This window comes from Nonomuraea purpurea (genome assembly GCF_042650645.1).
In the GTDB taxonomy this organism is placed as follows: Bacteria; Actinomycetota; Actinomycetes; order Streptosporangiales; family Streptosporangiaceae; genus Nonomuraea; species Nonomuraea purpurea.
Genome location: NZ_JBHSBI010000023.1, coordinates 111,950 through 165,827, shown reverse-complemented (window position 1 = coordinate 165,827; position 53,878 = coordinate 111,950). Strand labels below are relative to the sequence as shown.

Genomic DNA, 53,878 nt, shown 5'->3' with positions numbered 1-53,878 from the left:
CAACCCGTAGGAGATTCCAAATATGTTCGGGGTGATCCCAACCTGGGGCTGAGCTGTCTGCGTGTTCATCGAGCCTCCACCGCGAATATCGGTGGCCGCGTGCCCTCTGCAAATTCGCTGACGCTGACTGTGGTTGTCTGGGCGGCGTCGTGGATCCGGCCGCCTGACAGTTCGGCCTACCCTGAAAACCCGCGCCCATGTCACATGCGCGATCCACGTCAGACGGGATCAGGCCGTCACCTGGCCGCACCGCGCCCCGGATGTGTAGGCTGTCTACGTATAAGACGTCGTCCGCCCGCTAAGGAGGGCATTCCGCATGCGTGAGGACCAGGCCAAGGGATCTGTCTTGCCGCCGGTGAGGCTCATCGTTCTCATCATCGTAGGCATCATCGTCGGCAACGTGGCCGTCACCTTGCTGATGGATCGGGATACAGGTCTCGGTTTTGACGAGCTTCTCGCCTTCGGAGGAGGCGCGGCGCTGGGACTCGTGGCCGAGTTCATGCTCTTCCGGAGGAACAGGCGCTGAGGTACGGACCTTACCCTCGCTCGCTTTGAGTTCGGGATAACGAGCTGTTGCGCGTTCTTCACCTTCACGCTCGGCAGCCTGGCGCTGGAGGTGGCGGTGCCGGCGGAGCGCGCCGAGGTGCTGGAGGTGCGTCAGGCCCGCGCTGGCCCGGTGGCCGCCCTCCCGCCCGAGGCGGCTTACGAGGTGTCGGTGGGCTGAGGCGTTCCGGCACGCCAGATGCATTCACCTGCGCCGCCGAAGTCGAGTTCCTTGGATGCCTCGTAATACGACATGTAGATGCGGTAGCCGTCATGGAAATGGACGTTCATGAGTTCCGGGCTCATGCGGCTGATCTCGATGTCGGGTTGCCGCTTCCAATAGGCCTGTACCGCGTCCATGTACCCGAGTGCTTGGGTGGGCGAGACTTTGGTGGCGATGTATTCAAGGCTGGGCTGGATCTGGCCGGTGAAGCCGCTGCCGGTCAGCGGACGAACACATCCGCTGCCGTCGTCGGTGTCGATCTCCTTCTCGCCGAAGGCCAGTGGCGTCGGGACTTCGCGCAGGGTCTGCTGGACACGAGAGTCGATGATCTTCAAAGCCTCATCAGCGGTGATGGTGTGGCTGGGTGGCCCGCAGGCGGCCAAGCCCAGCCCGCACAGCACCAGCGCCGCCCATCTCGGTGCGAACCTTATGCCGGTGTCCATGGTGGGGGACATTACCGGTGAAGGGGCGGTGGGGTGGATCTGTCACGGAATCGGATCGCAGGCTCACCTTGGATGGGACGACGACCTCCATGGCGACAGGGGAAAACCGGTACAGCGGATGGGATTACCGTCGCCGTAAGCCGAGAACTTCGACCCCATGACCGCAATGGCCGCCCCAGCGCAGGGTGGCGGCGTGAGAAGAGGGACTCGACCATGCCCAAGTACCTGGTTCAGGCGACCTACACCGCAGAGGGCCTCAAAGGGGTGTTGCGAGATGGCGGCACCGGACGCCGGCAAGCGGTGGAGCGCATGGCGGAAAGCGTCGGCGGGCGGGTCGAGCAGATGTATTTCGCGTTCGGCGAGTCAGACACGTATGTGATCGTCGACCTGCCCAGCAATGCGGCTTCGGCCGCTATGAGCCTCACAATATCGGCGTCCGGGACGGTACGAATGAAGACGGCTGTCCTGCTGACACCAGAGGAGATCGACGACGCCGTCCGGATGGAGGTGGCATACCGGGCTCCTGGAGCGTGACAGGGGGCACGCCTTTGAAGGGGCGCGTTCAACTGGTCGTCTGGTAGGCGGTGGTCCAGAAGTCGCGGTGCAGGCGCGGCGTGTGGACGGAGTCCATCGCGCTCTGCGTCAGCAGGATGCCGACGAGGTCCTCGGCCGGGTCGGCGTACGCGGTCGTGCCGAGGCCGCCGTCCCAGCCGAACTGGCCCTGCGAGGGCAGGTTGCGGCGGTGGGTTCGGACCGCCATGCCGAAGCCGAACCCGCCGTGCGAAACGACTTCAGGTGGCGAGCCACCGTTCTGCGAGTTCGGCAGTTCTGCGACGGACGCGGGTGATCCCCAGGTGGCTGTTGAACGCGGCGAAAGGTGGCCACAGGAAGACGAAGACGCCGAGTTCCTCGGCCACCAGAGCACGCTGGAACGTCCGGCGTTCGCATGGCCGGTTGTCCAGATACGCGTCGATCAGCGCCGGGGGGACGGTCACGCCTGCCGGGGTGGCACGGACGCTGAGGAAGGCAAGGTCGGCGACGGGCCGGCCGATGCGGGCCGACTGCCAGTCGCAGAAGACCAGTGCACCAGCGGAATGCAGGAGGTTCCCCACGTGGCAGTCCCCATGGGTGAAGACGGGCGGCAGTGCGCTGAGCTCTTCCGCCAGTTCGCGGCGGCGGGAGAGGAGTTCGGGGAGCCGAGGGAGCGTCGGAGCCCAGAAATCGTTGATCCGGTCCAGGTCCGGATCGGTGAGAGCCTCCTTCAGCGCGTCGGGCCGATTCCAATGCGCGCCACCCGGCAGCGGCATGTTGTGCAGGCGGGCCAGTTCGCGACCCAGGTTCGCCCACATCTGCGGCGTCCACGCCGTGACCGGCCGGCTCTGGCCCACCGCCTCCAGCAGCGTGGCCACCCCGTCTGCGGCATCCCGGCAGTTGAGAAGCCTCGGCGTGCGTACCGGCGTGGTCGGCGCGAGGTCCTGGTAGAAGCGCAACTCGTGCCGGGCCAGGGCGATCGTCTGTGAACCCGACGTGGCGGGGGTGGCCTTGAGATAGGCGGCCTGACCGCCGATCGTGCGCACAGCGTGGACGCCGGCGCCGGAACGGGACTCCATCGGTGCGACGGGGTCTCTGCTTGCCAGCTGCCACTCGCCCAGAATCGATGTCATGAAATCACTCGACACCAAAGTGGCTCCCTCTCGTGATCTGAACCAGGCGGTGGAGGCTTAAGGCTCCCCGAATGAACAAGATCGGGGACGGCATTCTCGACATGCCCCGATGGTGGCACGAAGGCGCCGGCCCGGGCACTGCCGTACAGGCCCCCGACCAGCGCGACGGATCATGCGCTGGGGCGTGAGGCGTAGGGGAGCAGGGCCATCTCGCGGGCGTTCTTGACGGCCCGGGCGATCAGGCGCTGCTGCCGCACGGTGACGCCGGTGACGCGGCGGCTGCGGATCTTGCCCCGGTCGGAGATGAACTTGCGCAGCAGGACGGTGTCCTTGTAGTCGATGCGGTCGACGTTCAGGAGCGGGTTGGGCTTCTTGCGCGGGGTTCCAGTCCAGGTCGGCGGCCAGATGGCGGGCCGGGGAGAGCAGGTCCCAGGCGACTCGGGGCAGCGAATGAAAACCGTTTTCGTTATCGTGGCATACTGCCGCACGTGGAAAGGAACCGTTTTGGCCAGAAATGAGGTGCGCCCCGTGATCAAGCTCCGATCGACGGCGGGCACCAGACGATCGAGTGGACCGACGGCAACACCTACCCGGTGGTGGACGTCGACGCTTCCTCGGCCAGCCATCCCTTCTACACCGGGCGCAGCCGCGTCCTGGACACCGCCGGTCGCGTCGAGCGGTTCAACCAGCGCTACGGAAGGAACTGATGTCCGCGCACTGCCAGCTCACCGGGGTCAAGCCGGTCTTCGGCAACAACGCCTCCCACTCCCACCGCCGCACCCGGCGCCGCTGGGACCCCAACATCCAGCGGCGCCGCTACTGGCTTGAGAGCGAGGGCCGCCACGTCCGGCTCACACTCAGCGCCCGCGCGATCAAGACCATCGACAAGATCGGCATCGAGCAGGCCGTCGCCCGGATCCGCGCAAGAGGAGAGAAAATCTGATGGCCAAGAAGAGCAAGATCGCCGCCAACGAGCGGCGCAAGACCGTCGTCGCACGCTACGCCGAACGGCGGGCCGAACTGAAGGAGATCATCCGCACCGGCACGCCGCAGGAACGGGCGGACGCGGTCCTGGCACTGGCCCGCCAGCCGCGCGACGCCAGCGCCACCCGCGTCCGCAACCGCGACTCCGTCGACGGCCGGCCTCGCGGGCACCTCACCAAGTTCGGCCTGTCCCGGGTGCGCTTCCGGGAGATGGCCCACCGCGGCGAACTGCCGGGCATCACGAAGGCGAGCTGGTAGCCGTGGCCGTACCCAAAAGGAAGACCTCCCGCAGCAACACCCGGCACCGCCGCAGCCAGTGGAAGGCCGCCATCCCCGACCTCGTCCCGATCACCGTGAACGGGCGGCACCTGCTCGTGCCCCGGCGCCTCGTCCGCGCCTACCAGCGGGGTTTGATCACCGTCGATTGAGCTGACCCGGCCATCGGGCTCCTGCCGTGCGTGGAAAGCCGGGCGCGGTGGCACGGCAGGACGCCCGGTGGCCGCACGTGCGGCGTGTGCCTGGATTCTCAGCGCGAGTCCAGTTCGGTCAGGTCCAGCACCCCGACCCTCTGTCCACCACTTTCCTCGCCCGTGAGCTGGAACCCGAGCTTCTGGTAAAAACCTTCAGGCCCACCTTCTCCCGGCTCCCATGTGACATACATTCGCATGCCGCCGCGCCGCTTGACCTCGGCGGCCACAGCTCCGACGGCGAATCGGCCGACGCCTTGTCCCTGTGCCTCGGCTGCTACGTTGAGGCGCCACAAGCCTGACCGGAAGTCGACGCCCTTGCCGTTCCAGTCGATGTCGAGAAAGGCCATGAGAAAACCGACAGGGCGATCATCGTCCAGGATGAGGCGAGGCCAGGCCACCTGCGGCTGCACGTAGGCCTCCGCCAGGGACTTCGCCACCGGTGAGACGAAGCCCTCCTGGTCGGGACGGACTTTCACACCGATGGCCATCTCAACGTTGGCAGGGGTGATAGGCGCCAGCCGTAGCGACTTATTCATGGGGAGAACCATAGGGGCCGAGACCGGGTCTTTGTCCTCGTCCGGATGATGTCAGGGGCTCGTGAGGATGACGAGTTGCTGGGTTGCCCGGGTCATCGCGACGTAGCGGTCGACCGCTCCTTCGATGCCCTCGCCGAACGTCTCTGGGTCGATGAGGATGACCAGGTCGAATTCCAGTCCTTTCGACAGTTCCGGGGTCAGCGACCGGACGCGGGACGTCGCCTGGAACGTGGGGTCGCCGATGACGCAGGCGATCCCGTCGGCGTGTTCGGCGAGCCAGGCGTCGAGGATCGAGGTCAGGTCCGAAGCGGACCCGTGGACGACGGGGACGCCGTTGCCGCGGATGGAGGTCGGCACGTTGGCGTCCGGAAGCACGGCCCGGATGACCGGCTCGGCTTCCGCCATGATTGCTTCAGGCGTGCGGTAGTTGATGCTCAGACAGGCAAGGTTGATCCGGTCGAGCCCGATTCGTTCGAGTCGTTCCTGCCACGACTCCGTGAACCCGTGCCTGGCCTGGGCGCGGTCCCCGACGATGGTGAAGCTTCGTGACGGGCAGCGGAGCAGCAGCATCTGCCACTCCGCGTCGGTGAGTTCCTGGGCCTCGTCCACGACGATGTGCGCGAACGGGCCGGCGAGCAGGTCCGGGTCGGCGCCGGGCAGCGCGGTCCCGTCGATCAGGCTGTTGCGCATGTCCTGTCCGTGCAGCATCGTCACCAGCCCTTCGCCGTCGTCGTCGGCTTCGAGCAGGTTGTCGACGACCTGCGTCATGCGCTCGCGTTGGGCGGCGACGGCGGCGTTGTGCCGGCGCTTGCGTCGCGCCTCCTCCGGGTCGCCGAGTCGCTGCCGCGCGGCGTCCAGGAGCGGCAGGTCGGACACCGTCCAGGCCTGGGCGTCCGCGCGCTGCAGCTTCCGAACGTCGTCGGGGCTGAGCCAGGGGGCGCACATCCGCAGGTAGGCGGGTACCGTCCACAGGTCTCCGACGAGGTCAGCGGCTTCGATCAGCGGCCAGGCGCGGTTGAAGGCCGTGAGCAGTTCCCTGTTCCGCAGCAGCGACCTGCGGAGCAGGTCCGCCGAGACGTCGTCATCGTCGTGCTTGTCCATCAGGATCGTGAGCAGTTCCTCCCAGATCTGGTCGCGCGCCTCGTTGTGCGGAGTGCCGGGTTCCGGTGCTTCGAACGCCTCGGCCCAGTCGTCGGGGCTCAGCCAGATGTCGGACCAGTGGGTCGTGACCGTCATCCCCTTGGCGGGCGCGTTCTCGTAGAACCTGACGGCCGGCTCGATCGCCTTCACCAGGTCCGCGGACGACTTCAGGCGGGCCACGTCCGGGTCGGTCTCGATCGCCGCCGCGGCTCCCTCCGTGACCAGGTCCCGCAGGGTGCAGGTCCGCACGCCCTCCTCTCCGAGGCTGGGCAGGACGTCGGCGACGTAGGCCAGGTAGGGCTGGTGCGGACCGACGAACAGCACGCCGCCCCTGCGGTGACCGAGGCGGGGGTCGGAGTAGAGGAGGTAGGCGGAGCGGTGCAGGGCGACGACGGTCTTCCCCGTGCCAGGACCGCCGTCCACGACGAGAGCGCCGCGGGATCCCGCGCGGATGATGGCGTCCTGGTCGGCCTGGATGGTGCCGAGCACGTCTCGCATCCGGGCCGTCCGGTTGCTGCCCAGGCTGGCGATGAAGGCGGACTGGTCGTCGAGCGCGGCGTGCCCGGCAAGCCCGTCCGGGGTGAACACCTCGTCCCAGTAGTCGCTGATCCGGCCGCGGGTCCAGCGATACCTGCGGCGGCTGGCCAGCCCCATCGGGTTGGCGTGGGTGGCTCCGAAGAACGGTTCGGCCGCGGGGGAGCGCCAGTCGAGCAGCAGCCGACGGCCCGCGCTGTCGGTGAGGCCGAGTCGTCCGACGTAGACGGGCTCGAGGTCGTCGGCGCTGACCATGTGTCCGAGGCACAGGTCCAGACCGAAACGACGCAGTACGCGCAGACGCGCGGTCAGCCGATGGATCTCCAGGTCCCGGTCCATCGCCTGCCGGCCTGCGCCTCCGGGCGCCTTGCGCTCGGCGTCGAGGCGGTCGGACAGGTCGGCGATCGACTCCTCCAGGCGCTGCGCGATGGCCGCGAAGTGCTGCTCGTCGCCGGCGATCAGCGCCGGGTCGGTCTTGGGCGCGAGGTGGGCGGGAAGGTCGAACGCGCTGGTGGTCAAGGGGTTCACGTCATCGGCTCCGATCTGAGGTCGCCAGTACGCGCGGCAAGGCGTCTGGACCGGCGGGACGGCTCTGGTTCCTGGGTCACGCGGACACGGGCGGCCTTTCCCGGCTGATCGCGTCGAGCAGCAGCTTCGCCGCCACGCTCGCCCCGTCGGTGCGGATCGTGCCGGCGACCGCCGTCGCTCGTGCGCGGGTCTCCGGGGCCAGGGCCGTGTCGAGCGCGGCCGACAGGGACTCGAAGGTCGGAGCGGGACCGTCGTGTGCCGCGCCGATGCCCAGCTCGGCCACCCGGCCGGCCCAGTACGGCTGGTCGCCTGCCTGGGGCACCACCACCTGAGGAGCGCCGGCCCTGGCGGCCGTCGTCGTGGTGCCCGCGCCGCCGTGGTGCACGACGGCGGCCACCCGGCCGAACAGCGCCTGCTGGTTGACCTCGCCGACGGCGAAGCAGTCTTCACGGTCGTCGATCAGCCCCAGGTTCGCCCAGCCGCGACCGACAAGTACGCGGTGGCCCTGCGCGCGGACCGTCTCGACGGCCACCCGGGCGATGTCCTCAGAGATGTGGCGCATGCTGCCGAAGCCGACGTACACCGGGGGTGCGCCGGCGTCCAGGAACGTTCCCAGCTCGTCCGGGAGCGGGCGCGCGTCCGGCAGGATCCACGCGCCGGTCCGCACGACGTCGAGGTCCGAGGTCTCCCGCCACGGTCCCAGCGTCGGGTCCGCCGCCAGCCACGGGCGGTCGGTGAGGATGAAGGTACGGACGTCGTTCACTGGCGGCAGTCCGATCGAGGCCCGGTGGGCGTTGAGCGCCTCGCCGTGCAGTGCGTTGAAGGTCTGGGCGTTCAGGTCCCACAGCACCTGGTTGTCGGTCACCTCCGATGGGAGCGGCCGGCCCGGCAGCAGCGACAGCGGCGGCGCGTGGTGCGGCGACGGCAGGATGAACGGGCAGAAGGTCGCGTACACGTAAGGGATGCCGAGCTTCTCGGCCACCGACCGCGAGGCGAAATGCGCGAGCCCGGTCGCCAGGAGCGCGTCACATCCCTTGGCCGCCGCGGTGACGGCGTCGAACTGCCCGGCCAGCTCGGATGCCCGCCGGGAGGCGTCCGCCGCCGTCGACGGCCGCACCATCGAGCCCATCGGCGGGCCGACCGGCACCGGCGGCACGCCGATACCGGCCAGCAGCTCCGCGAACTCCTTGTCGGGCGGGGCGCACATCCGCACCTCCGCGCCGAGCTCCCGCAACCGCGCCGCGAGCGCCGCCATCGGTTCGACATCCCCGCGCGACCCGTAGGTCGACAACAACACGCGCATTCCGCGCCCCCCATATCCGCAGGTACTGGCTTCGGCCGATGATTCTGCGGCATGACCGGGGTCTTGCCGCAAGCCCCCCGGTGCGCTATACGTTGAGAGTGGAAAGGAGCGGGTGCTTCCCCTTTCCCCTTCTCACGGAGTACGTCGGGAGAGTCAAGGCCGCCGCTGGATGTCGCCGGTGCAACCGTGCACGATGACCTGGACCATGTTCTGGACGACGTCCCTGCTGACACTGCCCGGCGGCGCGCTGACCAGGGTGAACAGCGCGCCCCCGTAGAGCGTGATCATGGCGGGGATGTTCTCGCGCGGGATGGTGAGCCCGAGTTTGTCGTGGTGCCCGGCGGTGACGTGCAACGCCGTGTCCTGCAGGCCCGCGAGCGCCGAGGCGAGCGCCGGACGGCGCGCGGCCTCCAGTTGCAGTTCGAAGACGGCGAGATAGCGGTTGCGCAGGGTGGTCGCCGCTGTGAGCAGCGATTCCGTCAGCAGGTCGACCAGCGTCGCGGGTTGTTCGATGGCCAGGTCGGTGTCGGTGTGATGCAGTTCGGCGACGCGTTCCGCGGCGGCCACCAGGAGCGCCTCCCGGCTGCGGAAGTAGTTCGAGGCCGTCCCCGGTGGGAGGTTCGCTGCTTTCTCCACCGCGCGGTGGGTCAGCCCGTGCACGCCTGACGAGGCCAGCAGTTCGATGGCGGTGTCGGCCAGGGCTTGGCGACGGGCCGGATTGGTGGGCGGCATACCTCCATGCTACCAATATCCGTACTAGTACGATCGTAGTGAAGGAGGGCTTGTGAAGATCGTGGTGGTCGGTGCGGGGCTCGGAGGAGTGGCGGCCGCGGTGGGGTTGCATCGCCTGGGCCATGAGGTGACGCTCTTGGAACGGGGCGCCGAGCTCAGGGAAGCGGGCACCGGGATCGTGATCATGCCCAACGGGCTTCGCGCGCTGGAGACACTGGGGCTGGCTGAGGACGTTCGCGGGCACGTCCTGCACGCGACCCACGCGGGATTGCGGGACTGGCGCGGACGTCCGCTGCTGGTCGCCGACCTGGTCCAGGCACAGCGGGAGATCGGGTCACCGGCCATGATCGATCGAGCGGAGCTGCACCGAGCGCTACGCGCCCCGCTGCCTCCCGACCTGGTACGAACCGCGACCTCCGTCGAGCGCCTGGAACCCGACTCCAACGGAGTCACCGTGATCAGCGACGGAAACCCCATAACGAGAGCGGACGCCGTGATCGCGGCCGACGGCATCGGCAGCAAACTGCGCGCACAACTCTTCCCCGGCCACCCCGGGCCGAGGCGAACCGGCCGGATGGACCTGCGCGGCATGCTGCCCCGCCCTCCCGGCCTGCCGCCGGACCTGCTCGCCAGCCAGTTGGTCGACCGCCGCAGCGGGGCGATGTTCGGACTTTTCCCAGTCGGCGAGGACCGCCTGTACTGGTTCACCGACTCCGTCCTGAACGGCACGCCACCCGACGCGAACGAAGCACGCCGGCAGATGTTGTCCCTGACGGCCGACTGGCACCCGCTCGTCGCGACACTGATCGAAGCCACCCCGCCCGCCGACATCTACGTCGACCCGATCTCCCACCTGGCCGAACCCCTGCCCTCGTTCGCGTCCGGCAGGATCGCCCTCCTCGGCGACGCCGCCCACGCCATGTCACCCGACCTCGGCCAGGGCGCCAGCCAGGCCTTCGAGGACGCGGCCGCACTGAGCCGTCACCTGAAAGGCGCCGAACCGGCCGACGTCGCCGAGCGGCTCGTGCGCTACGACGCCGAGCGCAGACCCAGCGCCAACCGCATCATGCGGGGAGCGTCCCGGCAATCGCGCCTGACCTCCCAGACCGGCATCGCCGCATGGCTACGCGACACGCTGCTGCGCGCCATACCGTCCCGGCTGGCCACCCGGCAACTCGCTACCCTCTGGCACGCATAGAGCGCATTCTTGCGGGCGATGCAGTTGATCACGACAGGAGCCGCTGATGTACGTGAGATACCAGAGCCCCACGCCGAACGAGCGTGGAACGTATCCGGGCGTGTTCGGACTGGTGAACGGCCTGGCAGCGGCCCGCCCGCCGAAGGATTTCCCGTAGGCGTTCCCGTTCGTCGGCTGTTGGCGCGGTGGCCGTGGGCCGCCGCGCCAACAGATGCGCCGGCCGTCAGTTGCAGGAGACCGTCGGCCAGGTCGAGTTGCCGTTGTGCTGGATGGTCACGCCCCAGTTGTTGCCGTTGCCGTTGGGTTTGGCGGTCAGCACTTGGGCGCTTGGGTAGCTGGCGGTGATGTTCCAGGTGGCGATGATTTTCGCGGGGGACGGTACGTTCATCGTCACAGTCCAGTTGCTGGAGCCGCTGACCGCGACGTTGAGGTTGTAGCGGTCACTCCACTGCTGGCCCGCCGACAGCGTTGCGGTGCAGTTGCCGCCGGGGTTGCCGCCGCCTGAGCCGCCCACCGTGATGTTGGAGTTTCCGCTGCTCTGATATCCCTCTGTCGCGAGGATCTGGTAGTCGTGGTTGCCCAGGTTCATTCCGTAGCGGGCCCATGCGTCGAAGTGGTTGCCGGCGGTTATGGTTCCGCCGGTTTTCTTCGACTGCCGGACGCTCCAGTACTGGTTGAAAGTCCTCGTGCCCTCTATGGAGGGGGCGTTGTAGCGTGTCGTCATGTAGATGTCGTAGGTGCCGCCGTCGCTGGTGACCGTGCCCTTGTACGTTCCCGTGGGCCGATAGGTGCCCCAGTTGTCGACGATGTAATATTCGATGAGCGGGTTTCTCGTCCAGCCGTAGAGGGTCAAATACGCGTTGCCGGACGGGTTGAAGCTGCCCGAATAGTTCACGGTTCTGCGGCCGCCGGGGTTCCAGCCTTTACCGGCGACGAAATTTCCGGTGTTTCGCCAAGAGGTGCTGTAGTTGCCGCCGGATCCCAGTTCCATGGAGACCGACCCGGGGCTGTCGGTCCAGAACGAATAGAAGTAGCCGTTGTTGGTGCCGGTCTGGTTGGAGGTTATGGCCGCGTTGGCGATGCCGGGCATCATCGTTGTGGCCGCGACCAGCGCTACGACGCAGGCGCGGCCGATGAGCAGCCTGATGCGTCCGCGTTTGCGGCTCGTCGGGTGGACGGGGGCGTCGTTCATGTGCGTGCTACCTCCTCGTGAAGGCCGGCGAGAGGCCAGGCAGCTTGGACCATTTCGAAACTATCGGCACTTTGGCGAAAGTATCGGATCGACCCTGTCGAGCTGTCAACGATTCCTGTCGGACAGTGATCGCCCCTCAGGGTATTGGCCCAGGTTGTCGTCGTTTTATAGTTGGTCGCTCAGGTGACGGGGGCCTTGAAAGTTTCAGATCTGTTCCGAAGAACAACGTTCTGGGACGTCCCTAGGCCGAGTAGCTGAGGTCTTTCGCCAGAAGGGAGGACGGTCGCAGACGCAGCCACACCGTTCCCCGCTCGCCTGGATCGTCGAGCAGGTAATGGCGGAAGCGGCTGTCCCATTGGGATTCGTCCGCCCCGAGGTAGCGGCTGAGCTTGCGTCGTCCGCGAGGGACGTCAAAGGGGATCACCTCGGCCCGGCCCCGGGCGATGACCTGCAGGACCGACCCGGTCGCGAGGTCGCAGAGGTCGACGACGACGGCGATGGCCGGGTCCTGCCGTACTCGGCCGAGCAGTTTCGTCCACGGCCCGGTCAGGATCCAGAAAGCGCCGTCTTCCCACAGGTACCAGGTCGGCCGCACGGTCGGTCCGTTGGTCGCGACGCGAGCCGTCAGAGGTTCGGCCAGGAACGCGTCGACGTCGAATGGAGGGGAGGCCACTGGGTGATCATATCCAGCGTTCTGGTTGACAGCTTGGAGAGGCAACAGCGGGCCGCCTAGAGCGCGCTCGCGGTGTCCAGCAGGGCGAGCCAGGTGCGGCCGGGGCTGAGGCGTTCGATCTCCTGGCGGGGGATCCAGTCGGCGCGGGTGCTCTCCGTGCCGGTCGGCGGGCGGGTCGGGGCGCCCCGCGACGGCAGGACGGCGCGGAACATCACCATGTACGTCAATGACGCGTAACGGTAGTCGGCGGGCGGCGGCTCCAGGAGTTCGATGCGTTCCCGGGCGAAGACGGACAGGTCGGCGGGCTCCAGTCGCAGACCGGTCTCCTCGTGGAGTTCGCGGGCCGCGGCCTCGGCGGCGCTCTCGCCGGGCTCGACGTGGCCGCCGGGGAGATCCCAGCCTCGGCCCTCCCGGTCCACGCAGGTCATGAGCATGCGGTCGGCCTGGTCCCAGACGAACGCGAACGCCGAGGTGATCTGGTGCGCGGGCGGGAGGGTCGGGGCGAGGATCAGGTCCATGCGGTGTGTCACGGGAATCCACGGCACGGTGTTCGTCGCGACCAGTCGTGTCATGGAGCCCCCTTGGAGATCGGTGACGACCAGCCTACGGGGGTCAGACGCCCCGGCGCATGGCGCGGTTGCCCAGGTAGAGGCCGATGGCGGCGATGGCGCAGGCCGCAGCGGTGCCGTACAGGATGGAGGGGTTGGCCAGGTCGCCGGAGAAGAGGGCGCGCTGGGCGTCGACGATGTGGGTGACGGGGTTGATCTGGCCGATCGTGCGCAGCCAGGCGGGCGCGGTGTCCAGCGGGAGCAGCACGCCGGACAGAAGCAGCAGGGGGAACAGGATCGTCTGGCTGACGATGTAGAACAGGGTGCCGCTCGGGGCCGACTTGATGGCCAGGACGAACGAGGACGCGCCCAGGCCGATGCCGAAGATGAGCAACTGGGCCAGGCCCGCCAGGACGCCCGCCGCGTACAGCTCGAAGCCCAGAGGGATGGAGAGCACGATGATGAGCACGGCCTGGGCCAGCAGGATCGCCATCTCCTTCATGGTCCGGCCCACCAGCATCGCGGTGCGGTTGAGCGGCGTGACCATCAGGCGTTCCATCGAGCCGCCGATCAGCTCGACCAGTAGCGTGTAGCCGGAGGCCATGGGGCCGGTCAGGCACATCATGACCAGGATCCCCGGCACGAACCACTGCCACGACGAGCCGACCGCGCCGTCCAGCAGCGACCCGAACAGGAACAGGAACAGCAGCGGCTGCCCCATCTCGAACAGCAGGCCGAGGGGCTCGCGCACGACCGGCGCGAACTCGCGGGAGAAAACGGTGGTGGTGTCACGTAGGAATGTCGTCATCGGTGAGGCTTCTCCCGGTCAGAGCGAGGAACACGTCGTCAAGGGTGGGACGGGCGGTCTCGGCGGTGGTGACCTTGATGCCGGAACCGTCCAGGGTGCGGAGATAGTCGGGCAGGGCGGCGGCCGCGTTGGGCACCCTGAAGCGCACGGTCGTGCCCTCGGCCGTCGTGCCGGCCAGTTCGGCGGCGCGGCGGGCCTGCTCCTCCGTGCTGGTGGTGATGGTGATGTGGTCGCCCGCGAGGTCGTTCTTGAGCTGTCCGGCGGTGCCGTCGGCGATGATCAGGCCGTTGTCGATGATCACCACGCGTTCTGCCATGTTGTCGGCCTCTTCCAGGTAGTGCGTGGTGAGGAAGAGCGTCGTCCCGTATGTCTCCCGCAGCCGCAGGATGTGCTCCCAGATCTCCGCGCGGCTCTTCGGGTCGAGGCCGGTGGAGGGCTCGTCGAGGAAGAGCAGGTCGGGCCGGTGGATGAGGCCGAGCGCGATGTCCAGGCGGCGGCGCTGACCGCCGGAGAGCGTGCCGGGCTTCCGCCTGGCCAGCGGCTGGAGGTCGAGCAGTTCCAGCAGTTCGTCGGCGCGGAGGGCCGCTTGTCTGGCGCCCAGGTCGTAGCAGCGGCCCTGGGTGATGAGCTCGTCGCGGACGAGGAAGTTCTCGCCCGCGCTGTTGCGCTGGCCCACGTAGCCGATGCGGGCGCGCACGGCCGCTGGGGACTTGGCCACGTCGTGGCCCGCCACCATGGCGGTGCCCGACGTGGGCGGCAGCAGGGTTGTGAGCATGCGCAGTGTGGTGGATTTACCGGCGCCGTTCGGGCCCAGGAAGGCCACGAGCTGGCCGGCGGCCACGTCCAGGTCGATGCCTCGGACGGCCGTCACGGACTCTTTCTTGACTTTGAACACTCGGGTGAGCCCCCGGGCGTGGATCATGGTCTGCTCCTCCGGGCATGGCGAAGAAACCCCTGGTCGGGGCGGGGTTGAAGGATCGGCTCCAGTTTGCTCACGGGAAATCCGCTTTGGCAAACGCGAACATCACTTTCATGAACGGCTCTGACCTGCGGAAACGACGTCATAGGACGGTGTTCGACGTTGGTGGATTTCCGGGCTCTGAGGTGCGGTTTTCCAGGGCCGTGAAAGAATTTTTCGCATACTCGGCGTGCTCGACCCGCCCGACGGCGCGGGGAGAGCATCCGCATCGTCCAGATAACGATTGTCGTTGAACGGGGTTGTGATCCCAGGTTGTGATTCTTCTCCGGCACGATCGCTTGCCATGAAGAAAACGATCGCCTTAGCGGCGGCCTGCGGCGCGCTGATGCTGGCCACGATGCCCGCGCAGGCCGCCACGAAGGATCCCGTCAGTGCGCTGAAGTCCACGTTGACACCTGGGCACGGCGTGCGCTTCACCGACACGGTCACCTGGTCGGACGGCACCAACACGCAGGGCGCCCGGGACAGCGAAGGCACCTTCCAGTTCAGCAAGAAGGGCGTCGCCGCCTTCGACATCACGATGAACTACGGTGGTGACGCCAAGGAACGCGTCATCTCCATCGGCAAGACCGGTTACTACTCGGGCAGTGTCCTGGACCGCATGCTTCCCGAGGGCAAGACCTGGTTCAAGTCAACAGGCGGCGCCATTCCCGACTCCTGGGCTCAGTTCCTCAACCCGGCCGAACCCAAGACCCTGGCCTCCTTGATCAAGAAGGGGACGACGAAGGGGAATTCCGTCACCGGTTCGATCACCGTGAAGGAGCTCAAGGCGGTCTCGGACTGGTTCGGCGCCGCGAAGACCGGCACAGAAAACGACAACGTCAAAATCTCCTACACTCTCACCTTTTCCTCGGCGGGCCTGGTGAGCAGGGTGCAGACGTCGTACACGCTGTCGAAGAACGGGGAGCTCAACGAGGTCGGTGTCGACAGCCGCTACACCGGGTGGGGCAGCAAGGTGTCGATCAAGGCACCGGATCCCGGCAAGGTGACCACCAAGTTCCGCTGATCGTCGTCCTCCATCGTCGCCTCGGGCGGCCGAGTCGCCCCGGGCCCGAGGTGCTCTGAGGTGCGGTTCTCCAGGGCCGTGAAAGCATCCTCCGCATGCTGGTGATCTTGGTGAACGGGCTGCCCGGGTCGGGGAAGACGACGGTCGCGCGGGCGCTGGGGCGGGAGCTCGCCCTGCCGGTCTTCAGCAAGGACGATCTCAAGGAGACCCTCGCCGACGTGCTCGACCGGCCCGACGGGGTGGGCGAGCGCGAGTGGAGCCGGCGGTTGGGGGCCGCCGCGGGGGAGAGCATGTGGACGTTGCTGGCCAGGGCCGGGCACGGCGCGGTGCTGGAGAGCCCCTGGCTGGCGCCGCTGCGGCCGCTCGTCCTGGACGGGCTCTCGCGGGCGGGCGTCGAGGCCGGCTCTGTGCGTGAGGTGTGGTGCGAGGTGCCGCCCGAACTGGCCAGGAGCCGGTACGAGCGGCGGGTGCGGCACCTGATCCACCACGATGCGGAGGTCGGCGACGAACGCTGGCGGGAGTGGGCGGCCGGGGCGCGGCCGTTGGGGCTGGGGCCGGTGTATTCACTTGATACGTCGAAAATCGTTGATATTTCGAGACTTGCGGCATTGTTGATGCTCCGCGAAGATCTCCCGGGTGAAGCGTCTTTTATTATTCGCGGCGATCGCGACGGTCGGGATGACCGGGGTCGCGCAGGCGGCTGACGTTCCCGGTGTGGACGTCAGTAACTGGACGGGCGAGGTCGACTGGGAAAGCGTGGCGACGGGGGGTGGGAAGTTCGCGTTCGTCCAGGCCACCGAGGGGACGAACTACCGCAACCCCCGTTTCGACGGCCAGTTCGGCGGCGCTGCGACGGCAGGGTTGATTCGGGGTGCTTATCACTTCGCGCAACCACACGAATCCGATGGGACAGCCCAGGCCGACTATTTCCTGCAGAACGGCGGCAACTGGGTTAGCGATGGCCAAAGCCTGCCAGGGGTGCTCGATATCGAGGACAACCCGTACAAGGACAAGAACGGCAAGAACTCCTGTTATGACCTGTCCGCCGAGGACATGGTCACCTGGCTCAAGGACTTCACCAACAAGTACCGCCAGGCGACCGGCCGGCACGCGATCATCTACACCACCACGAGCTGGTGGCAGACGTGCACCGGCAACTCCGACAAGTTCCGCTCCAACCCGCTCTGGCTCGCCCGCTGGGGCGGCGAACCCGGCGAGCTTCCGAAAAGCTGGAAGCGGCACACGTTCTGGCAGTCAGCGGAGAAAGGGCCGCTGGCCGGCGGCCAGAACTCCTTCAACGGCTCGGAATCGCAACTCCGGTCGCTGGCCAACCCGCCGGCCGAAGTGACGGTGTCAGGCGCGGTCAAGAGCAGGAAGACGTACACGGTGACCGTCCACAACACCGGGCCGTACCCCGTCAAGGACGTCACGGTGTCGGGACGGACGTACGGCGGCCAGCGCGTGGTCGGCGCGCCCGGCTGCAAGTACAGCGGAACGGCGCTGCGATGCCCGATCCGTGAGCTGGGGCGCGGGCAGAAGGTGACGTTCACCGTCACCACCAAACCGTCCAAGACGAAGGGACGGGTCGGCATCAATGTCACGGTCGGCTCCGTGAAACTCGTGCTCAAGGCCGGATGAGTCATCTGTACCGAATCGGTATGCATGTAACGCCTGTGGCGCAATGAAAAATGAGAGACCCGGCGGCTAATGTGTGCCGCTATGGAAAGGCGATGGGTCGGATGCGACGGCTACGAGGTCGTGGGCATCGTACGTGCGGGGCGGCAGTTGCTGCGGGTGCGCCGGCATGGGTGGACGATCGCCGACTGCACCTCCGTGGCGGAGGTCGCCGGGCACGTCGATCTGGCCGATCTGTGTGAAGTGATCGAGTTCCCCGTACGGCGGAGAACCGAAGGGGTTGGCGGGGCCCGAACGAGTTCGCATCATCGGTGACTGCCGTGTATGGTTACACCTGTCCGCAGCGCCGGACAGGCCCCTATAGCTCAGTCGGCAGAGCGTCTCCATGGTAAGGAGAAGGTCAACGGTTCGATTCCGTTTGGGGGCTCGTACGCTGAACACATAGAACGCCCGGACCAAGAATTTCTTGGGGCCGGGCGTTTCGCGTGGAGCCCGCGATGCACGCGGCCCGTGTCAGCGGATGGCCTCCAGGGACGTGGCGAGGCGCTCCAGAAGAGAGGGCGGGGCGCCGTTCGGCAGGCCCATGATCGCGATGTCGGCCCCGGCATCCCCGTACGCCGCCGCGAGCTCGACCGCCGGGCCCAGGTCTCCGTCCGGCGGCACGACCACGTTCACCGAGCAGTCGATCTCGGCCGGGTCGCGGCCGACGGACGTGCAGTGGTCGAGGAGGACCTGCTTGAGCGACGACCACTCCTCGGGGCTGTGGGCGATCGCGTTCCAGTGCTGGGCCCATTTGGCGGCGGCCGGCAGCGTACGCTTCGGGCCACGGCCGCCGATCACGATGGGCGGGTGAGGGCGTTGCACGGGCTTGGGCTCGCACCGCGCCCGGGTGAGGGTGTGGTACTTGCCGGCGAAGTCGGTGTGCTCCTGGGACAGCAGGCCGATGACGATCTGCACGCCCTCGTCGAACCGGTCGAACCTCTCCTTCAGCGGCGGCAGCGCAATGCCGTACGCGTCGCATTCGAGCTGGTTCCAGCCCGCGCCGAGACCGAGGTCGAGACGGCCTTCGCTGATGATGTCGACGGTGGCGGCCATGTTGGCCAGCACCGCGGGGTGGCGGTAGATCATGCCGGTGACCTGGACGCCGATCCTGATCCGCCGGGTCGCCTGGGCCAGGGCGGCCAGGGACGTCCAGGCTTCGAGGTTGGGGCCGTCGAGGTCGCCGGTGAGCGGATAGAAGTGGTCCCAGTTCCAGGCGCTCTCGAACAGCGGAATCTCATCGGCGACCGACCACAGATCGCGCATCTGCTGCCAGGTCACATGCTCGGGGCGGGTTTTGACACCGAACCGCATCGGAACCTCCAGTGCCGACAATCGAGCTCGACGAGGACCCTACGTCACCTACCGCTCATGGATCGCTCTTTTCGGCCCCAGCCTGATCCTGGTGCTCCTGATGAGGACGGGCGCGTTCGCGGGGCTCAGGTGGCGCATCGGCCGGGCGTGGCTGCTAGGCTGATCACTACCCTCGCTCAAGGTCCCGCGTGTGTTGCTGTTGGATTTCGGTTGTCGGGGGTTTCTGAGGCATACTAGGAAGACCCCACCCGGTCAGGTGAGTTACGAATGTGCTCGCCGCGTCGGGTATCCTCTACGGGGCCGGGGTGCTTACCGGTTCAAAGGCGGAGTAGCTCAGTCAGGCAGAGCAAACGGCTCATAATCGTTGTGTCGCCGGTTCAAGTCCGGCCTCCGCTACTGCCCACTCCCAGGTCGATCGGCCTGGGCACGGGCGTGTCCATGTCCCGAACGTAGAAAGGCACTCCCAAGTGGCTGCCACAGACGTTAGGCCGAAGATCACGCTGGCCTGCCAGGAGTGCAAGCACCGCAACTACATCACGCGGAAGAACCGGCGCAACGACCCGGATCGGCTTGAGCTGAAGAAGTACTGCCCCAACTGCCGCACCCACCGTGCGCACCGCGAGACCCGATAGGTTTCCGGGCAGACTCCATACTCCTCCATATCGCACAACCGGCGTCCCTTCGCAGGGCGCCGGTTTGTCGTGTCTCGCCGCCATTCCTTCTCCCGGCCCCCACACCGCCGACCGCGCTTCGGCGGCAGCGCGCCTCATGAGGGCGTTCGGGATTGACCTTCCACCATCGCGGCGAAACCGTCGAGATGGCGTGCCAGGCTGTACTCGAACAGTCCGTCCAGGTCCGACACCGCCTCCTCGGGAACTGCGGCCAGCAGGGGGAACCGTCCGCTGCCGAGAAGTTCGTCGGCCCGTTGCCGCTGTTCGAGCAGCCACCGGGTGAGCGTCACCCCGGTCTCCTGCTCCGCCTCGACTTCGCCGGCCATGGACAGAGCGACGGTGACGACCAGCGCGTGCAGCGTGAGCGCCTCGCGAATCCGTGCCGTCATGGGCAGCTCGAGCCCGTCGAGCGCGCGCAGGGTCCACTCGGTGTGGGCCATCATGTTGGGCACGAGCAAAGGGCGGGTGAACGAGATGGCCCTGGGCAGCCAGATGTGTCGCCGCGCCAGCTCCCACTGCCGGCGGGCGATCAGTTCGAGCTTGGCCCGCCAGCCCTCCGGCCCAGGGTCGGGTAGCTCTTGTGCGCCGAAGACCTCGTCGACCATCTGTGTCACCAGTTCGTCCTTGTTCGCCACGTGCCGGTAGAGCGACATCGGACCGACGCCGAGTTCGGCCGCGAGTCGCCGCATGGATACGGCGCCGAGCCCCTCGGCGTCGGCGATCGCGATAGCGGTCCGGAGAACTTGTTCGCGGTTCAGCCCCTGCTTGAAGCCACCGGTGTGTGGCGGTCCCGGGGATGTGGCCGGGGCGATCGGCTGCTGCCGGCTCGTACGTGCGCTGACCACTGTTCCGGCTCCGACCTTCGCTTCGACCAGCCCTTCGTCGCGCAGGGCCGCTATCACTTTCGTCGCGGTCGCGACCGCGACACCCCGTCGCTGGGCGATCTGCCTGATGGACGGCATCCGATCGCCTGGCCGCAGCTCGCCGGCCAGAATCCGGGCCCGGAACTCCGCGACGATGCGCCGGTAGGGCGGATCCGGCCGGTGCGTTGACGACTGCATGGGAGCCCCCAGCTCATTGGTGGTGTCGGGTGTGTCAGGCAGGCAAGTGTACTAGTTCAATTTCTGTAGTACTAGTTCACTTTGTCCTTCGGATCTGCCGGTATTAGTGCGGATACCTGCCATCGCGTGCATACGATGTACGCATGACACTTGATACACCGTACGCACCTGTGTGGCGGGCGTCCGGCGAGGCCCCCGTCGCAGGACCGGAGATCGGATGAGCCAGTTAGAGGGCCAGCTGTCCATCTCATATGCCGAAGTGCGGTCGTGGCACCGGCCGTTGATGATCATGGTGGCGGCGATGTCCGCGCTCGTCGTCTTCTCGGCCATCGCCCAGTTCGTGGACGATCGTGAGCTCTTGCAGGCGTCGATCTGGGCGAAACCGTTGAAGTTCGGGGTGTCGTTCGTCATGTACGGCGCGACGCTCGCATGGCTGCTGCCGAAGCTTCGCAAGGCAAGACGCACGATGTGGTTCCTCGGAACGGCCTTCGCCGTCACCGGGATGATCGACGTCGGATTCATCGTGGTGCAGGCCGCCCGCGGCACCTACAGCCACTTCAACATCAACACCGATACGTTCAACCAAATCGGACAGATCATCTTCTCCACCGGCGTGGTCGGGCTGTTCGGAGCGAGCCTGCTCATCGCCGTCATGCTGCTGTTCCAGCGGGTCGGCGACACGGCACTCACCTGGGCCCTGCGCGTCGGGATCGGGCTGTCCGTCATCGGCATGGCGCTGGCGTCCTTCATTCGCGGGTGGGCGTCGACCGGACCCCGGACGGTGCAGGACGCCTACGGCAATCCGGTCTCGCTCCTGGGGCAGCACGGGGTGGGTGTGCCGGACGGCGAAGGCATGCCGATCACGAACTGGAGCGCCGTGGGCGGCGACCTGCGCGTTCCGCACTTCATCGGCCTGCACTCCATCCAGGTGTTCGTGCTCGCGGTGGTGGTTCTCACCGCCCTCGCGGCCCGGGTCAGCTGGCTGCGCGGCGAACGCGTACGCGCCCAGCTCACCGGGGTCGTCATCCTGGGCTACACCGGGCTGTTCGTGATCACGGTGTGGCAGGCGATGCGCGGCCAGTCGCTGATCCAGCCCGACACGGCCACCTGGACCGCGTTCGCGGCAACCGTTGCCGCAACCGCGCTGCCGGCGACCCTGACGATCTTGGCAGCCCGCCGCAGCCAGGAGACGTCTTCCGGCGGACGGCACTCAGCCAACGTGCTGGCTTACAAGCCCGCCAGATCCTTGAAGCGGGACGGCGCCCGGTTCGGTGAGCGTCGCGTTGCGGCCCGGCGCGATCGGCCGCGCTCCTTTTAGCTCCCATCCTGTACGGCAAAGCCAAGCAGGCCGGATTTGCCGCCGCGCGTCCTTAAAACTCCCATCCTGTACGGCGGAGCCAAGCAGGCCGCCACCCGCCGCTCGTGGCCGGCGGCCTCCAGGAATACGCTCTCTGACCCGCACGCGGCCGGGCGCCGTCACGCGCGTCCACTTGGCCATCCGCGTGGTGAATCGGGCACCGATCGCACGAGGCGGCTGTAAAGGATCGGTTTTGGCGGGGACGGTGGAAGGTTGTGCTGTTAGCGTCAAGTGAACAGCGACAGGCGACGGGAGCATCGATGGCGTTGAACCGTGACTTCGTGGGCAGAACGTACCCGCCCAGTGCTCCTTACGAGGTCAGCCGGGTGAAGATCCGGGAGTTCGCGGCTGCGATCGGTGACAACAATCCCCTCTATCGGGACAAAGAGGCCGCCCAGGCCGCCGGCTACCCCGACGTGATCGCGCCGCCGACGTTCCCCATCGTGTTCACTCTGCAGAGTGGCGGTGGGGTGCTCGTCGATCCCGATCTCGGCCTGAACTTCGCCATGGTGGTCCATGGCGAGCAGCGCTTCGAGTACGTTCGGCCGGTTTACGCCGGCGACGAGCTCGTCATGACCTCGACGATCACCGACATCAGGAGCGCCGGGCGCAACGAGCTGCTGACCCTGCGGAGTGACGTGAGCACCGTCGACGGCGAGCCGGTCTGCGTCACCTACAACACGATCGTGGAGCGCGGAGGGGCCGCCTGAGATGCCTGCCACGGTGAAGTACGACGAGCTCGAGGTCGGGCAGGAGATTCCGGCCGTCGCCTACAACGTGCGCCGGGTCAACCTGGTGATGTACGCCGGGGCGTCCGGGGACTTCAACCAGATCCACTGGAACGAGCGGTTCGCCACGATGGTCGGGCTGCCTGATGTGATCGCGCATGGAATGTACACGATGGCGCAGGCCGGACGGTTCGTCACCGACTGGGTGGGGGATCCGGGTGCGGTGGTGGACTTCGGGGTGCGGTTCTCCTCGATGGTGGTCGTCCCCGATGACGATCAGGGGGCGACCGTCTCCGTCAGCGGGGTGGTGGAGGAGAAGCTTGAGGACAAGCGGGTGGTCGTCGGGCTGATCGCGAAGTCGGGGGATGCTCGGGTTCTGTCGAAGGCCCGGGCGGTCGTGCAGCTTTCGTGATCAGCGGGCCGGACTTCCGCAGCGTTTTCGGTTGGCTTGCTCCGCCATGAATATGTCGGAGGTTTCTCGGGTAGCGCGTGTGCTTATGAGTAACGCTGCGCGACGAGTTTGGCCTACGGTTCGATCGATTCCTGTTTCGGCCGTCACCGACTCCAAGTCTTCTGGGCGCCTGCGGCCCGCACGCGTTGAGCGGGTGGCGGGAGGTTCGGGCACCGGGCGGGACACCGCCGGTGGCGAGCGGATCGGTGCGGCGGCCGGGATCGGCACGGCGGGGGCCAAGGCCGCGGGGGAGCACGCTCGGTTCAATCCTGCCGCTGAGCTGGGCTTCTCCGGGGATCCTCGTCAGCATGGTGCTTTGGGCGACGACATGCTGCATGCCCAGGTCACCTGGGACGGCACCTTGGCGACGAACCGGCTCGACGAACTGGGCGTCAACATCGAGCGCCTGCGTGTGGAGATCAAGGACGTCACCGCGAGCGTGGCACTGGTCCTCGACGGGCGGCCCGAGGACGTGGCCAGGTGTGTTCAGTCGGTGATCGATCATTCGGATGCTCGGGTGCTCGCCATCGACCTGGGCAACATCGACGGTGCCGGTGACGTGGTGCACGAACTGGCTGAGCGTCATCCGGAGCGGATCGTCGTCTGGCATGTCGCGGAAGAGCCACGCTGGCGCGGAGGGACGGCGTCCCGGGGCGCGTGCCGGGACAAGCTGATGAAGCTGGACGAGGCGGACGTGCACGTTCTGATGGAGACGAACGTGGTGCTGCGCGGCGACGCGCTGACACCGCTGATCGCGACCGTGGTGGAGGGGGCGGTCGCGGCCGGCTGGCACGGTTTGGAGTCGTCGGACGGCGACTACCAGGTGGCGGCCGGGCCGGGGAAGGTGCGGGCGCTCACGGGAGAGCTCATGGTCGTGCGCAGGGCTGCGGCGCTGAGGGCGATCTCCGAGCTACCCGAGGACGTCGACGACGGCCGGGACGCCGATCTGCGGTTCTCTCAGGCGCTCCCCGGCGAGCTGATCGTGCCCGCCGAACCCCTCCAGGTCGCCAAGCTCGGCCCACACGACTGAATCCCGCGCCGCTGTACCTCCGGTCCGACTTGGCCCAGCTTGCCGACGCCCGGCCCTGGCCATGTGGGACTGCCTCTGGACATGCTGTCCTTCTGAGCTGTGCGGGCTCTAGGCCGAGAAACTGCGGATCTTGTGGGGGATGACGCGGACGACCACCCGTGCCGTGCCCTCGGGATCGGCCGGCGGGTCCTGGCCCAGATACTTGTGTGAGACCGCGAGCTGGACCTCCCGAGCGCAGCCCTCGGAAACTTTGGCGGTGCCGCGGATCTCCACGGAGTGGTACGGGTTGCCCGTGTCGAAGACGGTCAGGCTGATCCGCGAGTCCCTGGCAAGGTTGCGGGTCTTATGTCGGCCGGCCGTGCTGGAAAACAGCACCGTGTCGCCTTCGCACAGGACCCACACGACCGACGTCTGGGGGCTGCCGTCGGGGTTCAAGGTCGCGACGATGGCGAAGTTCTTGCCGTTGAGAAGCGTGCGCGTTTCCTCGTCGAACGTGATCGTCATTTTTTGGTCCTCTTCATCGAACGTTCACTGGGCACCCGTCATTACCGTGGCCATGATCAAGGGGCGAGCGCTCCAGCGGAAGAAGGCACTTTTATGTAACAGTGGAACAACTGTGTGTCCAAGCAGAGCAGCGCCACAAAGGCGTGCACAGTCCTTGAGGTCCTCGACCGAGCGAGCAGCAAATTGATCCCCGCGGGCCGGTGCGCTTCACCGCTCAGCGGGTCTCGTTCGGAGGGATGTGCGGCGTCCCCAAAGCCGATGCGGGGGTTGAGGCGTATGCGTGCGGTTGGGGCGAACCGGTGACGCGGTTCCGGCAGGGTGCGGCCCACGTCGGGACGCCTCATAAGCTTGGTCCTCATGGAGATGCTCGCGCCGTACACCACGCTGCGCCTGGGCGGGCCTGCCCGCGACTTCGTCGAAGCCACCTCGGCGGAGCAGCTCGTGTCCCTGGTGGCCGATGCCGACAGGAACGAGGTTCCCACGCTGGTGCTCGGCGGGGGCAGCAACGTCGTGATCTCCGATGAGGGGTTCGACGGGCTGGTCATCAGGGTCGCCACCGAGGGGGTGTCCGTTTCGCGGGACGGCGAGCAGGTCGTGGTCACGGTTGAGTCGGGCGAGGACTGGGATCCGCTGGTGGCGCGTGCCGTGGCTGAGGGTTGGTCGGGCATCGAGTGCATGTCGGGCATTCCCGGGCTGGTGGGTTCGACGCCGATCCAGAACGTCGGCGCGTACGGGCAGGAGGTCGCCCAGACGATCCGCTGCGTGCGGGCCTACGATCGCCGCACCAGGCAGGTGGTCGACCTCGAGGCGCGCCAGTGCGGGTTCTCCTACCGGGACAGCGCCTTCAAGCATGATCTGGCGCGGTACGTGGTGCTGGCCGTGACGTACGCGCTGGATATTTCGGAAATGTCGGGCGCGGTGGCCTACGAGGAGCTGGCCCGGCGGCTGGCGGTCGAGGTCGGCGAGAGCGTGCCGCTTGACCAGGCCCGCGAGGTGGTGCTGGGGTTGCGGCGCGGCAAGGGCATGGTCCTCGACCCGGACGACCCCGACACGCGCAGCGCCGGATCGTTCTTCACCAACGCGATCCTCGCGCCCGAGCAGGCGGACGAGCTGGCCGGCCGGGCTCCCGGGCATCCGCGCTGGGAGCAGCCCGACGGCTCCGTCAAGGTGCCCGCCGGGTGGCTGATCGAGCAGGCGGGCTATCCGAAGGGGTACGAGCGCGGGCCCGTCCGCATCTCCACCAAGCACACGCTGGCCCTGACGAACCCCACCGACCTCGGCACCACCGCCGACCTGCTGGGTCTGGCCAGGGAGGTGCGTGATGGGGTGCGGGAGAAGTTCGGGATCACGTTGGTCAACGAGCCGGTTCTGGTCGGGTGCGTCCTGGGGGAGTAGCGGGTTGACCAGAGAGAGGCACACCCTCGGGAATAGAGACCCGCTGATGGCTGTTATGGTGGGTTGGAATTACCGAAGGGGAGTAGTCCCAATCGTGTGATCGACACACTGGCGCTTCACCGCGCCCGGTCACGCGGGCCTTCACGGGCGGACGAGACCTTCGGCCTGGCAGTCATGTATCAAGACGCTGCCGGGCCGAAGTCGTGCCCGAAAATCTCCCCGGGTGCCTGCTTCCGGCCTGGTTGCGCGGAAGAGGACCGTTGGAAGCGTTCTGGATTAGTCTGGCCGTCATCTTCGTGGCCGAGCTCGGTGACAAGAGCCAGCTTATGGCGATGACGTTCGCGACCCGTTTCAAAACCTGGCCCGTACTCCTGGGCATCACGATCGCCACCACCGTCGTCCACCTGGTCAGCGTGGCCGTGGGCGGGCTCATCGGCGACGCCCTCCCGACGACGGCGATCTCGGTGGTGGCGGGGCTGGCTTTCCTCGCCTTCGCCGTGTGGACGCTACGCGGCGACGAACTGACCGACGATGAGTCGAAGAAGGCCCAGAACACCACCAGAAACGCCGTGATCGCGGTGACCGTGGCGTTCTTCCTGGCCGAGCTGGGCGACAAGACCATGCTGGCCACGATCACACTGGCCACGCAGCACGGCTGGCTCGGCACGTGGATCGGCTCGACGGTCGGCATGGTGGCGGCGGACGCGCTGGCCATCCTGGTCGGACGCCTGCTCGGCAAACACCTGCCGGAAAAGGCCATCCGGTACGGCGCCGCAGCGGCGTTCGCGATCTTCGGCATCATCCTCCTGGTGGAGCCGTTCGTGTTGTAAGCGTCCGTGGCTTGCGTCCTTCGTATGAGGCCGGCGGCGCGCAGCGATCAGGCACGCTCAGCCGCCAGGCCCGTACGTGGAATCGAGCGGCCGGTGCATTCCGGTTCCGGCGCAAGTCCAGCCGGAATTCGGGTGTCGGTCGCAAGCTGTACCTTCGTCGCTCATGAACCTGTATCAAGTCTTCGAGCTTGGCGACGTTACGGCACTCGCGGCGCATCTGACGCAAGAGCCGGACGATGTCAGCTTCGCGCTGCAGGAGGCGGCGCAGGGCGAACGCCTTGACCTGCTGGAGTGCGTGTTATCTCAGCATCCGTCGCAGTGGGATCTCGATGTCGGCCTCGAGTATGCCGCGAAGCGCCGCGGCGGCGCAGACTTCGTCCGCGTGCTGCTCGCAGCAGGCGCCTCGCCGGCCGCGTCCGACGATCACTTCCCGCTATGGGCCGCGGCCAGGGCCGGTGGGGTCGAGAGCTTGCGACTCCTGCTCGCGGCCGGCGCCGACCCGAACGCACACATGAGCGGCGACCATGACGATCCCGACGGCTGGAAGATCCCGCTGCTCGCGGCGATCCGCAACGGCGTCGCCGCGGCCGTAGCCGTACTGCTGGACGCCGACGCTGATGTGAACATGGTGACGCCGACGCTGCACCGCCCGCTCGACATCGCCGAAGAGCTCGGCGACGCGTCGATCATTCATGATCTGCGGGAGCGAGGCGCGAGAGTCCTCGCGCCCGAAGAACTCAAGATTCATCAGGCGGCACGGCGCGGCTTCATGGCGCGCGTCCAGGAACTGCTGCCGGCGGTAAGCCCGTCGGAGCGCCGTCGCGCGCTGACCAGCGCGGTCCAAGAAGAGCAGTTCGCAGTTGCCGCAGCGATTCTTGAATACGGCGAGATCGGGGATTGTGGCGACGCACTGGTCAGCGCGGTGGTGAAAAAGCAGATCGCACTCGCCGCAGTAATCCTCGACCATGGCGGGATCGAGGAGCACAAGCTCATCATCGCGCTCGGGCAGTGCATCGCTTTCGACGTTCCCGAGGTTGTGCCGTTGTTGATCGCCGCCGGCGTCGACCGTGATTCGCCGGACAACTACTACAAGGCGCCGCCGATCGTCCTCGCCGCAGACCGGGGCCGCGTCTCGATCGTGCGTGACCTGCTCGACGCCGGGGTGGACCTGCAGGCACGCGACGAGAGGGGCCGGAACGCGCTCGCCGCAGCACGCAGCCGAGGCCGGACTGAAATCATCCGGCTGTTGAAGGCCGCCGGCGCGACCGCGCGAACCCCCGCGGCGATCGCCAAGGCAACAAGGCAGAAACTCGCCGCCGACGTCCGCAACGCTTGGCACCCGCAGCTCGGTGGCACGGCCGCGACGGGCAACCTGTCGCAGTTCGGCGGGCTTCCGTGCCTGCGTTCAGATGAGGTCTGGCCGGCCTGTGCGGAATGTGCAGCGCCGCTTACCTTCTTCGTCCAGGTCGACCTTTCCCGCACGCCGAAGGCCGCACGTGAAACCGTCGGCGTGGGCCTTCTGCAGCTGTTCCACTGCACCACCTGCAATTTTGGCAGCCACCTGGTGCGTATCGTCGCCCCAGCCGACGTGGCCACCCCAGCGAAGGAACCGACAGGAGCGCACGTGTTCCCGGCGCGACCGATCATCGGCTGGGGCCGCGCGGTCAAGGACTACCCTTATCGCGAGGCCGACGAGTCGGCGTTGCTCCCCGAGGAACGCGCGGTCGTTTTCAAGCTCAACCGCCAGGGCGACAAACTCAGCGGCTGGCCGAACTGGGTACAAGACCCCGACTACCCGCGCTGCCCCGACGGCGACCACCGCATGACCGGGCTGATCCTGCAGATCGACTCCAATCACGGCGTCGCACATACCTGGGGCGACAACGGTGTCGGCTTCATCGTGCAGTGCCCTCAGCACCGTGATCGAGTCGCGTTCCTCTGGCAATCCGCGTGAGCATCACACCCACCACGCATTTATCGAGGGACCCCGTTATCTCAGGTGGCGGGGGCCGTCCTCCCCCATGATGTGACCGGAAACGATCAGGCTGCGGATCCTTCTCGCTGCGAACTTGGACGCGATCATTGCCGCTACGTTCGTCTGCGACCGTTGGTGGCGGTTGTCACTCAGTTCTCAGGGCAACGCAGGCGAACAGGATGTGGGTGCCACCGTCCAAGGCGCCGGGCTCCTGGCAGGCGGCGATCTCGTGCTCCAGGAAGCGCGCCCACCGGTCAGGATCGGATTCGAGCGCCGCGAGCGCGTCCGGGTCGCCCAGGGTGGCCCAGTTGACCACGATGCTCGCCCCCAAGGCGGCCAGTTCGGCGGTGAACCGACCGGGGCCCGCTCCCACTTCCAGGACCCGATGGCCCGGCCGGACGAATCGGGCGAGGAAACGGCGGTGCACCTCGAGGCTGACGCGGCCCGCGACGTCACCGGTGAGACGGTGCCACTCGGCGTCCCCGAACGCGTCGAAGTATCTGCGCACCTGTTGCCGTGACTCGATCGTCATGGCGAACATGATGACAAGGAGCATGATCGCCGGTCGATCGAATTCCGGGTCAGCTCCAGAGACCAGGGATCTCGGAGGATACTTCGCCGTCGATCTCCTCCCGATTCGATTTTCGCTAAACAAAGCGGCTCTCACGTCGACTGGAAGTGAGAGCCGCTTGTGTCTACTGCTGATGCAAATTAGAGATCAACTGCGCTGCGCGACGCCCTACCGCTTCAACGTGCTCCAGTGGGTGTACGTCAGCATTTAGACCGGCGAACACCTGTTCCGCCTCATCGTAGGCAGCTAGCTGCTCGGGCGTCGTCGGGGTTGCTATGACGACCTGCAGATCGACATCATGAGCAATTGTACTGATGCGATTTTGAGTGTCGACGACGCGAGCTTCTTCGCCACCACGTAGCCTCTCCATCGCGTACGCCCACGCCTTGACCTGCTGGGAAACTTCGTCTAGTTGTGCTCTACGAAAAGACCATGCTTGGGTAAGTTGCACGGTGCGGCCGTTTGCAACGGCGAAGTCAATACTTGAGTGGACATGCGCGCCGATGTGGATCTGCGCTCGAGGCCTAACGAAAGATTCGGCCACGTGGGCTTGGCGGTACGCCTGTCGCAGCTCTCTGTTCAGGTCGTATTTGGTGACCGGTCGTTCGCGGGGTTCTGCAATTGGATCGATGATAAGATGCGCGAAAACTATTTCGAGCGCTTCCTCGGCACTGTCTGCCAGAATCGGCCCTGGAATGCTCAACTGCACGACGTTGCGATGGTTCCGATGCATGTCGTGCAGCCAATTCTCGCCCAGCGGGTCGAGCCCCTCTTCCAACCCGCTTCGACTTTGGTCGATCTCAGCATCTACTTCGAATAGGAAGCTAGCTGCGGCTTCCAGCACTTGTGTCCCTGCGAATTTGCGGATTCGATCGACTTTGCTGATTTGGCGAATCGACCAGTCTCCGGTGTCCGGGTTGCCAGCGATCGCACCGAAATTCACAAATTCGCCAGTCCGCGGATCGGGAAGGCAACGGACAATCGAGTACAGGTAACGGCTCATCTGACCTATGACCTCCCTTCAATGAACGCACGGATGCGGCCGGCTCAGGTGGACCAACATCGGCTCCTCGCTTGCCGCTGTCCAGGGGGCGTCTGCGACGGTGCGTGATGGAAGCTTACTCTCTGCCACGTTTCTCAGTAGCCCGCCTTGCTGGATCGATCGGAGTGTGGGAGGTCGAACAGGGCATTGATCAGGTCGTCGGCGACGTGTGGAGTGATTTGCCCGAGGATCTCGGCCACGAGTTCCGCGTCCCGTGGCGAGAGGTCAAGCCACGACGGGCTCAAGGCTGAGTGGATGGGCCGTACGTGATGCGGATCATGGGCTGATCGACTAGCGCGCCATCGCGTTCGCTCTGCCAGCACATCAGCGTCAGTCGATGCCTATGGTCGGACAAGTCAAGCAAGTCGCCCAGATGCTCACGATCGGTGAGATCGATTTTGTGCTGGAGTCGGCACCACGAGAGACGGGCGCAGGGCCCGACGTGTAGGTTGTCGGCCACGGTCTATCTCCTGTTCGTGCAGGAAATGGGTCGAGGTCCCGCCTGGTGGTCGCACACCCGGCGGGACCGCTTTATTGCAACCATATTGCGCAACTGTATTGCGAATAGGTTACCGCTGCCGCGCCTGATTCCACAAGCGTTTCGGTACCTTGTTCCACGTGACGGACGACAAGGATCCCCTGGACGCGCTGGATGAGAGCGCGCGCCGATACCGTGAAACCGAACAGGCGCATGAACAGGCACGACAAGCGGTGGTGGAGTGCGTGCTGGCCGCCCTCAGGGCAGGCAAGCGTCCGACGGACGTCGCCGCGCGGTCTCCGTTCACTGGCACCTATGTTCGCCGCCTGGCACGCGAGAACGGGATATTGGCGCAGCCACGGAAAAAGAAGTGACCTGAGGCGACATCGGCCACGTCGACGGCAGCGAGAGCCGGTGGGACGCCGGTCATCTGACCCGCCCGTAGCGTCACTATGGTGGCATGGAAATCTGGATCAATCCCGGCTGCTCCAAGTGCCGGTCGGCGCTGTCCATCCTGGATGCCGAGTCCGCCGGCTACACCGTGCGCCGCTACCTCGACGATCCCCCGAGCGAGGACGAACTGCGTGAGGTCGTCGGCCGGTTGGGCCTCGAACCGTGGGACATCACCAGGACTGGCGAGCAGGTGGCCGTCGAGCTGGGCATGGATGCCTGGCCGCGCGAGCCGGGCGCCCGTGACCGGTGGATCGCGGCGCTGGCGGAGCACCCGATTCTGATCCAGCGTCCGATCATCACCGCCGACGACGGTTCCGCCGTGGTGGGCAGGACCGAGGAGGCCGTTCGCTCAGCCCTCAAATGAGGTCTCGCGCGGGTTGGGGCCTGACGGGGGTCGTCTTCGTGGCCGTCCTCGCGACCGTCTCAGACCTGTTCTGGGCGCTGGGCGACGCCTGGCCGGTGCCGGCCGAAGAGCTGGGCGTGCTGGTCATGGGGATCGGCGGTGGGTGGTCGTTCGTCGTTTCCGGGCTGATCGTCCGGCGTAACCGCACGGGCGTGCTGATGGTCGTGGCCGGGCTGCTCATCCTGCTCTCAGGCGTGAACTTCGTCGGTTCCTGGCTCACCCTGCTGGTGGGAAACACGCTCGGCTGGCTGGCGCTGGCCGTGCTCGCTCACGCGGTGCTGGTGGCGCCGGACGGCAAGGGGCGGCGGGCGGCGGTTCTGGGCGTCTACGCGGGGATGGCCGTCGGGCTGGTGGTCTGGTTGCGGTTCGGGCGGCTCGGTGACGGGAGTTGCGTGTGCCTGCCGGTTCTGCCCGGCGGCGAACACCTCGCGGGCCCGCTGACCGCCGCCGTGGCCGTCGCGTTCTGGGTGTCGGGGCCGGCGATGACGGCCTCGCTGGTGTGGCGCTGGCTGGTCCGGCTGCCGGGGCCGCGCCGCCGCACGTTCGCGCCGGTGGCTCTGGCGGGTGCGGCGCTGCTGCTGGTCACCTGGACCAGGCAGGGCCTTTACGTCTGGCTCGGAGCCGAGGCGGCGCAGTCGGCCGCGCACGAGGTCCTGCACCTGATGGAGCTGGTCTCGATGCTGCTGTGGCCGTTGGGGGTGCTCGCGGGCATGGTGCGTGCCCGCCTCGACCAGGCGGCCGTCGCCCAGCTCGCCACCCGGGCCGACCCGTCGCCCGCGACGTTGGAGGTCTCGCTCGCGACGGTGTTGCGGGACCCCGCCCTGCGCCTCGTCTTCCGCGCCGCGGACGGCGGGTACGCCGACGCCGCCGGTCGGCCGGTCGGGCCGCCGTCCGGAGCGCGGCTGGAGTTGGGTGGGGTACGCGACGCCGTGCTGCTGCACGATCCCGCGCTGGATCCGGAGCCGGTCAGGTCGGCCGCCGCGATCGCCAGGCTCGTCCTGGACAACGAGCACATGCGCGGTGAGCTGGCCGCCCAGCTCGCCGAGGTCCGCGCCTCCCGGGCCCGCATCGTGGCCGCTGGGGACGCCGAACGCCACCGGATCGAACGCAACCTCCACGACGGTGCTCAGCAGCGGCTGGCGACCTTGGCCACGCTGGTGGGGCGCGCTCGCCTGCGCAACACCGACGCCGAGTTGGCGGGGCTGCTCGACGAGGCCGCGCAGACCACTCGGGCCGCCCTGGCGGAGCTGCGCGAGCTGGCGGGCGGTATCCATCCGGCCGTGCTCAGCCAGTCGGGGCTCGGTGCCGCCCTGCGCTCGCTCGCAGAACGCTCACCGGTGCCCGCCACGGTGACCGAGGAACTCGCGGGCCGCCTGCCCGCCGCCGTCGAGCAGGCCGCCTACTTCGTGGCCGCCGAGGCACTGGCCAACGTGGCCAAGCACGCGGGCGCCTCGCACGTCTCGATCGTGGCGACCGTGACCGGGGCTGGGTCTGCGATCGGGCCCGAACCCAGGACCGGGCCGGTGTTGCGGATGGTGATTCGCGACGACGGGGTGGGTGGTGCGCGGGAGGAGGCGGGTACGGGGCTGCGCGGCCTGGCCGACCGCGTGGCCGCGCTCGACGGCGCCCGCTGGATCCACAGCCCGCCCGGTCAGGGCACCACCGTGACCGTCGAGATCCCGACCAGCGATTACGAGCGCAAATAGGTCAGTACGGCCAGCACCCGGCGGTGGTCGTCGTCCGTGGCCGTCAGATCGAGTCGCAGGAAGATGTTGCGTACGTGCGTCTCGACGGTTTTCGGCGACAGGTGCAGCAGCCGCGAGATCGCGTGGTTCGACCGGCCCTCGGCCATCAGCGCCAGCACGTCCCGCTCGCGTTGGCTGAGCCGGGCGAGCCCGCCGTCGCGGCGCGGTCTGCCGACGAGCCGTAGCACCACGTCGGGGTCGATCACCGTGGCGCCCGCGTGCACCCGCCGCAGCGCGTCCGTCAGTTCGAGGACGTCGGTGACCCGGTCTTTCAGCAGGTAGCCGACGCCCCGGGCGTCCTGGCCGAGCAGGCCGATCGCGTGCTGCGCCTCGATGTGGTGCGACAACATGAGCACGCCGACCGAGGGGTGCTCGCGCCGGATCCGCTGCGCCGCCTCCAGCCCTTCGACCTCGTAGCCGGGCGGCATCCGCACGTCCACGACCACCACGTCAGGGCTGGATGCCGCGACGGCGGCCAGCAGGGCCGTCGCGTCCCCGACCTCGGCCGACACCGTGACCCCCGCGTCGGTGAGGAGCCTGGCCAGGCCCTGACGGAACAGCGCATTGTCCTCAGCAAGCACCACCCGCATAATGGGCCACAGCATATTCAGGGTTAGCCCTTACCGGATTCAGGGCCTGCCCGCTGGTGGCGCGGAGCTGTCTTGGCCAGCCTTTCCAGGTGACGAATTTCTCCGCCGCCGAGGCCAGGCCCGGCCTTCGTGTGGTGCCCGCCGTGCGCCTGGAGGACGTGACCAGGAGCTTCGGGCGAGGCAAGAGCGCCGTGGCGGCGCTGCGCGGGGTCTCGGTGGAGTTCCCCGCAGGGTCCTTCACCGCGATCATGGGTCCGTCGGGTTCGGGCAAGAGCACGTTGCTGCAGTGCGCGGCGGGGCTGGACCGGCCCACGTCCGGACGGGTGCTGCTCGGCGACACCGACCTGGCGGGGCTGAACGAGTCGCGCCTGACCAGGCTGCGCCGCGACCGCATCGGCTTCGTGTTCCAGTCCTTCAACCTCATCCCGGCGTTGACCGCGCGGCAGAACATCACGTTGCCGCTGCGCCTGGCGGGCCGCCGCGTGGACCGGGCCTGGCTGGAGGAGCTGGTCGAGCGCACCGGGCTGAGCGGACGCGTCGGGCACCGTCCCGCCGAGATGTCGGGCGGCCAGCAGCAGCGCGTCGCCATCGCCCGCGCGCTGGTCACCAAGCCCGACGTGGTCTTCGGCGACGAGCCGACCGGGGCGCTGGACATCTCCACGGGCCAGGAGGTGCTGCGGCTGCTGCGCGAGGTCGTGGACGGGCTCGGGCAGACCCTGGTCATGGTCACGCACGACCCGGTCGCGGCCTCGTACGCCGACAGGGTGCTCTTCCTGGCCGACGGCTTGATCGTCGAGGGCATGGACCGGCCCACGGCCGACGCGGTCGCCTCCCGGCTGACCGGGCTCGGACGGTGAGGGCATGCTCCGGCTGACGCTGAGCACGATCAGGACGCGCAAGCTCGCCTTCGCGGGCGCCCTGGCCTCGGTGGTGGTCGCGGTCGCGCTGGTCGCGGCCTGCGTCATCATGATCCAGTCGGGTCTGAGCACGACGCCCGAGGTGGACAGGTACGCCGCCACGGCCGCCCTGGTACGGCCCGACCAGCACGTTCACGTTCCCGTCCAAGGGGAGGACGAGGACGTCGACATCAGCCTCGACCCGCCGCCCGTGCTGAGCGGCGAGCAGCTCGCCAGGCTGCGGGCCGTGCGGGGCGCGGAGATCGTCCTGGACGCGCCGTTCCCCGCCCAGGCGGTGGACCGGCGCGGCGCGGCCCTGCCCGGCCTGTCGTGGGGACACGGCTGGGAGGCCGCCAGGTTGACGCCGTTCAAGCTGGCCTCAGGCCGGGCGCCCGGCGACGGCGAGGTGGTGCTGGACGCGGCCCTGGCCCGTCGTATCCCGGCCCGTCCGGGGGACACGATCCAGGTCGTCACCGTCGCGGGCGCGGAGCGGTTCCGCGTCAGCGGTGTGACCAGGCTCGCGCTGCCGACGCAGTCGTCGCTCTTCTTCGAGGCGCGGACCGTGACCAGGCTCACTCGCGGGCCGCTCGTCGCGGGTGTGCTCGCCAGGCGGGGCGAGCCGGCCGCGACGCTGGCCGAGCGGGTGCGCGCCGTCTCCCAGAGCGCGAATCTGGAGGTGCTCACCGGCGACGAACGTGCCAGAGCGGGCGCCCCCGAGACCGCCGAACGGATCGACTACGCCACCGACCTGTTCGGCCCCATGGCGGGCATCGGCGGTTTTCTCGCCGTGTTCGTGATCGGCGGGACGTTCGGCCTGTCGATGCTGCAACGCCGCAGGGAGATCGCGCTACTGCGGGCCATCGGCACCACGGCGGGCCAGATCAGGCGCATGATCGCCGCCGAGGCCGCGCTGGTGGCCGTCGTGGCCGCGTTCCCCGGCTACGTGCTCGGCGTGGGACTGGCCCACCTGCTGCGCGGCGTCCTGGTCGCGCGTGGGCTGGCGCCGTCCGAGCTGGTCGTGGTCACGGGCCCGCTGCCGCTGTTCGTGGCGGGCGGGTCAGGGCTGGTGCTGACGTTGTTGTCGGCGCTCACGGCGGTCAGGCAGGCCGCCGGGGTTCGTCCGGCCGAGGCCCTGCGGGAGGCCGCGCTGTCGCGGCGGCTGCTCACCGTGCCGCGCCTGCTGCCGGCTCTGGGGGTGCTGGCGGGCGCGGGGGCGCTGCTGGCGCTCAGCCAGGATCTCGGCGGCGAGCTGGGGGTGGCGTTCCAGGCCCTGGTGGTGATCCTGCTCATGGCCGCCACCGCGCTGCTGGCGCCCCTGCTGACCAGGCTGCTCGTGTGGCCGGTCGGCACGCTGGTGAGCGCCGTGACGCGGATGACCGGCGGGCTCGCGTACGCCAACTCGGTCACGGCCATCCGGCGCGCCTCGTCCGCCTCCGCCGCGATCATGCTCAGTGTGGCCATGGCCGGGTACGCGCTGCTGGTCAACGCCGTGCTCGCCGACACCACCGCCGCGCAGGGCCGCGCGCGCGTCGTCGCCGACCAGGTCCTGCTGCCCAGCGGCGGCGCCGAGCTGCCGCCGGGCCTGGCGGAGACCGTCGCGCGAAGGCCCGGCGTCGAGGCGGTGTCGGCGGTCCGGCGGACCTCGTTCGTCCTGCACGTGCTGGGCGATCCTGAGTCGGTGCCCGCGCAGATCGTCGACCCCGGCACCGCCGGGAGGGTGCTCGACCTGGGGTTCGTGGAGGGATCGCTGGAAGGGCTGAAGACGCCCGGCACGATGGCGGTCAGCCGGGCCCACGCCGGCGCGAACGACTGGCACGTGGGCTCCGAGGTCAAGGGCCGGCTCGCCGACGGCACCGCCGTGAAGCTGCGGGTCGGCGGCGTCTTCGAGCGGTCGCTGGGCTTCGCCGACGTGCTGCTGCCCGGCCGGCCGGGCGACGGGCCCGCCGGCGCGGTCCTGGTCAAGGCCAAGCCCGGCGCGGACCTGACCGGGCTGGGCCCGGCCGCGCGGATCGTGGACGCGGCCACGTACGCGACCGGCGTGCGGACCTCGATCGAGGACAACGTGACGGGGACCTACCTGGTCCTGGCCGTGCTGGTGGCGTTCACCGCCCTGTCGCTGGTGAACACGCTCGTCATGGGCACCGCCACCCGTACCAGGGAGTTCGCGCTGCTGCGCGCGATCGGCGCGAGCAGGCGTCAGATCGTGCGGATGATGGTCTGGGAGACGGCGATCGTCATGACGATCGGCACGATCATGGGCACGGCCGTCGCCTGCGTGGTCCTGGCAGGCGCCAACGGGGCGCTCACCGGGACGATGACGCTCACCGGGCTGCCGATGCCGCAGTATCCGCTGATGCTGGCCGCGGTCGCCGTCCTGAGCCTGGCGGCGGGCCTGGTGGCCTCGGGGATGGCCCTGCTGCCACGCCCCGTCGACGCGCTCGGCGGGGCGCGCGAGTGACTACGTCGACAGCAGCGAGAGGCGGTGGGCCGCGGCGGCGGCCTCGCCCCGCGTGGTCACCCCGAGCTTGCCCAGGATGTTCGACACGTGCACGCTCACCGTCTTCGCCGAGATGAACAGCTCGGCGGCGATGTCCCGGTTGGTCCTGCCCTGGGTCACCAGCCGCAGCACCTCCAGCTCGCGCGGCGTCAGCAGCTCCGACGGCTCCTGAGCCTGCTGGACGCCGCCCACCCGGCGGGCGAGGGCCTCGATCTCGTCGATCAGCGGGTTGGCGCCCAGCGCCTTGGCCAGGGGGAGCGCCACGCGCAGCCGGGCCGCCGCCCCCTCGCGGTCGCCGGCCCTGGCCGCAGGGGCCGCGGCCCCCAAGAGCGCCTTGGCCTGGTTGTGCGGGCGCTTGAGCCGCTCCCAGTCGGCGGCGGCGGCGTCGAAGTCGCCGGTGTAGGTCTTCCTGTAAGCCTCCGCGACCGGCCCCATGACCGACAGTACGGCCGCCACCTCGGCGGCCTGCTCGCGCAGCGCCGCCGTCCTGGCGGGCTCGGCCGTCTCGGCGGCGTCACAGACCACCCGCAGCAGGGCGAGCAGCCGCCAGCTCAGCATGGCCTTGCTGGAATGCCGGGGATGGGCCAGCACGTGCTCGGCCTCGGACAGCGCCGCGCCCGGCTCGCCCTTGAGCAGGTGCCAGCCGATGCGCAGGCGGGCGTTGCTGATGATCTCCTGGACGAAGTCGTCGGGACGGCCCTTGATCACGCCGATCTCCGACAGGGCGCCCTCGACGACGTCCAACTCGCCTCTGGCCAGCGCGATGTCGGCGCGCACGCGCAGCAGGCTGTGCCGGGTGCGCAGGGTGGGCCCGTGGCTGAGCGCGGCTTCGACGATCTCGACGGCCTCGTCCCAGCGGCCGAGCGCCTCCAGCGCTTCGGCCCAGTTGCTCTTGATGAACAGGCCGCTGCCGCGCAGCCTGCCGTACTTTTTGGCGGTCTCCCAGCCGTCCTCCGCGAAGCGCAGGGCCTCGTCCGGGCGGCCCATGTCGGTCAGGGAGTCGAGGATGTTGCCGATGGCTCGGGTGATCAGGCTGCCCGAGCCCTCCTGTCTGGCGATCTCCAGGGCCTGCTCGTTGATGGCCAGCGCGGTCTCGACCTCGCCGTTGAGCGAGTGACCGAGCCCCAGGTCCAGCAGCAGGTCGGATTCGAGGCACCGGTCGCCCAGCTCTCTGACCAGGCTCAGACCCTCGCTGATGAGCTCTTTCGCCTCGGCGACCTCGCCCCTCAGCATGAGGTGGCGGCTCAGCGGCGTGACGACCTCGGCCCGGTCGAGGCTCCTGTCCGGCACGAGCCGCAGGGCGTGCCTGAGGTCCTCGATGACGCCGAGCTGGCCCTTGGAGTTCTTGAACGCGGCCCGCCGCACGATGAGCCGGGCCACGCGGGCCGGCTGCTCGGTCTCGTCCAGCTCGGACAGGGCGGCCTTGACGAACTTGACGCCCTTGTCGATGTCGGCGCCGGCGTTGGCGGCCGAGCTGGCGCGCTCCAGCACGGCGGCGTGGTCGACGCCGATCAGCTCGGCGGCGTCGGGCACGCGGTCCCAGAGCATGAGGACGCGTTCCAGCAGCGGGACGGCCTCGGTGTAGGCGAACGACTGGAACGACATCTGGGCCGCCTCCCACGCGGAGATCAGCGCCCAGTGGTCGTTGCGGGCCCCGTACCAGTGGTGTGCCAGCTCGACGACGGCGCGGCCCGGCGGGACGAGCGTGCGGTCCTTGGAGATCTCCTCGGCGTACCTGGCGTGCAGCCGCTGGTGCTCGCCCGGCAGCAGCTCGTCGTGGACGGCCTCGCGGATGAGGGAGTGCCTGAAGACGTAGGCGCGGTTGTCGGCGATCTGCAGCACGTTGCCCGCGATGGCGGGGCGCAGCGCCGCCTCCAGCTCGACGTCGGACAGACCGCTGACCGCGGCCAGCAGCGCGTGGCTGACCCGGGTGCCGCCGGCCGCGGCGACGCGCAGGACGCGCTGGGTCTCCTCGGGCAGTCGTTCGACGGAGTTGAGGATCAGGTCCTGCATGGACTCGGGGAACACGCCGTCCGCGCCGCCCTCCAGCATGGCCTCGACGAACAGCGGGATGCCCTCGCTGCGCTCGTAGACGTTCTGGACCTTGGCGTATTCGGGGACCACGCCCAGGATCCCGGCCATCTGCTGGGCGACCTCGTCGCGTGACAGGCGGGGCAGGTCGAGCCGGTGCACGCCGCCCACCCTGCCGAGTTCGGCCAGCACCGGCCTGAGCGGGTGCTGGCGGTGCAGGTCGTCGGAGCGGTAGGTCATGACGATCAGCACCTGCGGGGCGTGCAGATTGCGGCTGAGGAAGGCGATGAGGTCGCGGCTGGACCGGTCGGCCCAGTGGATGTCCTCGATGACGAGGATGGTGGGGCGGTTGTCCGCGAGGCGTTCGAGGAGGGTGAGGAACTGCTCGAAGAGGCGGGCGCGTCCGGTGTCGGTCTCGCCGTCGCCGTTGGGTTCGCCGAACTCGGGCAGCAGCCGCGCGAGATCGCGCTGGGCGCCTTCGGGCAGCAGCGCGGCCACCGGGGCCGGGCCCTGCTCCCTGACGAGCTGGCGCAGCGCGGCGGTGAACGGCGCGTAGGCCAGGCCCTCCGTGGACAGCTCGACGCATCCGCCGAACAGCACGTGCGCCCCGTCGGCCGCGCAGCGTTCTGCGAAGCGCTGCACGAGCCGGGTCTTGCCGACTCCGGCCTCGCCCCCGAGGAGGACGGCCGTCGCCCGGCCCTTCCGCGCCTCGTCGAAGCTTTCGGACAGAGCCGCCAGCTCCTCTTCCCGCCCGACGAAGACAGGACTGACAGAACGTCCCCGCATGTCATCCAGCATGTCATGCCCTATGGGTAGCTTTCGACGGATTTTGGGTGCCTCAAGGAGGCATCGAGGCCCGGCCGCGAGAGATGCGGCCGGGCACTCGTCGGACGATCATGAGGAACGGCGCTTGCCGAAGACCGAGCGGCGCTCGGACTTGTTGTCACGCTGGGCCTCGCGTACGCGCCGGTGCTCGGCGGCGGCCTGGCGCAGTTCGTTCACGTGGTTCTTCATGAGCTCGAATTCGATCTCGGGATTCACGATCTCTCCTGATATGTCGTGCTACTTGCTGACATATCTAAGATTCGGGCTAAGGCCTGGTCCGACGCATCGGGTGGATGCCTTATCTCCGCCTGGGACCCCGGCGCCGATCGCCCTAAGGTGATCCGGTTTGGAGCTAGGCACCCTGGTCGGCGATGCTGTGTGGGTGTCAACTGTGACTACTTCGCTCGCGGACGTGACCTCCTCCGAGGCAGCGTTGCGAGCGTTTCTGCATGGCCTGCCCGGCATCGACCGGGTGGGCGCGGACCAGCGGGCGGCGCTGCTCGGCACCCGTTCGATCAAGACTACGGCCAAGGCCCAGGCGATCGACCTGGCCATTTCGATGGTTGATCTGACCACGTTGGAGGGGGCCGACACGGCCGGCAAGGTGCGCGCGATGTGCACCAAGGCCGTGCGCCCCGGCGGCGGCGCGCCGAAGGTGGCGGCCGTGTGCGTGTATCCGGACCTGGTGCCGGTGGCGGTGGCGTCACTGGCCGGGTCGGGGGTGAAGGTGGCCTCGGTGGCGACCGCGTTCCCCAGCGGCCGCACCTCACTGGAGGTCAAGGTGAGCGACACCGCGCTGGCGGTGGCCGCCGGGGCCGACGAGATCGACATGGTGATCGATCGGGGTGCGTTCCTGTCCGGCGCGTACGGCAAGGTGCTGGAGGAGATCGTCGCGGTGAAGGCGGCCTGCGGGCCCGCCCACCTAAAGGTGATCTTGGAGACGGGCGAGCTGGTCACCTACGACAACGTGCGCCGCGCCTCGTGGCTGGCGATGCTGGCCGGCGCCGACTTCATCAAGACCTCCACCGGGAAGGTGGCGCCCGCGGCGACACCGCCGGTGACGCTGGTCATGCTGGAGGCCGTACGCGACTTCCGGGCCGCCACGGGGCGGCAGGTGGGCGTCAAGCCGGCCGGCGGGATCCGCACCACCAAGGACGCGATCAAGAACCTGGTGCTGGTCAACGAGACCGCCGGCGACGACTGGCTGAGCCCGGAATGGTTCAGGCTGGGAGCGTCCTCGCTGCTGAACGACCTGCTGATGCAGCGGCAGAAGCTGGCCACCGGCCGCTATGCCGGTCCCGACTACTTCACCCTGGACTGATGATGGCGATCTTCGAGTACGCGCCCGCGCCCGAGTCCCGCGACGTCGTCGAGGTGAAGGGGTCGTACGGGCTGTTCATCGACGGGGAGTTCGCCGACGGCGGCGGCACCCCGTTCAAGACCGTGAACCCGGCGACGGAGGAGGTGCTGGCCGAGGTGGCCACCGCCACCGCCGACGACGTCGACCGTGCGGTGCGGGCGGCGCGCAAGGCGTTCGACGGCTGGAGCGCGCTGCCCGGCGCGGAGCGGGCCAAATACCTGTTCAGGATCGCGCGCATCATCCAGGAGCGGGCGCGGGAGCTGGCGGTGCTGGAGTCGCTCGACAACGGCAAGCCGATCCGCGAGTCGCGGGATGTGGACGTCCCGCTGGTGGCGGCCCACTTCTTCTACTACGCCGGATGGGCCGACAAGCTGGCCTACGCCGGGTTCGGCAGCAAAGCGCTGGGCGTGGCCGGGCAGGTGATCCCGTGGAACTTCCCGCTGCTGATGCTGGCCTGGAAGATCGCGCCCGCGCTGGCGTGCGGGAACACCGTCGTGCTGAAGCCCGCCGAGACGACGCCGCTGACCGCGCTGCTGTTCGCCGACATCTGCCGGCAGGCGGAGCTGCCCTCGGGAGTGGTGAACATCGTGACCGGCGCCGGAGAGACCGGCGCGGCGGTGGTCTCCCATCCTGACGTGGCCAAGGTGGCCTTCACCGGCTCCACGGAAGTGGGGCGGAGCATCGCCAGGGCGGTGGCCGGCACCGGCAAGAAGCTGACCCTGGAGCTGGGCGGCAAGGCGGCCAACATCGTCTTCGACGACGCCGCGATCGATCAGGCGGTCGAGGGGATCGTCAACGGGATCTTCTTCAACCAGGGGCACGTGTGCTGCGCAGGGTCGCGGCTGCTGGTCCAGGAATCCATCCAGGACGAGCTGCTCGACTCGCTCAAACGGCGTCTCGGCACGCTGCGCCTGGGCGACCCGCTGGACAAGAACACCGACATCGGGGCGATCAACTCGGCCGAGCAACTCGCCAAGATCCGTTCTCTGAGTGAGATCGGGGAGAGCGAAGGGGCCGAGCGGTGGTCGCCCGCGTGCGAGCTGCCGGAGCGGGGGTTCTGGTTCCCGCCGACGGTGTTCACCGGGGTGGCGCAGTCCCACACGATCGCCAGGGACGAGATCTTCGGCCCGGTGCTGTCGGTGTTGACCTTCCGTACGCCCGCGGAGGCGGTGGAGAAGGCCAACAACACGCCGTACGGGCTGTCGGCCGGCATCTGGACCGAGAAGGGGTCGCGCATCCTCTGGATGGCCGACAGGCTCAGGGCCGGGGTCGTCTGGGCCAACACGTTCAACAAATTCGATCCCGCTTCCCCGTTCGGGGGATACAAGGAGTCGGGTTACGGCCGTGAGGGCGGACTGCACGGGCTGGAGGCTTACCTCGATGTGTGAGCACCGCCGTCCAGGCCGCCGTCAACGCCGGGCGCAGGTCACCCGCGGCCACGCCTTCGCCAGGGCCGGGCGTCCCGTACGCACCGGCTGGTACGCCCACCGCTGCGGCGTGAGCCGGTGCGGGCAGGTCTTCGTGCCGGTCCAGATGTCGCAGGAGTCCACGTGGAGAGGGCGGGGCGATGAGTAGGTTGTCCGTCAGAAAGACCTACAAGCTGTATATCGGAGGGGCGTTCCCGCGCTCGGAGAGTGGGAGGTCCTACCCCGTGACCTCGGCCAAGGGCGACTTCCTCGCCAACGCGTCCAGGGCCTCGCGCAAGGACGCCCGCGACGCCGTGGTGGCCGCGCGCAAGGCGTTCCCCGGCTGGTCCGGCGCCACCGCCTACAACCGGGGCCAGATCCTCTACCGCGTCGCCGAGATGCTCGAAGGCCGCCGCGCCCAGTTCGCCGAAGAGCTGGGTGGCGGCAAGAAGGCGGCGCTCGAGGTCGTGGACGCGACCGTGGACCGGCTCGTCTGGTACGCGGGGTGGTCCGACAAGATCACCTCCGTGCACGGGGCCGCCAACCCGGTCGCGGGGCCGTACTTCAACCTGTCCACGCCCGAGCCGACCGGGGTGGTCGCGATCGTCGCGCCCGCCGACCCGCTGCTCGGGCTCGTCTCCGTGGTCGCGCCGGCGATCGTCACCGGCAACACGTGCGTGGTGGTCGCCTCGGAACGCGCGCCGCTTGCCGCGATCACCCTGTCGGAGGTGCTGGCCACCTCCGACCTGCCGGGCGGCGTGGTCAACGTCCTGACCGGGCACCAGGCCGAGCTGGCCCCGTGGCTGGCGGCGCACATGGACGTCAACGCCCTCGACCTGACCGGGGTCGAGGACGACGACCTGGCGCTGCGGTGCGAGCAGGAGGCCGCGGAGAACCTCAAGCGGGTGCTGCGCCCCGGACGTCTGGAGGACTTCACCGCCGACCCCGGCATCACCCGGATGACCCGCTTCCTGGAAACCAAGACCGTCTGGCACCCGCTCGGGGTGTAGCCGGTGCTCGGTGAGTTCCTGAAGTCGCGCAGGGCGCAGCTCCGTCCGCAGGACGTGGGGCTGCGCCCCGGCGTGCGGCACCGCCGCGTGGCCGGGCTGCGCAGGGAGGAGCTGGCGCCGCTGGCCGGCGTCAGCGTCGGCTACTACACCCGGCTGGAGCAGGGCCAGGACGTCAACGTCTCCGCCGAGGTGCTCGACGCCCTGGCCAGGGTGCTGCGGCTGGACGACGACGAGCGCGCCCACCTACACCGCCTGGCCAGGGCCGCCCGCTCTCGCACGGCCGCCCCTCCCGAGGTGCTCAGGCCGGGCATCAGGCGCATGGTCGAGTCGTTCACCGACGTACCCGCCTGGGCGGTGGGCCGCCGGGCCGACGTGCTGGCCTGGAACCGGCAGGCGCACGCCCTGTTCGCCCCGCACCTGGACTTCGACGCGCCCGGCCGCGAACCCCGCCCGAACTTCGCCCGCATGGACTTCCTCGACGACCGCGCCTGCGAGCGCTACGTCGACTGGGAGCGCAAGGCCCGCGACGACATCGCCTACCTGCAGGGGTCGCTCGGCAGGTTCCCCGGCGACCAGGGGCTGCGCGACCTGGTCGCCGAGCTGACGGCGGGCAGCGCCGCGTTCGCGGCCATGTGGCCGGAGCACCCGGTGAGCAACTGCGCCTCCATCTCGCGCGGCTACCGCCATCCCGAACTGGGCGTCGTCACGCTCACCGCCGAACTGCTGCGCACGCCCGACGACGAAGGGCAGGGCGTGGTGGTCTTCCAGCCTGAGCCCGGCTCGGAGGAGCTGCTCAGACGGCTGCCGCAGGGGTAGCGACCCGGCCCGGCAGCCGGGCGGCGCAGGCCGCGCCGAGCAGGGCGACCGCGCCGGCCACGACGAAGGCCGTACGCAGTCCCGTCAGCAGATCGGCGTGCGCGGCCACGATCGCGGTCAGGCCGGCCAGCCCGACCGCCCCGATAAAGGTGGGCATCTGCGCCAGACTGCCCGCCACCCCCTGGTCGGCCGGGTCGAGCCCGGACGTGATCGTCGTGATGGCCGCCACCACGGTCAGCACATGGCCGAACCCCATCGCCGCCGACGTCGCCAGCAGCACGCCCAGCCCGCCGCCCGAGGACAGGAACGCCATCGCCGCCGTCCCCAGCGCCTGCACGGTCAGGCCCGCCGCGGCCGTCGAGGCCGCGCCCCTGGCGTCGATGAGCCGCGCCGCCAGGCCGCCCGCCACCAGGGCAGCCACGCCCTCGCCGAGGAAGGCCAGCCCGGTCGCCAGCGCCGACCAGCCCAGCACCTCCTGCATGTAGACGCTCAGCAGCACCGTCGCCCCGCCGCACATCGCGAACGTGACCAGCGCGACCAGCATCCCCCACGCCACGGTCGGGCGGCGCAGCAACCGAGGTGGCACCAGCGGGGCCGCGTGCCGGGACTCCACCGCCAGGAACGCCCCGAGCAGCAGCACCGCCGCCGCCACGCTCCACCAGCCGAGTGTAGAGATGCCATACACCAGGGCGAACAGCCCGGCGCTCGCCAGCACCGCGCCGGGCACGTCCAGCCGGGCCGCGAGCCCGCCCCCGGCGCGCGGCACCACGGCCAGCGCGCCCACCAGCACGAGCACGCCGATGCCGACCAGGATGAACATGGTCCAGCGCCAGTCCAGCCCGCTTGTGACCACCCCGCCGCCGATGGTGCCGATCACGAAGCCGAGCGACAACAGCGCGCCGTTGACGCCCATGGCGCGGGTGCGCCTCGGCCCCTCGGGGAAGGCCGTGGTCATCAGCGCCAGCGCGGTCGGGCCGATCATGGCCGCCGCCACGCCCTGCCCCGCCCGCGCGCCGACCAGCACCCCCGGCGCCGGAGCCAGGGCCGCCAGCAACGAGAACGCAGCGAAGGCCGTCACGCCGAACGCGAACAACCGCCGCCGTCCCACTACGTCAGAGGCCCGCCCGAACAGCGGCATCAACGCGGCCGTCGGCAACAGGCAGGCCGTCACCACCCACTGCAGATCACCCCGCGTGGCGAAGCCCAGATCGCGGCCGATCTCGGGCAGGGCGACCGTGATGATCGAATAGTCGAGGCCCGTCATGAAGGTCGCGCCGCACAGCGTGACGAGCACCGCCCAGTCGCGGGCGTGGAAACTGTCCTTCGTCATGCGGCCAGGCTGCGCCCGCGCTCTCCGGGCTGCCAGCGCCCCGCTGAAGGTACCTCTGTCAGGTGCAGGCTCGCCGCGTCAGGCCGCGGCGTTCAGAAACACCGTCTCCTTGCCCGGATCTCCACCGAGAGACACCCGGCCCGCCGAGGCGAGCGCTTCCAGCACGCGGGAGAACTCGTAGAGCGGCAGCCCTGAACGCGCCTGCAGAGAGCGCAACTCGGACCTGCGGTCCGTCCGCAGGATGTCCAGCAGCACCTGTTCGGCGGGAGGGGCCTGCTCGATGACCGGCCGCAGCGAATCGACCAGCTCGCGCAGCGTCTTCGCGCCGACCAGCGTCTGCAGCGCCAGACCCAGCAGGTACGACTTCACCTGGTCCGGCAGCGTGGACTCGCGGCCCGATCGAAGGGAGGAGATCCTGTCCTCGATCGCCTTGGTCTCGGTGGGCGAGAAATTCTGCAGCGTCGCGATGCTGTACTGGAACAGAGCGTCCGCGCCCCGTTCGAACGGATAGTTCTCCATGATCCTGCGGGCCTGCTCCGAGCGGATCTTCGCCTGGCCGCGGTCCACCGCCCGGTCGGCGGCCGACAGCAGGACCGTCAGTACGGCGCTCGGCCCGACCCCGACGACCTGGTTGCCCACCGTGACGTTGAACAGCGAACTGCGGAACAGCGCACTCGAACCGAAGCCCGCGACGAGGATCTGCGTCAGGTCCAGACCAGCCTGCGCGGCGCCGAACGTCCAGCCGAACTGCTTGATGATCCACAGGCCGCTGACGGAACCCGCCAGGTTGACCACCACATAGAGCCCGGCCGCAAGTGAGACGATCGCGTGCCACGGATCGTCCCGGTAACGGGACACCAGCTCGGCCAGCGCGACCAGCGCCCCGATGAGTCCCGCCGCCACGAACGAGACCACCGAGGCTCAGCCCTTGTCGAACAGGGACACGGTCTCGTGCCCGGGAGGACCGTCCACCGTCAGCAACCCCTCTTCTGTCAGCTCGGCCAGCACCGACGTGAACTCCAGGAACGACAGCCCGGCCTGAACCTGCAGCTCGGCGATGGGCAACTGCCCGTCGGCCTCGACCAGCGCGCGGATGACCTCGCGGGTGCGGTCGGACCCCAGGGCCCGGCGGAAGGCGTCGGCCCTGTCGTCGTCACCGGCCGAGCGGGTGTCCGCGACGTTGTCACCCGGCTGAATCCGGCGCGGAGGAGGCGGCATGTTCGAGGTGCCAGGAACTTCACGCGGCATGGCTGCTCTCCCGTCATCTGCGTTCACAGTGGGGCAGCGCGGAAGGCCGTGTCAATAGACCACGAGGGCACGATCACGCACGTCGGAGCCCAGGTTCCGGGCCTCAAAACGCGAAGCCCGGCGGGCGTAGCGGCGGGTGCGCCGACTGGAGCTGGGCGGCCAGACCGAGCAGGTGGGGTTCGCCGCCGGGCGGGGCGACGAGCTGGACGCCGATGGGCAGGCCGCTGGAGTGCGTGGCCAGGGGCACGCTGATCGCGGGCCAGCCGCACATGTTCCACGCGCCGGTGGTGGGGGCGTACCTGATGTTGGTCAGGGCGTTGCGCAGGAACCCGCGCTCGCCCCAGCGCTCGGCCCTCGGCGGGATCGCGGCCAGGGCGGGCATGATCAGCACGTCGGCGTCGCCGAACCACTGGTCGGCCCCGTACGCGCGCCAGCGCTCACGGCCCCGGACGCCGTCGAGCTTCAGCGCGGCCAGCACCCCGCCCGCGCGGGCCAGCCCCCCGGTGCGGCGCTCCAGCCGCCGCCGGTCCAGGCCGGACGCCGACGCCGCCGCCCTGGTCAGCCACGTGGCGATCGTGGCGGGGCCGAGCCAGGCGGGCAGCCTGCCGCCGTGCTCGACCACCGTGTGCCCGCCCACGCGCAGGGTCTCCGCCGCCGCCCGCACCGCGGCCTGGAACTCCCTGTTCACGGGCAGCCCGGGAGGCAGCGGCTGGGGCGCGTAGGCCACCCGCAGGTCGAACGGCTCGGGGTTGTCCGGGAGCGGCTGCGGCTCCCACACCTCGTCGTCGTCCGCCCACACCGAGCGCAACATCGCCGGCTGGGGCTCGACCCGCCTGCCGCCGCGCCAGGACTGCGCCAGCGCCGGGTCGGCGGCCAGCACCGACAGCGCCAGCGACAGGTCGGCGGCGGTTCTGGCCAGCGGGCCGTTCTCGGTGAGCCGGTCCCAGTCGTCCGCCGGCGTGGGCACCAGACCGGTGCCCGGCTTGATGGCCAGCACCCCGCAGCACGCCGCCGGGATGCGCAGCGAGCCCATGCCGTCGTTGCCGAGCGCGAGCGGGACCATGCCCGCCGCCACGGCCGCCGCGCTGCCCGAGGACGAGCCGCCGGGCGTGCGCGCGAGGTCCCACGGGTTGCGGACGATGCCGTACGCGCTGTCGCCGAGCGCGACCAGGCCCAGCTCGGGCAGGTTCGTCAGGCCGATCACCACCGCGCCCGCCGCCCGCAGCCGCGCGACCGTCTCGTGGTCCCCGGGCGCGGGGGCGTCGTCGGTGGCCGCCGACCCGCCGCGCATGGACTCGCCCGCGACCTCCAGGTTGTCCTTCACCGCGACGGGCACCCCCGCCAGCGGCAGCTCCGCCAGGTCCCGCCGCTTCTGAACGGCCCGCGCCTCGTCCACGGCCTGCTCTCTGACCAGCCGGAACGCCCCTACCCGGGAATCCCGCTCCGAGATGACGTGAAGGTGCTCCTCGACGACTGTCGTCGCGGTGACCTCACCGTGCCGGACGGCCGTCGCGATCTCGATGGCGGACCTGCCTGCCCACAACATGTCTAGAGTGTGCAGGTTTTCACTCTTCGTTGCGAGGACGATCTCATCTCTTCACCCGGCGGGTGGGCACGGCGGTGAGCGGGTCCTCCGGCCACGGGTGCTTGGGGTAGCGGCCGCGGAGCTCGGCGCGTACGGAGCGGTAACCGTCGCGCCAGAACGAGGCCAGGTCCGCGGTGACGGCCACCGGGCGGCCCGCGGGGGAGAGCAGATGCACCAGCACGGGCACGCCGGCGATCCGCGGGGTCTCCTCCCAGCCGAACAACTCCTGCAGCTTCACCGCGAGCACCGGCTGGTCCTTTGAATAGTCCAGGCGGATGTGGGAGCCGCTGGGCACTTCGAGGCGTTCCGGGGCCGTGACGTCGAGGCGTTCGCTCCACGGGATCAGGCGTTTGAGGGCGGAGGCCACGTCGATGCGCTCCAGGTCGGCGCGGCGGCGCGCCCTGGACAGTTCGGGCTCCAGCCACTGGTCGGCCAGGTCGACGAGGGCGTCCATCGAGGGCCACGGGTCGCCGATCGCGCGATGGCAGAACGCCAGGCGGGCTCGGAGGTCTTTTGCCGGTTTCGTCCAGGTCAGGAGGTCTTCGGTGCGCAGGCCGTACAGGATCGCCTCGCGGACGTCGGCGTCCTTGAGCGGCCTGGCCGACAGCTCGATCGCGCCCAGGCGCTCGACCCTGCGGGCCGAGACGTCGCCGCGGCGCTCGCCCGGCGGGACCCGCCAGGCGACCTCGTCCTCGGTGGTGGCCAGGACGGCCGTTCTGGCGGTCTGCTCGTCGATGACGACGGCCTGCCTGATGCGGGCCGAGGGCGCGCCCGTGGGCCTGTCGGCGACCGCGATGGCCAGCCATTCCGCCGTGCGCAGCTTGGAGCCCTCCGGGAGCTGGGCCTGGGTGCCGGACGCCATGAGGTAGCCGCCGCCGCGACGGCGCGCCACCCGCTCGGGAAACGCCAACGCCACGGCCAACCCGGCCAGGGCGTCATCCGGCAACCGCGACCCGCCCGCCAGGGCGTTGTCGGGTGTCCGTGATCCGCGCGTCTCTGTCGGCGGTTGCGGGTCGGTGGATTTGCTCGTCGCGCGCAGGCGGTTGGTCTCCTGGCGCCAGCGGGTGGCGAAGCCGGTGCCGCCGCGGCGGGCCGTGCGCCAGACCTCAACCAGGTCGTCGGCGGCGTCGCGCGGGAGCTGCTCCGACAGCAGGGCCACCACTTCCGCGGCCCGTGGGCCGAGGTCCAGCAGGGCCCTGGCCAGCCGGGGATGGACACCGGCCAGCGCCATCCGCCGCCCGCGCTCGGTGACGTGGGGGTCTTCGAAGGCGCCGAGGGACTTCAGCGTGCGGGTCGCGGCGGACATCGCGGCCGGTGGCGGCGGGTCGAGCAGGGCCAGGCCCGAGGCGTCGGGCACGCCCCAGCAGGCCGCCTGCAACGCGAACCCCGTCAGGTCCGCCAACGCGATCTCCGGACGTGAGTGCTCGGCCAGGCGCTCGTGGTCGGCCGCCGTCCAGCAGCGGTACACCGTGCCGGGCGCCTCCCGTCCCGCCCGCCCCGCCCGCTGGTCCGCCGAGGCCCGCGACACCCTGACCGTGGTGAGGGAGCCGAGGCCGCGGGCGTGATCCGTACGCGGCTCGCGGGCCAGGCCCGAGTCCACCACCACCCGCACTCCCGGGACAGTCAGGCTGGACTCGGCGACCGACGTGGCCAGCACCACCCTGCGCGACTCGCCTGGCGACAGGACCGCGTCCTGGACGTGGGCGGGGGCCTGCCCGTGCACCTGCAGGACGTCCACGTCGCCGAGCAGCCCGGCGACCTTCGCGATCTCGCCCACGCCCGGCAGGAAGCACAGCACGTCGCCGTCCCGTTCTGCCAGCGCCCTGCGGACGACCGAGGCCACGTGCGACAGGAACGCGGGATCGACGCGCAGACCGTGCGGCGGGGCCATCGGGCGCGGCGGCGGCGACCACACCGTCTCCACGGGGTGCGTGGCGCCGGTCGCCGCCACGACGGGGCCGCCGAGCAGCCGGGACCACGGCTCGGCGTCGGCGGTGGCGGACGTGGCGAGCAGGCGCAGGTCGGGGCGGAGGGTGTCGCGTACGTCCAGGAGGAACGCCAGCGCCGTGTCCGCGTCCAGGTGGCGCTCGTGGCACTCGTCGAGCATGACCGCGTCGACGCCGGCCAGCTCCTGGTCCCGCTGGAGGCGCTGGAGCAGCACGCCCGTCGTGACGACCTCGACCATGGGGTTCGCGCCCACGTGGCGTTCGCCGCGGATGGTGTAGCTCACGCCCATGCGCCTGGCCGCCGCGCGTACGGCCAGCCGCCGCGGCTCGGCCACCAGCACCCGCAGGCCCGTCCTCGCCAGCGCCAACGGCACGACCGTGGTCTTGCCGGTGCCGGGAGGGGCCGTCAGCACCGCCGTGCCGTGGCGGTCGAGCACGCCGAGCAGCTCGGGCAGGACGTGGTGGATGGGCAGCGTCGTCATGGGGCGTGCGCGTCGTCGGGCGGCGTCAGGGATGGGCCGGGGCGGCGAGGCGGGGATGCGTGGCGGACAGGACCGAGTCGAGCAGGCCGGGGAAGCGGGCCTCCAGGTCGGCGCGGCGCAGGCTCATGTACTTGTTCCTGCCCTCCTGCTTGGTGAGCACCACGCCCGCCTCGCGCAGCGTCCGGTAGTGGTGGGAGGCCGTCGACTTGTGCACCCCGAGGTCGTCGCCCGCGTTGGCGCACGTCATCTCGCCCGCGATGGACAGGCGGACGACGATCTCCAGGCGTACGGGATCGGACAGCGCCCGCAGGACCTCCGTGAGCTCGATGTCCTCCGTCGCCGGGTGCGGTAGAAGGCGCATGGTCACACCCTACCTCCGTCCTATGGTTTGACAATTATCCAACTATACGACAGTTTGATTTGCGTCCAACTTTTGCCGGAGGCCTGATGAGTTCGCGGCTGTATCCCCTCGCTGTTGGAAATTTCGCCATAGGCACGGGCATGTTCGTGACCGCCGGCCTGTTACCGCCCATCTCCGCGGACCTGGGAGTCTCCCAGTCGGCGGCCGGGCAGCTGATGACGGTGTTCGCGCTGTCGTACGCGGTGTTGTCGCCCCTGCTGGCCGCCCTCACCGCCCGCCTGTCGCGCAGGCAGCTGCTGCTGCTGGCCATGGGCGTGTTCGTGGCAGGGAACGTGTTGACCGCGCTCGCCCCGACGTACCCGCTGGTCCTGGCGACCCGCGTGATCGCGGCGGCAGGGGCTGCGATGTTCACCCCGACCGCGTCCGGCGTCGCGAACGCGCTGACCACCCCGGAACGGCGCGGGCGGGCGCTGGCCCTGGTGATGGGCGGGCTGAGCGTCTCGTCCGCGATCGGCGTGCCACTGGGAACGCTGCTGGGCGGGGCTGCCGGCTGGCGCGCCACGCTCTGGATGGTGACGGGGCTGGGGGTGATCGGGTTCGCCGGGGTCGCGGCCCTGGTGCCCGAGGTCAGGGTGACGGTGTCGGGACGGCTGCGTGAACGGTTCGCGCCGCTCGGCGACCGCAGGGTGCTGGCGGTGCTGGTGACGCAGCTGCTCGTCTTCGCGTCGGGGTTCAGCGCCTACACCTACATCGGGTCGCTGTTCGACCTGCCGCTGACCGCGGTGCTGTGGGCGTGGGGGATCGGCGGCGTCGTCGGCAACCAGCTCGGCGGGCGGCTCACGGACGCGTACGGGCCGCGCCGGATGATCCTCATCGGGCTGGCCGTGTCCACGGTGTTCCTCGCCCTCATCCCCGTCGCGAACCTGGCACTGCCCGTCGCACTGGTGTGGGCGTTCTTCTGGGGCGCGATCGGCTGGCTCGTGGCGCCGGCGCAGCAGTTCAGGACCGTGGCCGCGGTGCCGGACAACGTGCCGATCGGGCTGGGGCTGCTGTCGTCCGCGCAGTACCTGGGACTGTTCGTGGCGGGGCTGGCCGGGGGTGCGGCGCTCGACTGGTACGGCAGGGCGGGCGTGATCACGCTGGCCACGGCGATGGGGCTGGCGGCCCTGCTGTTCACACTGGCGACCTACCGAAGCCGGACGACCCCGGCCACGGAGAGAGAAAGCGTCGCCGTCAGCTAGCCTCCCGGCCGGTCGTCGTCTCCGGAGGGGTTCATGGGTCCGGCAGCGCTCGCGTGCTCGCCGGGCCTCCGCGTCCGCCAGAATTACGGCTGTGCCCGACGAGAGCGACCCCCGCGACGACCGCACGCCCGCGCCCGGCGAGGAGCCGTTTGGGCCTCGTGGTGACGGTCCGCCAGCGCCCGGCGGTGCGCAGGACGGCCTGGCGGCCGACGACGACCCGCGCAACGAGCCCGCCCCCTTCGGCACCATCGTCCTTCTGACCGTGGCCTCGGCGGCGGCCGTCATGGTGCTGGCCGCGCTCATGTCCGACCCTCCGGGCCTCAAGTTCCTCCTCTTCGGCCCGATCGCCTTCGTCGTGTTCGAGGTGGTCGGCAACGAGGTCTGGTGGAAGCGCTGGTGGGGCGCGATCCCGGGCGCGGTCGTGGGGCTGGCGATGTACGTCGAGGGCCGCACGGCCCTGGCCGACGTCATCGGGGACACCTGGGCCTACCCCGTCGCCTACGTCACCGCCTGGGCCCTCTTCGCCGTCATCTTCGCCCTCTGCAGCCGCTACCCCCGCTCCTTCTGAACGCCCAGCAGTCGCTGGACGTCCTCCAGGAGCTTCGCGTCGGCGGCCAGATGGGCCTGGGCGTTCTCAAGGAGGGCGTCGGCCAGCGGCGACAGTCCGGCCTTCGCCTCGCGTCCGGCGGCCACCGCCGCCCGCTGCGCCTCCACGGCCCGCGCCGAGGCCACCAGCAGGTTGCCGGCCTCGTCCTGCGCCAGCAGCGGGTGCCAGCGCAGTGCGAGCGCGAAGTCGGACCGCGTCGAGTGCGGAGGCCCCGCCAGGGCCTTGCGGAGCAGGTCGCGTAGGGTGCGGCGGCCCTCGGGCGTGATGGCGTAGACGCGCCGCAGCCGGTCGCCCGTACGCTCCTCCGCCCGCGTCTCCGCCAGCCCCTCGGCCTCCAGCTTGGCCAGCGCGTGGTAGATCGACCCCGGCTTGACGTCGGTCCACTGTTCGAGCGCTCCGGCCGTCACGAGCTGATTGATCTCGTAGCCGTGCCTGGGGCCCTCATGGAGCAGCCCCAGGAC

Annotated in this window: 59 protein-coding genes, 2 tRNA genes and 1 pseudogene (2 of these 62 cut by a window edge); 33 read left to right on the top strand and 29 right to left on the bottom strand. The window is 69.2% G+C overall.

Annotated features, from left to right (window positions below):
* On the bottom strand, window positions 1-69 hold the 5' end (the start) of the coding sequence (locus tag ACFOY2_RS36735; protein WP_379532719.1) for an SLAC1 family transporter. The gene continues 900 nt to the left of window position 1, outside the view; the window shows 69 of its 969 coding nt (coding positions 1-69); the start codon lies at window positions 67-69; its stop codon lies beyond the left edge, outside the window.
* Window positions 70-316: 247 nt separating this feature from the next.
* Between ACFOY2_RS36735 and ACFOY2_RS36730 the strand changes: the two genes are divergently transcribed.
* Window positions 317-526, top strand: coding sequence for a hypothetical protein (locus tag ACFOY2_RS36730; RefSeq protein WP_379532718.1), 210 nt, complete (start codon window positions 317-319; stop codon window positions 524-526).
* A 176-nt stretch (window positions 527-702) separates the two neighbouring features.
* On the opposite strand, the gene ACFOY2_RS36725 is transcribed toward ACFOY2_RS36730, so the two are convergent.
* On the bottom strand, window positions 703-1,209 hold the full coding sequence (locus tag ACFOY2_RS36725) for a hypothetical protein (protein ID WP_379532717.1): 507 nt from the start codon (window positions 1,207-1,209) through the stop codon (window positions 703-705).
* A gap of 213 nt (window positions 1,210-1,422) precedes the next feature.
* On the opposite strand from ACFOY2_RS36725, the gene ACFOY2_RS36720 reads away from it, so the two are divergent.
* The gene (locus ACFOY2_RS36720; protein WP_379532716.1) at window positions 1,423-1,743 is read left to right on the top strand and encodes a GYD domain-containing protein; all 321 of its coding nucleotides are present in this window, start codon (window positions 1,423-1,425) and stop codon (window positions 1,741-1,743) included.
* A gap of 28 nt (window positions 1,744-1,771) precedes the next feature.
* On the opposite strand, the gene ACFOY2_RS36715 is transcribed toward ACFOY2_RS36720, so the two are convergent.
* From ACFOY2_RS36715 to rpsR, 3 genes are all read right to left on the bottom strand, one after another.
* Window positions 1,772-1,969 carry a hypothetical protein gene (locus ACFOY2_RS36715; RefSeq protein ID WP_379532715.1) on the bottom strand — a complete coding sequence of 66 codons (198 nt, stop codon included), beginning with the start codon at window positions 1,967-1,969 and terminating at the stop codon, window positions 1,772-1,774.
* Between the two features lie 31 nt (window positions 1,970-2,000).
* The gene (locus tag ACFOY2_RS36710; protein ID WP_379532714.1) at window positions 2,001-2,873 is read right to left on the bottom strand and encodes a phosphotransferase family protein; all 873 of its coding nucleotides are present in this window, start codon (window positions 2,871-2,873) and stop codon (window positions 2,001-2,003) included.
* Window positions 2,874-3,043: 170 nt separating this feature from the next.
* A complete protein-coding gene (rpsR, locus tag ACFOY2_RS36705; protein WP_379532728.1) occupies window positions 3,044-3,280 on the bottom strand; it encodes a 30S ribosomal protein S18 in 237 nt (78 codons plus the stop codon).
* Window positions 3,281-3,430: 150 nt separating this feature from the next.
* On the opposite strand from rpsR, the pseudogene rpmE reads away from it, so the two are divergent.
* The 4 genes and pseudogenes from rpmE to rpmF all read left to right on the top strand — a co-directional run.
* A pseudogene (rpmE, locus tag ACFOY2_RS36700) lies at window positions 3,431-3,580 on the top strand (50S ribosomal protein L31); the annotation flags it as partial.
* Window positions 3,580-3,816: a 50S ribosomal protein L28 gene (gene rpmB / locus ACFOY2_RS36695; RefSeq protein WP_379532713.1), complete on the top strand. Its 237-nt coding sequence runs from the start codon at window positions 3,580-3,582 to the stop codon at window positions 3,814-3,816. The pseudogene rpmE and the gene rpmB, both read left to right, overlap by 1 nt.
* Window positions 3,816-4,115: a 30S ribosomal protein S14 gene (gene rpsN, locus ACFOY2_RS36690; RefSeq protein ID WP_379532712.1), complete on the top strand. Its 300-nt coding sequence runs from the start codon at window positions 3,816-3,818 to the stop codon at window positions 4,113-4,115. The genes rpmB and rpsN overlap by 1 nt, the downstream gene beginning before the upstream one ends.
* Before the next feature lie 2 nt (window positions 4,116-4,117).
* Window positions 4,118-4,285, top strand: coding sequence for a 50S ribosomal protein L32 (rpmF, locus tag ACFOY2_RS36685; protein ID WP_379532711.1), 168 nt, complete (start codon window positions 4,118-4,120; stop codon window positions 4,283-4,285).
* A 98-nt stretch (window positions 4,286-4,383) separates the two neighbouring features.
* On the opposite strand, the gene ACFOY2_RS36680 is transcribed toward rpmF, so the two are convergent.
* From ACFOY2_RS36680 to ACFOY2_RS36665, 4 genes are all read right to left on the bottom strand, one after another.
* Window positions 4,384-4,863 carry a GNAT family N-acetyltransferase gene (locus ACFOY2_RS36680; RefSeq protein WP_379532710.1) on the bottom strand — a complete coding sequence of 160 codons (480 nt, stop codon included), beginning with the start codon at window positions 4,861-4,863 and terminating at the stop codon, window positions 4,384-4,386.
* 51 nt (window positions 4,864-4,914) lie between these two features.
* Window positions 4,915-7,065, bottom strand: coding sequence for an RNA polymerase recycling motor ATPase HelR (helR, locus tag ACFOY2_RS36675; protein WP_379532709.1), 2,151 nt, complete (start codon window positions 7,063-7,065; stop codon window positions 4,915-4,917).
* Between the two features lie 76 nt (window positions 7,066-7,141).
* A complete protein-coding gene (locus ACFOY2_RS36670) occupies window positions 7,142-8,368 on the bottom strand; it encodes a glycosyltransferase (protein ID WP_379532708.1) in 1,227 nt (408 codons plus the stop codon).
* A gap of 153 nt (window positions 8,369-8,521) precedes the next feature.
* Window positions 8,522-9,100 (bottom strand): TetR/AcrR family transcriptional regulator, encoded by a 579-nt coding sequence (locus ACFOY2_RS36665; RefSeq protein ID WP_379532707.1) that lies wholly within the window; start codon window positions 9,098-9,100, stop codon window positions 8,522-8,524.
* A gap of 52 nt (window positions 9,101-9,152) precedes the next feature.
* Here ACFOY2_RS36665 and ACFOY2_RS36660 point away from each other — a divergent pair, with 52 nt between their 5' ends.
* Window positions 9,153-10,298, top strand: a complete 1,146-nt coding sequence (locus ACFOY2_RS36660) for an FAD-dependent monooxygenase (RefSeq protein ID WP_379532706.1) — start codon at window positions 9,153-9,155, stop codon at window positions 10,296-10,298.
* A gap of 223 nt (window positions 10,299-10,521) precedes the next feature.
* On the opposite strand, the gene ACFOY2_RS36655 is transcribed toward ACFOY2_RS36660, so the two are convergent.
* The 5 genes from ACFOY2_RS36655 to ACFOY2_RS36635 form a co-directional block, all read right to left on the bottom strand.
* The gene (locus tag ACFOY2_RS36655) at window positions 10,522-11,490 is read right to left on the bottom strand and encodes a glycoside hydrolase family 11 protein (RefSeq protein WP_379532705.1); all 969 of its coding nucleotides are present in this window, start codon (window positions 11,488-11,490) and stop codon (window positions 10,522-10,524) included.
* A 241-nt stretch (window positions 11,491-11,731) separates the two neighbouring features.
* A complete protein-coding gene (locus ACFOY2_RS36650) occupies window positions 11,732-12,163 on the bottom strand; it encodes a pyridoxamine 5'-phosphate oxidase family protein (RefSeq protein WP_379532704.1) in 432 nt (143 codons plus the stop codon).
* A 56-nt stretch (window positions 12,164-12,219) separates the two neighbouring features.
* A complete protein-coding gene (locus tag ACFOY2_RS36645) occupies window positions 12,220-12,735 on the bottom strand; it encodes an NUDIX hydrolase (RefSeq protein WP_379532703.1) in 516 nt (171 codons plus the stop codon).
* A 40-nt stretch (window positions 12,736-12,775) separates the two neighbouring features.
* Window positions 12,776-13,519 (bottom strand): ABC transporter permease, encoded by a 744-nt coding sequence (locus ACFOY2_RS36640; protein WP_379532702.1) that lies wholly within the window; start codon window positions 13,517-13,519, stop codon window positions 12,776-12,778.
* A complete protein-coding gene (locus tag ACFOY2_RS36635; protein ID WP_379532701.1) occupies window positions 13,500-14,441 on the bottom strand; it encodes an ATP-binding cassette domain-containing protein in 942 nt (313 codons plus the stop codon). Before ACFOY2_RS36635 ends, ACFOY2_RS36640 begins: the two co-directional genes overlap by 20 nt.
* Before the next feature lie 340 nt (window positions 14,442-14,781).
* Here ACFOY2_RS36635 and ACFOY2_RS36630 point away from each other — a divergent pair, with 340 nt between their 5' ends.
* From ACFOY2_RS36630 to ACFOY2_RS36610, 5 genes are all read left to right on the top strand, one after another.
* The gene (locus ACFOY2_RS36630; protein ID WP_379532700.1) at window positions 14,782-15,504 is read left to right on the top strand and encodes a hypothetical protein; all 723 of its coding nucleotides are present in this window, start codon (window positions 14,782-14,784) and stop codon (window positions 15,502-15,504) included.
* 95 nt (window positions 15,505-15,599) lie between these two features.
* Window positions 15,600-16,208 carry an AAA family ATPase gene (locus ACFOY2_RS36625; RefSeq protein WP_379532699.1) on the top strand — a complete coding sequence of 203 codons (609 nt, stop codon included), beginning with the start codon at window positions 15,600-15,602 and terminating at the stop codon, window positions 16,206-16,208.
* 10 nt (window positions 16,209-16,218) lie between these two features.
* Window positions 16,219-17,142, top strand: coding sequence for a lysozyme (locus ACFOY2_RS36620; protein WP_379532698.1), 924 nt, complete (start codon window positions 16,219-16,221; stop codon window positions 17,140-17,142).
* A gap of 81 nt (window positions 17,143-17,223) precedes the next feature.
* Complete coding sequence (locus ACFOY2_RS36615; protein ID WP_379532697.1) at window positions 17,224-17,454, top strand: transposase; 231 nt, start codon at window positions 17,224-17,226, stop codon at window positions 17,452-17,454.
* 39 nt (window positions 17,455-17,493) lie between these two features.
* Window positions 17,494-17,566: transfer RNA gene (locus tag ACFOY2_RS36610), tRNA-Thr, on the top strand.
* 86 nt (window positions 17,567-17,652) lie between these two features.
* On the opposite strand, the gene ACFOY2_RS36605 is transcribed toward ACFOY2_RS36610, so the two are convergent.
* Window positions 17,653-18,492 (bottom strand): LLM class F420-dependent oxidoreductase, encoded by an 840-nt coding sequence (locus ACFOY2_RS36605; RefSeq protein WP_379532696.1) that lies wholly within the window; start codon window positions 18,490-18,492, stop codon window positions 17,653-17,655.
* Window positions 18,493-18,814: 322 nt separating this feature from the next.
* On the opposite strand from ACFOY2_RS36605, the gene ACFOY2_RS36600 reads away from it, so the two are divergent.
* Together ACFOY2_RS36600 and rpmG are read left to right on the top strand one after the other, a co-directional pair.
* Window positions 18,815-18,888, top strand: a tRNA-Met gene (locus tag ACFOY2_RS36600).
* Window positions 18,889-18,959: 71 nt separating this feature from the next.
* Complete coding sequence (gene rpmG / locus ACFOY2_RS36595; protein WP_101786011.1) at window positions 18,960-19,124, top strand: 50S ribosomal protein L33; 165 nt, start codon at window positions 18,960-18,962, stop codon at window positions 19,122-19,124.
* Between the two features lie 134 nt (window positions 19,125-19,258).
* Here rpmG and ACFOY2_RS36590 read toward each other — a convergent pair whose 3' ends face one another.
* Window positions 19,259-20,224 carry a TetR/AcrR family transcriptional regulator C-terminal domain-containing protein gene (locus ACFOY2_RS36590; RefSeq protein ID WP_379532695.1) on the bottom strand — a complete coding sequence of 322 codons (966 nt, stop codon included), beginning with the start codon at window positions 20,222-20,224 and terminating at the stop codon, window positions 19,259-19,261.
* 217 nt (window positions 20,225-20,441) lie between these two features.
* On the opposite strand from ACFOY2_RS36590, the gene ACFOY2_RS36585 reads away from it, so the two are divergent.
* The 4 genes from ACFOY2_RS36585 to ACFOY2_RS36570 all read left to right on the top strand — a co-directional run bounded on the left by ACFOY2_RS36585 (window position 20,442) and on the right by ACFOY2_RS36570 (window position 23,790).
* Window positions 20,442-21,542, top strand: coding sequence for a hypothetical protein (locus ACFOY2_RS36585; RefSeq protein WP_379532694.1), 1,101 nt, complete (start codon window positions 20,442-20,444; stop codon window positions 21,540-21,542).
* Window positions 21,543-21,841: 299 nt separating this feature from the next.
* Entirely contained in the window at window positions 21,842-22,291 is a 450-nt protein-coding gene (locus tag ACFOY2_RS36580; protein WP_379532693.1) for a MaoC family dehydratase N-terminal domain-containing protein, read from the top strand.
* A 1-nt stretch (window position 22,292) separates the two neighbouring features.
* A complete protein-coding gene (locus tag ACFOY2_RS36575) occupies window positions 22,293-22,721 on the top strand; it encodes a MaoC family dehydratase (protein ID WP_379532692.1) in 429 nt (142 codons plus the stop codon).
* 193 nt (window positions 22,722-22,914) lie between these two features.
* Complete coding sequence (locus tag ACFOY2_RS36570; RefSeq protein ID WP_379532691.1) at window positions 22,915-23,790, top strand: hypothetical protein; 876 nt, start codon at window positions 22,915-22,917, stop codon at window positions 23,788-23,790.
* A gap of 108 nt (window positions 23,791-23,898) precedes the next feature.
* Here ACFOY2_RS36570 and ACFOY2_RS36565 read toward each other — a convergent pair whose 3' ends face one another.
* Window positions 23,899-24,294, bottom strand: coding sequence for a PPOX class F420-dependent oxidoreductase (locus ACFOY2_RS36565; protein ID WP_379532690.1), 396 nt, complete (start codon window positions 24,292-24,294; stop codon window positions 23,899-23,901).
* A 357-nt stretch (window positions 24,295-24,651) separates the two neighbouring features.
* On the opposite strand from ACFOY2_RS36565, the gene ACFOY2_RS36560 reads away from it, so the two are divergent.
* The 3 genes from ACFOY2_RS36560 (at window position 24,652) to ACFOY2_RS36550 (ending at window position 28,473) form a co-directional block, all read left to right on the top strand.
* The gene (locus tag ACFOY2_RS36560) at window positions 24,652-25,689 is read left to right on the top strand and encodes a UDP-N-acetylmuramate dehydrogenase (protein WP_379532689.1); all 1,038 of its coding nucleotides are present in this window, start codon (window positions 24,652-24,654) and stop codon (window positions 25,687-25,689) included.
* A 260-nt stretch (window positions 25,690-25,949) separates the two neighbouring features.
* Window positions 25,950-26,519 carry a TMEM165/GDT1 family protein gene (locus tag ACFOY2_RS36555; RefSeq protein WP_379532688.1) on the top strand — a complete coding sequence of 190 codons (570 nt, stop codon included), beginning with the start codon at window positions 25,950-25,952 and terminating at the stop codon, window positions 26,517-26,519.
* A gap of 163 nt (window positions 26,520-26,682) precedes the next feature.
* Window positions 26,683-28,473, top strand: coding sequence for an ankyrin repeat domain-containing protein (locus tag ACFOY2_RS36550; protein WP_379532687.1), 1,791 nt, complete (start codon window positions 26,683-26,685; stop codon window positions 28,471-28,473).
* 166 nt (window positions 28,474-28,639) lie between these two features.
* On the opposite strand, the gene ACFOY2_RS36545 is transcribed toward ACFOY2_RS36550, so the two are convergent.
* Window positions 28,640-29,026, bottom strand: a complete 387-nt coding sequence (locus ACFOY2_RS36545; protein WP_379532686.1) for a hypothetical protein — start codon at window positions 29,024-29,026, stop codon at window positions 28,640-28,642.
* A gap of 163 nt (window positions 29,027-29,189) precedes the next feature.
* Window positions 29,190-30,068: a DUF3037 domain-containing protein gene (locus ACFOY2_RS36540; protein ID WP_379532685.1), complete on the bottom strand. Its 879-nt coding sequence runs from the start codon at window positions 30,066-30,068 to the stop codon at window positions 29,190-29,192.
* Between the two features lie 657 nt (window positions 30,069-30,725).
* Between ACFOY2_RS36540 and ACFOY2_RS36535 the strand changes: the two genes are divergently transcribed.
* From ACFOY2_RS36535 to ACFOY2_RS36525, 3 genes are all read left to right on the top strand, one after another.
* A complete protein-coding gene (locus ACFOY2_RS36535; protein ID WP_379532684.1) occupies window positions 30,726-30,959 on the top strand; it encodes a hypothetical protein in 234 nt (77 codons plus the stop codon).
* A gap of 86 nt (window positions 30,960-31,045) precedes the next feature.
* Window positions 31,046-31,402: an arsenate reductase family protein gene (locus tag ACFOY2_RS36530; RefSeq protein ID WP_379532683.1), complete on the top strand. Its 357-nt coding sequence runs from the start codon at window positions 31,046-31,048 to the stop codon at window positions 31,400-31,402.
* Window positions 31,399-33,147, top strand: coding sequence for a sensor histidine kinase (locus ACFOY2_RS36525; RefSeq protein ID WP_379532682.1), 1,749 nt, complete (start codon window positions 31,399-31,401; stop codon window positions 33,145-33,147). The genes ACFOY2_RS36530 and ACFOY2_RS36525 overlap by 4 nt, the downstream gene beginning before the upstream one ends.
* Here ACFOY2_RS36525 and ACFOY2_RS36520 read toward each other — a convergent pair.
* A complete protein-coding gene (locus tag ACFOY2_RS36520) occupies window positions 33,132-33,776 on the bottom strand; it encodes a response regulator (protein WP_379532681.1) in 645 nt (214 codons plus the stop codon). The two genes, ACFOY2_RS36525 and ACFOY2_RS36520, sit on opposite strands and share 16 nt — an antisense overlap.
* An 89-nt stretch (window positions 33,777-33,865) precedes the next feature.
* On the opposite strand from ACFOY2_RS36520, the gene ACFOY2_RS36515 reads away from it, so the two are divergent.
* Together ACFOY2_RS36515 and ACFOY2_RS36510 are read left to right on the top strand one after the other, a co-directional pair.
* The gene (locus ACFOY2_RS36515; protein ID WP_379532680.1) at window positions 33,866-34,633 is read left to right on the top strand and encodes an ABC transporter ATP-binding protein; all 768 of its coding nucleotides are present in this window, start codon (window positions 33,866-33,868) and stop codon (window positions 34,631-34,633) included.
* Between the two features lie 4 nt (window positions 34,634-34,637).
* The gene (locus ACFOY2_RS36510) at window positions 34,638-37,130 is read left to right on the top strand and encodes an FtsX-like permease family protein (protein ID WP_379532679.1); all 2,493 of its coding nucleotides are present in this window, start codon (window positions 34,638-34,640) and stop codon (window positions 37,128-37,130) included.
* On the opposite strand, the gene ACFOY2_RS36505 is transcribed toward ACFOY2_RS36510, so the two are convergent.
* On the bottom strand, window positions 37,131-39,986 hold the full coding sequence (locus ACFOY2_RS36505; protein WP_379532678.1) for a helix-turn-helix transcriptional regulator: 2,856 nt from the start codon (window positions 39,984-39,986) through the stop codon (window positions 37,131-37,133).
* 108 nt (window positions 39,987-40,094) lie between these two features.
* A complete protein-coding gene (locus ACFOY2_RS36500; protein ID WP_379532677.1) occupies window positions 40,095-40,241 on the bottom strand; it encodes a hypothetical protein in 147 nt (48 codons plus the stop codon).
* Window positions 40,242-40,416: 175 nt separating this feature from the next.
* Between ACFOY2_RS36500 and deoC the strand changes: the two genes are divergently transcribed.
* The 5 genes from deoC to ACFOY2_RS36475 are packed head-to-tail and all read left to right on the top strand — an operon-like array spanning window position 40,417 to window position 44,617.
* Window positions 40,417-41,346, top strand: coding sequence for a deoxyribose-phosphate aldolase (deoC, locus tag ACFOY2_RS36495; protein ID WP_379532676.1), 930 nt, complete (start codon window positions 40,417-40,419; stop codon window positions 41,344-41,346).
* Complete coding sequence (locus ACFOY2_RS36490) at window positions 41,346-42,773, top strand: aldehyde dehydrogenase family protein (RefSeq protein ID WP_449290154.1); 1,428 nt, start codon at window positions 41,346-41,348, stop codon at window positions 42,771-42,773. The genes deoC and ACFOY2_RS36490 overlap by 1 nt, the downstream gene beginning before the upstream one ends.
* Window positions 42,766-42,960 (top strand): hypothetical protein, encoded by a 195-nt coding sequence (locus ACFOY2_RS36485; RefSeq protein WP_357819182.1) that lies wholly within the window; start codon window positions 42,766-42,768, stop codon window positions 42,958-42,960. The genes ACFOY2_RS36490 and ACFOY2_RS36485 overlap by 8 nt, the downstream gene beginning before the upstream one ends.
* On the top strand, window positions 42,953-43,801 hold the full coding sequence (locus ACFOY2_RS36480; protein ID WP_379532675.1) for an aldehyde dehydrogenase family protein: 849 nt from the start codon (window positions 42,953-42,955) through the stop codon (window positions 43,799-43,801). Before ACFOY2_RS36485 ends, ACFOY2_RS36480 begins: the two co-directional genes overlap by 8 nt.
* 3 nt (window positions 43,802-43,804) lie before the next feature.
* The gene (locus tag ACFOY2_RS36475; RefSeq protein ID WP_379532674.1) at window positions 43,805-44,617 is read left to right on the top strand and encodes a helix-turn-helix transcriptional regulator; all 813 of its coding nucleotides are present in this window, start codon (window positions 43,805-43,807) and stop codon (window positions 44,615-44,617) included.
* On the opposite strand, the gene ACFOY2_RS36470 is transcribed toward ACFOY2_RS36475, so the two are convergent.
* From ACFOY2_RS36470 to ACFOY2_RS36445, 6 genes are all read right to left on the bottom strand, one after another.
* Window positions 44,595-45,947, bottom strand: coding sequence for an MFS transporter (locus ACFOY2_RS36470; protein WP_379532673.1), 1,353 nt, complete (start codon window positions 45,945-45,947; stop codon window positions 44,595-44,597). The genes ACFOY2_RS36475 and ACFOY2_RS36470 overlap by 23 nt on opposite strands.
* Window positions 45,948-46,025: 78 nt before the next feature.
* The gene (locus ACFOY2_RS36465) at window positions 46,026-46,862 is read right to left on the bottom strand and encodes a hypothetical protein (protein WP_379532672.1); all 837 of its coding nucleotides are present in this window, start codon (window positions 46,860-46,862) and stop codon (window positions 46,026-46,028) included.
* Window positions 46,863-46,868: 6 nt separating this feature from the next.
* The gene (locus ACFOY2_RS36460) at window positions 46,869-47,195 is read right to left on the bottom strand and encodes a hypothetical protein (RefSeq protein WP_379532671.1); all 327 of its coding nucleotides are present in this window, start codon (window positions 47,193-47,195) and stop codon (window positions 46,869-46,871) included.
* Window positions 47,196-47,298: 103 nt separating this feature from the next.
* A complete protein-coding gene (locus ACFOY2_RS36455) occupies window positions 47,299-48,741 on the bottom strand; it encodes an amidase (protein WP_379532670.1) in 1,443 nt (480 codons plus the stop codon).
* Window positions 48,742-48,784: 43 nt separating this feature from the next.
* Window positions 48,785-51,208, bottom strand: a complete 2,424-nt coding sequence (hrpB, locus tag ACFOY2_RS36450) for an ATP-dependent helicase HrpB (protein WP_379532669.1) — start codon at window positions 51,206-51,208, stop codon at window positions 48,785-48,787.
* Window positions 51,209-51,233: 25 nt separating this feature from the next.
* Window positions 51,234-51,569, bottom strand: coding sequence for an ArsR/SmtB family transcription factor (locus ACFOY2_RS36445; protein ID WP_379532668.1), 336 nt, complete (start codon window positions 51,567-51,569; stop codon window positions 51,234-51,236).
* Between the two features lie 86 nt (window positions 51,570-51,655).
* On the opposite strand from ACFOY2_RS36445, the gene ACFOY2_RS36440 reads away from it, so the two are divergent.
* Together ACFOY2_RS36440 and ACFOY2_RS36435 are read left to right on the top strand one after the other, a co-directional pair.
* Window positions 51,656-52,810, top strand: coding sequence for an MFS transporter (locus tag ACFOY2_RS36440; RefSeq protein ID WP_379532667.1), 1,155 nt, complete (start codon window positions 51,656-51,658; stop codon window positions 52,808-52,810).
* A gap of 91 nt (window positions 52,811-52,901) precedes the next feature.
* On the top strand, window positions 52,902-53,378 hold the full coding sequence (locus ACFOY2_RS36435) for a hypothetical protein (RefSeq protein ID WP_379532666.1): 477 nt from the start codon (window positions 52,902-52,904) through the stop codon (window positions 53,376-53,378).
* Here ACFOY2_RS36435 and ACFOY2_RS36430 read toward each other — a convergent pair.
* Window positions 53,360-53,878, bottom strand: the 3' portion of a protein-coding gene (locus ACFOY2_RS36430) for a PadR family transcriptional regulator (protein ID WP_379532665.1). It continues 21 nt past the right edge of the window; only the last 519 of its 540 coding nucleotides appear in the window; its start codon lies beyond the right edge, outside the window; its stop codon occupies window positions 53,360-53,362. The two genes, ACFOY2_RS36435 and ACFOY2_RS36430, sit on opposite strands and share 19 nt — an antisense overlap.

Excerpts from the sequence above, each read along its gene's own strand:
- ACFOY2_RS36715 (WP_379532715.1), bottom strand. The coding sequence starts at position 1,969 with ATGGCGGTCCGAACCCACCGCCGCAACCTGCCCTCGCAGGGCCAGTTC.
- ACFOY2_RS36545 (WP_379532686.1), bottom strand. The coding sequence starts at position 29,026 with ATGACGATCGAGTCACGGCAACAGGTGCGCAGATACTTCGACGCGTTC.
- ACFOY2_RS36670 (WP_379532708.1), bottom strand. The coding sequence starts at position 8,368 with ATGCGCGTGTTGTTGTCGACCTACGGGTCGCGCGGGGATGTCGAACCG.
- ACFOY2_RS36625 (WP_379532699.1), top strand. The coding sequence starts at position 15,600 with ATGCTGGTGATCTTGGTGAACGGGCTGCCCGGGTCGGGGAAGACGACG.
- ACFOY2_RS36575 (WP_379532692.1), top strand. The coding sequence starts at position 22,293 with ATGCCTGCCACGGTGAAGTACGACGAGCTCGAGGTCGGGCAGGAGATT.
- rpmB (WP_379532713.1), top strand. The coding sequence starts at position 3,580 with ATGTCCGCGCACTGCCAGCTCACCGGGGTCAAGCCGGTCTTCGGCAAC.
- ACFOY2_RS36605 (WP_379532696.1), bottom strand. The coding sequence starts at position 18,492 with ATGCGGTTCGGTGTCAAAACCCGCCCCGAGCATGTGACCTGGCAGCAG.
- ACFOY2_RS36490 (WP_449290154.1), top strand. The coding sequence starts at position 41,346 with ATGATGGCGATCTTCGAGTACGCGCCCGCGCCCGAGTCCCGCGACGTC.
- hrpB (WP_379532669.1), bottom strand. The coding sequence starts at position 51,208 with ATGACGACGCTGCCCATCCACCACGTCCTGCCCGAGCTGCTCGGCGTG.
- ACFOY2_RS36655 (WP_379532705.1), bottom strand. The coding sequence starts at position 11,490 with ATGAACGACGCCCCCGTCCACCCGACGAGCCGCAAACGCGGACGCATC.
- ACFOY2_RS36645 (WP_379532703.1), bottom strand. The coding sequence starts at position 12,735 with ATGACACGACTGGTCGCGACGAACACCGTGCCGTGGATTCCCGTGACA.
- ACFOY2_RS36550 (WP_379532687.1), top strand. The coding sequence starts at position 26,683 with ATGAACCTGTATCAAGTCTTCGAGCTTGGCGACGTTACGGCACTCGCG.
- ACFOY2_RS36725 (WP_379532717.1), bottom strand. The coding sequence starts at position 1,209 with ATGGACACCGGCATAAGGTTCGCACCGAGATGGGCGGCGCTGGTGCTG.
- ACFOY2_RS36510 (WP_379532679.1), top strand. The coding sequence starts at position 34,638 with ATGCTCCGGCTGACGCTGAGCACGATCAGGACGCGCAAGCTCGCCTTC.
- ACFOY2_RS36640 (WP_379532702.1), bottom strand. The coding sequence starts at position 13,519 with ATGACGACATTCCTACGTGACACCACCACCGTTTTCTCCCGCGAGTTC.
- ACFOY2_RS36730 (WP_379532718.1), top strand. The coding sequence starts at position 317 with ATGCGTGAGGACCAGGCCAAGGGATCTGTCTTGCCGCCGGTGAGGCTC.
- ACFOY2_RS36525 (WP_379532682.1), top strand. The coding sequence starts at position 31,399 with ATGAGGTCTCGCGCGGGTTGGGGCCTGACGGGGGTCGTCTTCGTGGCC.
- ACFOY2_RS36560 (WP_379532689.1), top strand. The coding sequence starts at position 24,652 with ATGGAGATGCTCGCGCCGTACACCACGCTGCGCCTGGGCGGGCCTGCC.
- ACFOY2_RS36480 (WP_379532675.1), top strand. The coding sequence starts at position 42,953 with ATGAGTAGGTTGTCCGTCAGAAAGACCTACAAGCTGTATATCGGAGGG.
- rpsN (WP_379532712.1), top strand. The coding sequence starts at position 3,816 with ATGGCCAAGAAGAGCAAGATCGCCGCCAACGAGCGGCGCAAGACCGTC.
- ACFOY2_RS36710 (WP_379532714.1), bottom strand. The coding sequence starts at position 2,873 with ATGACATCGATTCTGGGCGAGTGGCAGCTGGCAAGCAGAGACCCCGTC.
- ACFOY2_RS36455 (WP_379532670.1), bottom strand. The coding sequence starts at position 48,741 with ATGTTGTGGGCAGGCAGGTCCGCCATCGAGATCGCGACGGCCGTCCGG.
- ACFOY2_RS36680 (WP_379532710.1), bottom strand. The coding sequence starts at position 4,863 with ATGAATAAGTCGCTACGGCTGGCGCCTATCACCCCTGCCAACGTTGAG.
- ACFOY2_RS36635 (WP_379532701.1), bottom strand. The coding sequence starts at position 14,441 with ATGATCCACGCCCGGGGGCTCACCCGAGTGTTCAAAGTCAAGAAAGAG.
- ACFOY2_RS36460 (WP_379532671.1), bottom strand. The coding sequence starts at position 47,195 with ATGCCGCGTGAAGTTCCTGGCACCTCGAACATGCCGCCTCCTCCGCGC.
- ACFOY2_RS36485 (WP_357819182.1), top strand. The coding sequence starts at position 42,766 with ATGTGTGAGCACCGCCGTCCAGGCCGCCGTCAACGCCGGGCGCAGGTC.
- ACFOY2_RS36590 (WP_379532695.1), bottom strand. The coding sequence starts at position 20,224 with ATGCAGTCGTCAACGCACCGGCCGGATCCGCCCTACCGGCGCATCGTC.
- ACFOY2_RS36720 (WP_379532716.1), top strand. The coding sequence starts at position 1,423 with ATGCCCAAGTACCTGGTTCAGGCGACCTACACCGCAGAGGGCCTCAAA.
- ACFOY2_RS36440 (WP_379532667.1), top strand. The coding sequence starts at position 51,656 with ATGAGTTCGCGGCTGTATCCCCTCGCTGTTGGAAATTTCGCCATAGGC.
- ACFOY2_RS36615 (WP_379532697.1), top strand. The coding sequence starts at position 17,224 with ATGGAAAGGCGATGGGTCGGATGCGACGGCTACGAGGTCGTGGGCATC.
- ACFOY2_RS36530 (WP_379532683.1), top strand. The coding sequence starts at position 31,046 with ATGGAAATCTGGATCAATCCCGGCTGCTCCAAGTGCCGGTCGGCGCTG.
- ACFOY2_RS36565 (WP_379532690.1), bottom strand. The coding sequence starts at position 24,294 with ATGACGATCACGTTCGACGAGGAAACGCGCACGCTTCTCAACGGCAAG.
- ACFOY2_RS36630 (WP_379532700.1), top strand. The coding sequence starts at position 14,782 with ATGAAGAAAACGATCGCCTTAGCGGCGGCCTGCGGCGCGCTGATGCTG.
- ACFOY2_RS36585 (WP_379532694.1), top strand. The coding sequence starts at position 20,442 with ATGAGCCAGTTAGAGGGCCAGCTGTCCATCTCATATGCCGAAGTGCGG.
- ACFOY2_RS36580 (WP_379532693.1), top strand. The coding sequence starts at position 21,842 with ATGGCGTTGAACCGTGACTTCGTGGGCAGAACGTACCCGCCCAGTGCT.
- ACFOY2_RS36445 (WP_379532668.1), bottom strand. The coding sequence starts at position 51,569 with ATGCGCCTTCTACCGCACCCGGCGACGGAGGACATCGAGCTCACGGAG.
- ACFOY2_RS36470 (WP_379532673.1), bottom strand. The coding sequence starts at position 45,947 with ATGACGAAGGACAGTTTCCACGCCCGCGACTGGGCGGTGCTCGTCACG.
- ACFOY2_RS36540 (WP_379532685.1), bottom strand. The coding sequence starts at position 30,068 with ATGAGCCGTTACCTGTACTCGATTGTCCGTTGCCTTCCCGATCCGCGG.
- ACFOY2_RS36505 (WP_379532678.1), bottom strand. The coding sequence starts at position 39,986 with ATGCGGGGACGTTCTGTCAGTCCTGTCTTCGTCGGGCGGGAAGAGGAG.
- ACFOY2_RS36665 (WP_379532707.1), bottom strand. The coding sequence starts at position 9,100 with ATGCCGCCCACCAATCCGGCCCGTCGCCAAGCCCTGGCCGACACCGCC.
- ACFOY2_RS36520 (WP_379532681.1), bottom strand. The coding sequence starts at position 33,776 with ATGCGGGTGGTGCTTGCTGAGGACAATGCGCTGTTCCGTCAGGGCCTG.